Raw genomic sequence first — 54680 nt, 5'->3', positions numbered from 1 at the left:
GGAGCGCGCGATGGCGACCACGGCGGCGAGGTCCACCGACTCGGCGACCAGATCGCCCATCGCGGCGACGGCCGCCACCGCGGCGGTCCCGTGCTCGGCGGCGGTGACCAGGCCGAGGTGCCGCGACGGCACATCCAGCTCCTCGCGGCGCGGCAGGCACCCGACCACGTCGAGACCGACCTCGTCGCACGCCTCGCGCAGGACCTGCTCGTGGTGCGCGGAGCCGACGCGGTTGAGCAGCACACCGGCCAGCCGGACCTCGGCGTCGAAGCCCCGGAACCCGTGCAGCAGCGCGGCGAGGCTGCGGCCCTGGCCCCTGGCGTCCACCACCAGGACCACCGGCGCGTCCAGCAGCTTCGCCACGTGCGCGGTGGAGCCGAAGCTCCGCGTGCCGGACCTGCCGTCGAACAGGCCCATCACGCCTTCGATCACCGCGATGTCGGCGTCCTGGGCGCCGTGCGCGAGCAGCGGGGCGATCCGGTGCTCACCGACCAGGACCGGATCGAGGTTGCGGCCCGGCCTGCCAGCGGCGACCGCGTGGTAGCCGGGGTCGATGTAGTCCGGGCCGACCTTGAACGGCGCGACCCGGTGCCCTGCCCGGCGCAGCGCCGCGACCAGGCCGGTGGACGCCGTCGTCTTGCCGCACCCGGAGCCGGGCGCGGCGAGGACGACACGAGGCGGCAGGGTCACCACTCGATACCCCGCTGCCCCTTCTGACCGACGTCCATCGGGTGCTTCACCTTGGTCATCGAGACCACCAGGTCGGCGGCGTCGACCAGCGCCCGGGGCGCGTTCCGCCCGGTGACCACCACGTGCTGGTGGCCGGGCCGGTCCCGCAGCACCGCGACGACCTCGTCCACGTCGATCCAGCCCCAGTGCAGCGGATAGGTGAACTCGTCGAGCACGTAGAGGTCGTGCCGCTGCTCCGCGATCCTGCTGGCGATCTCCCGCCACCCCTCGCGCGCCGCCCCGGCGTGGTCTTCCTCGGTCCCCTTCTTCCGCGACCAGGACCAGCCCTCGCCCATCTTGTGCCACTCGACGGGGCCACCTTCTCCGGTGCTCTCGTGCAGCCTGCCGAGCGCGCGGAACGCGGCCTCCTCGCCGACCTTCCACTTGGCGGACTTGACGAACTGGAACACACCGATGTCCCAGCCCTGGTTCCAGCCGCGCAGCGCGAGGCCGAACGCGGCGGTGGACTTGCCCTTCATCTCCCCGGTGTGCACGACCACCAGCGGCCGGTTCCTGCGCTGCCGCGTGGTCTTCCCGTCGGCGGGGACGACGGAAGGTTGTCCTTGTGGCACAGCGGTTCCCTCCTATGCGGCGCGAGCGGCGCGGACGACCCCGGCCACCTGCTCAGCGGACAGTTCGGCGAGCTGGAGGCAGGTCCCGCCCAGCGCGAGCGCGAGCCTGTCGGGCAGCCCCAGCCGCACGACGCCGTTCTCGCAGTCCACGACGACACTGGCGACGCCATCGGCTTCCAGGAGCGCGGCGGCTCGCATCGCGTCGTGCAGCGCGTCGCCGCCCTGGCTCGCGGGCACGGTGGCCCGGCCGTCGGTGACGAGCACCAGCAGCGGACGCCGACGCGGGTCCCGAAGTCGTTCAGCGGCAAGGAGCTTGCGTGCGGCGAGCAGTCCGTGGGCGAGCGGGGTGCGCCCTCCGGTGCGGAGGTTCCGCAACCGCGTGGCCGCCGCGTCCACTGAGGACGTTGGCGGGAGCGCGACCTCGGCTTCGCGGCCCCTGAAGGTGATCAGGCCGACCTTGTCCCGCCGTTGGTAGGCATCGCGCAGCAGAGACAGCACCGCGCCGGTCACCGCCGACATCCGCGCCCGTGCCGCCATGGAGCCGGAGGCGTCCACCGCGAAGAGGACGAGGTTGCCCTCGCGCCCCTCGCGCACCGCGCGGCGGAGATCGCCGGAGCGCAGCTCCAGGCCGGAGCCGCTGCGCCCGCGCGCGTGCTGGTGCGGCGCCGCGGCCTGGACCGTCGCGGTCAGGTGCACGCCGTGTCCGTCCACAGTGGAGGCTCGAACCACGCGGCCGGAGGACGAGCGCGCGCGGGAACGCCGTCCAGGCGCGCCTTCGCCAAGACCGGGCACCTGGAGCAGGCGGGCGCGGAACTGCGGCGCGGGCTTGGCAGGCGCCTGCTCCCCTCCTCCTTGGCCCGATTGCCCCTGCTCGGGCTGCTCCTGCTGTTGCGGCGCTTCGGCTTGCTGCGAGTCATTCCGCGGAGCCCCGCCACCCCCGCCCGGCCCGTCGTCCTCCGGGGGTTCGGGCTCTTCGGCGTGCTCGGCGGCGTCGCGGAGGGCCTGCTCCAGCTGCTCGGAGTCCAGCCCCGGCTCGTCGAAGGGATCGCGGCGCCGACGGTGCGGCAGCGCGAGCCGAACCGCGACCTCGACGTCGTTCTCCGTGACGGCGTCCCCTCCGCGCCACGCGGCGTGGGCGATCGCCGCGCGGGCGACCACGAGGTCGGCTCGCATGCCGTCCACCTCGAAAGCCGCGCACACCGCGGCGATGCGGCGCAGCTCGGAGTCCGGCAACGCGATCCCGGGCAGCGCGGCACGGGCGGCGACGATGCTCTCCGCGAGCTCGGCGTCGGCCTTCTCCCACTGCTGCGCGAAACCGGCGGGATCGGCTTCGTAGGCGAGGCGGCGGCGCACCACCTCGGTCCGCGTTGCCACATCGCGGGAGGCGTTGACCTGGACGGTCAGCCCGAAGCGGTCGAGCAGCTGCGGCCGCAGCTCGCCCTCCTCCGGGTTCATCGTGCCCACCAGCAGGAAGGAGGAGGCGTGCGAGACGGAGACCCCGTCGCGCTCGACGTGCGCGCGCCCCATCGCGGCGGCGTCCAGCAGCAGGTCCACCAGGTGGTCGTGCAGCAGGTTGACCTCGTCGACGTAGAGCACCCCGCGATGCGCGGCCGCGAGCAGGCCGGGCTGGTATGCGCGAACGCCCTCGGTCAGCGCGCGCTCCAGGTCCAGCGAGCCGACCAGGCGGTCCTCGGTGGCGCCGACGGGCAGCTCCACCAGGCTGGACGGCTTGGTGGTCGCGGGCGCGCCGGAGGGGTGCGGGCCGTCGGGGCAGCCGGGGTCCGGCCGGTGCGGGTCGCAGGCGAAGCGGCAGTCGCGGACCGCCTCCAGGGTGGGCAGCAGCGCCGCCAGCCCGCGCACGATGGTCGACTTGGCCGTGCCCTTCTCGCCGCGGACCAGGACCCCGCCAATGCCGGGGTGCACCGCGTTGAGCAGCAGCCCCAGCCTCAGGTCCTCGTGCCCGACAACGGCGGAGAACGGATAACGAGCGGTCACCAGCGCTGTTCCTTCCTCGGGTGTCCACGCCCGGGTAGGGGTCGGACGCGCGGCCGCGCGCCCGGCAAGGGGGGTGAGTCTCCTGGCTCCCGGATCGCGGCGGTGTCCCCGACCTTCCGGCCGGTCGGCCGTGGTCACAGCTGGGGTCCGCTCCCCGGTCACAGTGGCGGGACCGCACCGGACTCGCACCGGTTTCCTCGCGCTCCCCTTGCGTCTTCCCCCGCATCATCACACACCGTGGGAAACCGCCGCGACAGTCCGGTTTCGCGCTGGTAGGTATGCGCCATGGACATGAACTTCGCCGAGGAATTCGCCCGCGACTGGGAGCAGCGGTGGAACTCCCACGACCTCGACCGGATCCTGGAGCACTACGCCGACGACGTGGTGTTCCACTCCCCGGTCGCGGCGCGGCTGCTGGGCGGCGACGGCCGCGTGGTCGGCAAGGCGGCGCTGCGGGAGTACTGGGCGACCGGCCTGAAGTTCCTGCCCGACCTGCACTTCACCGTCGAGGGCGTGTACCTCGGCCTGGACACCATCGTGATCAACTACCGCAACGAGCGCGGCAACCTGGTCAGCGAGATCCTGACCTTCCGCGACAACAAGATCGTCTTCGGCTCCGGCACCTACGCCCGCGCAACCTCCTGATGCCATTCGCGGGCTTATAGACCGCTCAGCGCGCCTGAACACGTCCATAAGCCCGCGAATGGCCGACAAGCAGCCGGGTGGGGGCGCGGAAGGACAGGAGGCCGAGCATGGGGGGATCGGGCTCCAGGAGGCGGAGGTCGGGCAGTGCGCGCGCCACGGTGTCGAGCACCACAGCCGCCTCCGCCCGCGCGAGCCCCGCGCCGAGGCAGAAGTGCCTGCCGTGGCCGAAGGCGAGGTGCCGCCGCGCGCCCGGCCGTCCGGGGCACAGGTTCTCCGGCTCGGTGAAGACCTCGGGGTCGGAGCCGCTGCCCGCGAGCATCAGCAGCAGCTGCGCCCGCGCCGGCAGCTCCACTCCGCCCAGCGTGGTCGCGTCCCCGGTCACCCGCCGCCACGTGATCACCGGCGGCTCGCGGCGCAGCACCTCCTCGACGCAGTCGGCGGCGAGCCCGGCATCACCGCCGCTCAGCCCGCGCCAGAGGTCCTCGCGCTCGACGCAGCGGCGCAGCAACGTGCTCAGCAGCTGCGTCGTGGTCTCCTGCCCGGCGATCAACAGGAAGTAGCAGACCCCGACCGCCTCGGCGACGCGCAGCGGGCGCCGAGACGGCTTGCGGTGCGCCGCCAGCGCGCCGAACAGGTCCGGCTGGCCCGGCCGCGCCGCCCTGACCCGGCAGGCGAGCCACTGGTGGAACTCGGCGGCCTGCTCGGCAAGCTCCCGCTGGCGCAGCGGATCGGGGTTGCCCCAGAACAGCTCCAGCGACGCCTTGCTCCACGCCTTGAGCACCGGCAGGTCCACGTCGCCGATGCCGAGCAGGTGCAGCAGCACCAGGCACGGCAGGTCCCGCGCGATCAGCTCGACCAGATCGCACTGCCCGTTCTCCGCGAGCTCCTGCCGCGCCCGCTCGACACCGTCGGCGGCGAGCCGGCTGGTCAGCTCCATCGCGTGCTGGACCCGCGCCGGGGTGAGGAACGAGGCGACCACGCGACGCAGTCCGGTGTGGCTGTCGGTGCCGTTGTTGGCCAGGGTCGGCGGCAGCGCGAAGCCCGCCCCCGCCAGCATGCGCAGCGTCGGCACCGGCAGCGGCGTCACGGCCGTCAGAGCGTTGTCAGGATGGAAAGTCTCCGGGGCGGCGAGCACCGCTCGGATGTCGGAGTGCCTGCTGACCAGCCACAACCCCGTCCTCGGGTCGTGGTGCACCGGAGCGTGCTCGCGCAGCGACGCGAGGGGCTCGTCGGGGCGGGCGACGAATCCGGGGTCGAACAGGTCAAGCCCGCTGGTCACCTCGTCCGCCGCCCGCACGGGCACGACCGTAACCGGGCAGTGCGAGACTGCGGACCGTGACGTTGCGCACTGGAAGCGAAGTCTTCGACTGGCTGGACACCCGGGCGGCGGCACGGGCGAAGGCCGGGCTGACCCGGACCCTGCGGCCCCGCCCCGAGACGGCCACGGTGCTCGACCTCGCGGGCAACGACTACCTCGGCCTCACCCGCGACCCGAGGGTCACCACGGCGGCGGCGGAGGCCGCGCTGGCGTGGGGCGCGGGCTCGACGGGCTCCCGCCTGGTCACCGGCACCACGGACCTGCACGCGGAGCTGGAGTCCGAGCTCGCGGAGTTCTGCGGTTTCCCGTCGGCTCTGGTCTTCGCCACGGGCTACGCCGCCAACCTCGGCGTGATCGCGGCCCTGTCCGGGCCGGGCACGGTCCTGGTCACCGACGAGTACAACCACGCCTCGCTCATCGACGGCGGGCGCCTGTCGAGGGCGGAGACCGTCGTGGTGCCGCACCGCGACGTCGAAGCCTTCCGCGCGGCGCTGGCCGGCCGCACGCGCAAACGGGCGTTGGTGGTGACCGACTCGGTGTTCTCGGTGGACGGCGACCTGGCGCCGCTGGCGGAGCTGGCCTCGGCCTGTCGCGACCACGGAGCGGGCCTGGTCGTCGACGACGCCCACGGGCTCGGCGTGCTGGGCGCGGGCGAAGGAGCGGCCGCGGCCGCGGGCCTCGCAGGAGCACCGGACGTGGTGGTCACGACGACGCTGTCGAAATCCCTTGGCGCACAAGGCGGAGCGGTGATGGCGTCGGAGCGGGTGATCGCGCACCTGGTGGACACGGCGCGCAGCTTCATCTTCGACACGGGCCTGGCGCCGAGCGCGGTCGCCGGAGCGCTTGCCGCCCTCCGCGTGGTCCGTGCCGACCCGCTGCTGCCGGGCCGCGCCCGAGCGGTGGCACGCGAACTGGCACAGCGGTTGTCGGCGGCGGGCCTCCAGGCCAGCTCCCCCGAAGCAGCAGTGGTGTCGGTGCGGGTGCCCTCCCCCGCGCAAGCGCTCGAATGGTCCCAGCGCTGTCGAGCCGAGGGGGTCGCGGTGGGCTGCTTCCGCCCGCCCTCGGTCCCGGACCGCGTGTCCCGCCTCCGCCTGACCGCCCGCGCGGACCTCACTCCCGACGACATCACCACCGCCATCGACGTGATCACCCGCACCGCCCCCGCATAACGCCATTCGCGGGCTTATGGACGCTTTCGGAGTGCTGAACAGGTCCATAAGCCCGCGAATGGCCGGGGGTCAGGTCGTGAGGAAGGCGATGGTCTGGGTGATGACCTTGTCGCCCTTGGGCATCAGGATGTGTTCCAGGCAGCCGACGTCGATGTTCCGCGCACCCGCGAGCGGGACCGTGGAGTGCGGCAGCGCGATCTCGTCGCAGCTGGAGGACTGGGTCTGGTACTTCACCGCGCCCGGGGTCTCGTCACCGGCGTTGAGGGACTTGAGCATCTTCGAGCTCTGCCGCATGTCCGCGCAGGAGTCCCAGAAGCACGCGAACGACGCGACGGTGCCGTGGTTGACGCCGCCGATGGAGACCCAGTGCGCGGTCTTCTCGGCACCACCGAGGGACTTGATGAAGTGCCTGGTCGGCAGGGAGCCCATGGAGTGGGCGACGATGTCGACCTTGACCGCCTTGGTGTCCTTGCGCACCTGGTCGACCTTCTTGGCGAACTGGTCGGCGGTGATGAAGTTGGACTGCTTCCAGTCGTAGTCCCACCGGATCAGCTCGCGGTCGGTCCACCCGGCGGCCCGGAACTTGTCGATCATCTCCTTGAACAGGACCGACGACCCTCCGCTGAGCCCGTGCACGAAGATCACCGGTGTCCTGGCGGCAGCTGCGGGCGCGGGGACCGAGGCGGCCTCCGCCCCCGTGAACGCCGCGGCGGCCACAGCGGCCACGAGCACCGACATCAACCTGCGCATGAGTCTGCCTTTCGTTGTGGGACCAGCGAAGCTAGCGAAGATCCCCCCAGCCGAACGGGGACTTCGAGCAATTCCATCTGCGGCACGGCAATCCGTGCGTTATTCGGGTTGCCCCTCAACGAGCTCCGCGAGCCCTGACGCGGTGGTCCGCACCGGCGCGTAGCCGAGCTCGGTCCGCGCCTTGGAGATGTCGATCGTGCACTCCTGTCCGGAGACCCACACGGACATCCGGTCAACGGGCGGCGCGCCACGAAGCCCGAGCCTCCCCCACACCGACTCCGCCGCCACGGCCGCGACACGGGCGAGTCCGGCGGGCATCGACCGCGTCGGCTCGGCGATACCTCGCGTGGCAAGGAGATCCGTGACGAACTCGCGGAAGACCACCGGCTTGCCATCGGTCACGAAGTAGGCCTCGCCCGCCCTGCCCTTGTCGGCGGCGAGCACCAGACCCTCCACCACGTTGTCGACGTGCGTGGCGTCGACCAGCTGCCGTCCACCACCGATCCAGGCGAACTTCCCCGACCGCACGGCGGTCACGAGAGAGGGCAGCAGCGTGGTGTCCCCGCGCCCCCAGATCATGCAAGGCCGCACCACGACGGTGTCGAGCCCGTCGAAGCCGAGCACTTCGGCTTCCGCACGGGCCTTGCTGGCCGCGTAGACGGCAGGCGATCCCGGTTGCAGCGCAACGGTTTCATCGACGTTGACCAGTGGCTTCCCCGCCCGGAGACCGGCCTCGCTGCCCACGTGGACCAGGCGGCGGACACCGGCGTCGCGGCAGGCAGTCAGCACCGCGCGCGTGCCATCCACGTTGTCCCGCAGGAACTCCGCGCGGCTGCCCGCTCCGGGAGTGCGCGCGGCGGAGTGGAACGCCAGCTCCGCTCCGGACGCGGCCGCACGCACGGAGTCGGCGTCGCCGAGGTCGCCGCGCACCGGAGTGGCGCCCAACTCCGCGACGACCCGCTCGGCACGGTCGCTGCGGGCGAGCGCGCGGACGGTGTGGCCGCCGGCGACCAGACGGCGGATCAGCCTCGCTCCGACGAACCCGGAACCGCCGGTGACGAACACGTCGGACACGTGGAACCACTCCCCCGACTAAGTTGACCGATCGTCATACTTATAACTATGCCGATCGGTACAGTCAAGGGCGGACACGAGGAGGAAGCGGTGCCACGACCGAAGTCGGACTCACGGGAGAAGATCATCGAGAGCGCCCGCACGCTGCTGCGCAGGCAGGGCTACCACGGCACCGGGCTGGCCCAGGTCATCGAGCACAGCGGCGCCCCGCGCGGCTCGCTCTACTTCCTGTTCCCCGGCGGCAAGGAGGAGCTCGCGGTCGCCGGGGTGCGGGAGTGCACCGGTGAGTGGGCCGACCTGATCCGCCAGGCGCGGGAGGCCAGCCCGACGCCGAAGGAGTGGGTGGAGCTGCTGGCGGCGGGCTTCGCGGAGCAACTGCGCTCCTCGGACTTCACCGAGGGCTGCCCGATCACCACCGTGACCCTGGACTCGGTGCCCACGTCGGCCCCGCTGACCGAGGCCTGCCGCGACGCCTACTCAGCTTGGCTGGCCGCGCTCGCCGAGGGACTGGTGTCCTACGGGGTCGAGCAGGAGCGCGCGTCCGACCTGGCGAACCTGATGCTGGTGAGCCTGGAAGGCGCGATGGTGCTGTGCCGCGCCTTCCAGTCCACCGACCCGTTGGAACGGGTCATCCCACAGGTGCTGGCACTGATCGCGCGCTGACCGCGGCCCGCACGGCGGCGTCCAGGTCGGCCCAGAGGTCCTCGACGTCCTCCAGGCCAACGGACATCCGCAGCAGCTGATCAGAAACACCGCACCCGTGGCGGTCGGCTTCCTCGACGATGCGGTGACTCAACGAAGCGGGGTGCTGGATGAGCGTGTCAACGCTGCCGAGGCTGACCGCGGGTGTCACCAGGCGCACGGCGGCGATCACGGCGTGCGGGTCGCCTTCCACCTCGAACGACACCAGCGGGCCACCGATCCGCGGGTAGTGCACGCGCCGCACGCCCGGATGCGCGGCGAGGCGACCGGCGAGTTCCGCGGCGGTCGCCGAGGCGGCGCGAATGCGCACGGGAAGCGTGGAAAGCCCACGCAGCAACAGGTATCCGGCGAGCGGATGCAGAACTCCGCCGGTGACGATGCGGATCTGGCGGAGCACGCTCGCGTAGGACTCGTCGCACGCGACCACGCCGCCGAGCACATCTCCGTGCCCCCCAAGGAACTTCGTCGCGCTGTGCAGCACGATGCTCGCCCCGAGCTCGGCGGGCCGTTGCAGCACGGGAGTCGCGAAAGTGTTGTCCACCAACAGAGGCACCGACCCGCACGCCGCGGCCAGGGCGCGCAGGTCCACCTCGCCCAGCGTCGGGTTGGCCGGGGTCTCGACGATCACCAGCCCGGTGTCGGGACGCAGCGCGCCGGCGACGCCGTCCGGGTCGGCCCACGTGAGCTGGTTTCCCAGCAGTCCGGAGGCGATCAGGTGGTCGCTGGTCCCGTAGAGCGGGCGGACGGCGACCACGTGCGGCCGCCCGGACGACACCGCCGCGAGCAGGCACGCGGACAGGGCAGCCATCCCGCTGGCGAAGGACACCGCCGCGGGCAGCCCTTCGAGCGCGGCGAGCGCGGTCTCGAACCTGGCGACGGTCGGGTTGCCGATGCGGCCGTACACCGGCTGGCCGGGCACCTCGGCCCCGGCGGCGAAGAGGTCCAGCCGGACGGCCTCGCCGCGGCTGTCCCTGGAGGGGTAGGTGGTGGAGAGGTCGAGCGGGACGGCGTGAACGCCGAGGTCAACGAGGTCTTCGCGGCCGGCGTGCACGGCCCTTGTCGACAGCTGCATACCCAGGGAGCGTGAAGATCCCACGGGTCATCGGCAAGCAATCCGTCTACAATTCGGCACATGACGCCGAATGTGCGCTTGGATTCGGTCGACCTCGACATTCTGCGGGTGCTCCAGAACGACGCACGGACCTCCAACAAGGAGCTGGCCGCTGCGGTCGGCGTGGCGCCGTCGACCTGCCTGGACCGGGTGAACCGGCTGCGCGAGGCGGGGGTGATCCAGGGCCAGGACCTGCGGGTGGACGCCGCGAAGCTGGGCAGGCCGCTGGAGGCTTTCCTGTCCGTCCGCGTCCAGCCGCACCGCCGCCCGCTGGTCGACCCGTTCGTCGAACACGTTCTGGCGCAACCGGAAACGCGCGCGCTCTACCACCTCACGGGACCGGACGACTTCCTGGTCCACGTCGCCGCGAGAAGCGCGGCGGACCTCCAGCGGCTGGTGCTCGACGAGTTCACCGCCCGCACCGAGGTCGCGCTCGTGCACACCAACCTGATCTTCCAGCACTGGCGCGGTGGCCCCCTCCTTCCCTAGTCCCACAGGGGAAAGCGCTCAGGGGCGGCGCATGGGAACGTGCGGGATGTCGTCCTCAACGAACTCGTCCCCGGTGACCCGGTAGCCCAGCGAGGCGTAGAAGTCCGCGGCCTGGGTCTGCGCGTCCAGCACGGAGACCTGGTCGCCGATCTCGGCGATGGCCGCCTCCATCAGCGTCCGCGAGAGGCCCTGGCCCCTGGCTCGCGCGGCGGTGACGACACGACCGATGCGCGCGGTCCCGTCCGGCTCGTCCAGCACGCGGACGTAGGCCAGCACCTCGTCGTCCTCGGTCTCGCACCACAGGTGCACGGTCGACGGTTCGAGGTCGCGGCCGTCGAGCTCGGGATAGGGGCACTTCTGCTCGACAACGAAGACGTCCACCCGCAGCCGGAGCACCCGGTAGAGCTCCGCCGCGCTGAGCTCGTTCCCGGTGGCTCTGCGCTGTGTCCTTGTCACGGTCTCGTTCACGCGCACGTGACTACCAGAGGCGGGCCGGAAGAACCAGTGTGACGACTGGGTGACGTGGCGGAAACCACGGCAAAAGCGTCAGGATTCCGCAAAATCTTCTGCTAATCTCTTCGAGGCCAGGAAATTTGCCTGCCGCATGCCGCCCCTGGCACACCGAACGGCGCGGTCGTCCACCAGAAGGGGGTGCGCCTTGTCCGCCATCGACACCAGCCAGCTTCTGGTCTTCGTCATAGCCAGCGTGGTCTTCGTGATCACTCCGGGAGTCGACGCCTTCCTGCTGCTGCGCACCTCCGTGCGCACCGGGACCAGGGCGGGCCTGCTCACCCTCGCCGGAATCCACTCCGCGAGCCTGGTGCACGTGGCGCTCGTGGTCTCCGGCCTCGGCGTCGTGCTCGCGAGCAACCCCGGTGTGCTCACCGCGCTGCGGTGGCTGGGCGCGGCCTACCTGACCTACCTCGCGGTCGGCATCGTCAGGGACCTCTGGCGCTCGCGCGGCGGTCGCGACACCGGCACGGACGCGGAGCGCGGCAACGACAAACCGTTCCGGCGGGGCTTCGTCTGCAACATCACCAACCCGAAGATGCTGCTGTTCTGCCTGGCGTTCCTGCCGCAGTTCATGGGTGCGGCGACCAGCCCGGTGCTCCAGCTCGGCCTGCTCGGCGTCGTCTTCCTGGCGCTCGCGGCGGCCTGGGAGACCGGGATCGTGCTCACCGCGGCGCGGGTCTCCGGCAGGCTCCAGCGGCCCGCTGTCCTGACCACGCTGGACGTGGTCTCCGCGACGGCCTTCCTGACCATGTCGGTCGGTCTGGTCGTCTGAAGGGGGAAAAGCAAAGAGGCGAGGGCGGTAGCAGGGACCGTCCTCGCCTCTTTGGCTGTTTCGGCGGAAGTACTACGAGTTGATCTGCGCCGTCAGGATCGCGTTGTACGGCGCGACCCTGCCGTAGACACCCGGGTAGTTCGGGAGCGCGCAGCCCCGACCCCAGGAGACGACGCCGATCAGCTTGCCACCAGCCACCAGCGGGCCACCGGAGTCGCCCTGGCAGCTGTCCTTGCCACCGGCCGCGATGCCAGCGCACACCATGGAGGTGTTGCTGTACTGCGGGTAGGCCGTCTTGCAGGTGGCGTCGGAGGTCACCGGCACGTCGACCTTCAGCAGATACCGCGAGGCCGCGCCACCCGAGCTGGTCGTACCCCAGCCCAGGACGGTGGCGTTGGTTCCCGCCGCGTAGAGAGCCGTGTCACTGGGTGCGGCCAGCGGCAGCGTCGCGGAGTTCACCCTGGTCGCCAGGGTCAGCACCGCGACGTCAAAACCGGAGGTCGCCGTCGTGTAGCTCGGGTGCACCCATACCTTGGACACGTTGGTGACAGTGCCCGCCGTGCTCTGCTTGTCCTCACGGCCGGACACCACGCGGACCGCGTTGGCCGCGGTGCCCTTCACACAGTGCGCCGCGGTGAGCACCTTGGTCGGCGCGACCAGGGTGCCGCCGCAGAACTGGAAACCCGAGGCGTTGGTCAGGAAGACCGTCCACGGGTGCTGGGAGATGCTGGCTCGGGTGCCACCGACGATCATCGACTGAGCATCGTCACTTCCGCCGGCGGGCGTGGCCGCCGACATCGGTACGAAAGAAAGCCCGATCGCCGAGACAGCCAGTGCCGTTCCAGCGAACCTAACCAGGCGACGCAGGGTTCCCGCCATGGTCGTGCTCCTTTGTTCGTGCCCTCTACGAGCCCCCGGGCCCTCACCCGGGGTGAACACAATGCAAGCGCTCAGTGACGGAGCCGCACAACGGCCGTTAGATGTAGGCTGAACAGCCCAGCATCTGGAGAATCTCCCATGCAACCGACTTGAGTCGGGAAATTCAACTGCAAATAGTCATATATGCAGAAGAAATTGCATCGACGCACCGGGGATCGAAACGACATTCGGCCCGTCGTGCCCACAAGGGGCGCGACGGGCCGAAGCCGGTTGGGAGAGATCAGGACTTGATCTGCTCCTGGAGCACGTCGTGGTAAGCCGCGACCCGGGCGTAGACACCGGGCTTCTTCGGAGCGGCGCAACCCTCGCCCCAGGACACGACACCGATCAGCTTGCCGCCGCCGACCATCGGGCCGCCGGAGTCACCCTGGCAGCTGTCCTTGCCACCCTCGGGAAGACCCGCGCACACCATGGAGGTGTTGCTGTACTGGGAGTACGCCGCCTTGCAGGTGGCGTCGGAGGTCACAGGGACGTCGACCTTGAGCAGGTACCGCGAGGCCGAGCCGCCGGAGCTGGTGGTGCCCCAGCCCAGGACCGTGGAGTTCGCGCCCTCCTTGTAGAGGTCCGCGTCGGCCGAGGACGCCAGCGGCAGCGGCTTCTGGGTCAGGTTCGAGCTCAGGGTGAGCACGGAGACGTCGAAGCCGGCGGTCGCCGTCGTGTACTGCGGGTGGATCCAGACCTTGGACACCGCCGCGGTGGTGCCGTCGCTGGCCTGCTTGTCCTCGCGACCCGCGACCACCTTGACGCTCTCGGCGGTCTTGCCCTTGGTGCAGTGGGCCGCGGTGACGACCTTGTTCGGCGCGACCAGGGTGCCGCCGCAGAACTGGAAGCCGGAGGTGTTGGTCAGGAAGACCGTGTACGGGTGGTCGGCGATCTTCGCCCGCTCGCCACCGACGATCTTGGTCTCGCTGTCCGGAGGGGTTGCCGCACTGGCCACGGAGAGTGAGGAGATCCCACAGGTGGCCACCGCGAGCGCGACCCCGACGGTTTTGGCCAGACGGTGCAGGGTTGCCGCCATCTTTGCCTCCCAATCGCGCATCTCAGCAGGATGTGTAACCCCGGATGGGTGACCACCGGGGACTACTGAGAGCAAACGCTTGGTGAGATCACGACACAACGGCTGTTCGAATTAATCTATTCGGCGTAGCCCTTTAGACCACTCATCGCCGACTCGTTGGGCCATTAGTGATCATGAATCACAGCTGGGGCCGAAGCATCTCCAGATAGCTCGTCAGCCGCACGTACACCCCCGGCTTGCCCGCGCGGGCGCAGCCGTCGCCCCAGGAGGTCACGCCGATGACCACCCCGCGCGCGACGAGCGGCCCACCCGAGTCGCCCTGGCAGCTGTCGATCTTGCCGTTGTCGTAGCCCGCGCAGAACATCTTCGCCCCGTCGAAGGAGCGGTAGGAGCGCGAGCAGGTCGCGTTGTCCATCACCGGAACGGTCGCCGACATCAGGTAGCGCGAGGTGGAGCCGGTCTCGCTGGTGGCGCCCCACCCCGCGACGACGGCCTCCGTGCCAGAGGCGTAGCGCGCCTGCTCCCCGGGGGAGACCAGGGTGGCGTACTGCGCGGAGATCGGTCGCTCCAGGGTGAGAACGCCGAGGTCATCGCCCTCGAAGACGCTGCGGTAGGAGGGGTGCTTCCAGGACTTCGCCGCCCGGACGACCTGCCCGGCGCCGCTCTCGGTGTCCTCGCGGCCGGAGACCACGCTAATGCTCGACGCGGAGCGCTGGTCCACGCAGTGCGCGGCGGTGAGCACCTTGGTCGGGCTCACCAGCGCACCGCCGCAGTACATCGTGCCCAGCCGGTCGACGAGGTAGACCAGCCACGGGAACTGGGACACCTCGGCACGGCGCCCGCCGACGACGAACGGCTCCGCGCGCACCTCCTCGACGGGCTCGTCAGCGGAGGCGACGCTCACCGCGGCGGGCACGAGGGCCGCCAGCGCGGCGACGGCGAGGGCGAGGGCGAACACGCGCCTGCGGGATCGGGTCGCTGCGGGCGGGGTCGACATGCGCGGACTCCTTGTCCATCTCCGGCGATCTCAAACCACCGGATTCACCAAACGGGGCCACTCGACTACTCGGCGTACAAGACACTGATCTAAATAGACGAGCCCGAACGAGGGGGAGGCGGGGTGCCTCCGACCCCGTTTCGGCCATTCGTGCCAAGCTGGCGGGGTGGCCGTTTTTTCACAGCGCACGCTGAAATTTCTCTGTGGAATGGCCCTTCTCACGGGTTGCGCCGCGCCGTCGGTGACCCCGGTGAGCACGCCGCCCAGCACCGCCGTCACCCCGTCCACCAGCGACCTCGCCCCGACCACCGCGTCATCGCTGCCGCAGCCGGACCCCCGCGGGCAGGAGTGGCCGCTCGGCTCGCGCCCGCTGCCCCTGCGCCCGGACGGCTTCGGGCAGGTGCTGCCAACGCCACCGGAGCTCGTGGAGCGAGCCCTGCCGACCACGGACGTGCTCCCCCCACCCACAGGTGACCGCTTCGCCTCGACCGTGAGCGACGTGCCACCCGCCGTGCTCGCCCGCAGCACCTGGCAGCCGGGCTGTCCGGTGCGCAAGGAGGACCTGCGCTACCTGACGCTGTCGTTCTGGGGCTTCGACGGCCGCCAGCACACCGGCGAGATGCTGGTGAACGCGAGCGCGGCGGAGGCGGTGGTCACCGTGTTCGGGCGGCTGTGGGCGGCGCGTTTCCCCTTGGAGGAGATGCGGGTGAGCTCGCGCGCCGAGCTCGGCCACGCGCCGACCGGCGACGGCAACAACACCTCCGCCTTCGTCTGCCGCCCCGCGCGCGGCCAGACCTCGTGGTCGGCGCACGCCTACGGGATCGCCGTGGACGTGAACCCGTTCTGCAACCCGTACCTGCGCGGCGACCTCGTGCTGCCGGAGCTGGCCAGCGCCTACGTGAACCGCTCCCGCCGGGTGCCGGGCATGATCGTCCCGGGCGGCGTGGTGACACAGGCGTTCGCATCGGTGGGCTGGACCTGGGGAGGTGCCTGGCGAAGCCCGAAGGATCTCATGCACTTCTCCGCCAACGGTCACTAGCGTCGTTGGCATGAGGGGAACTCTTCGACGTCTGGGTTCAGTCGCCGTGCTCGGCACCGCGTTGGTCACGGGGCTCACCCCGGCCGCCCAGGCCGCACCGGCGCTCAGTCCCGTTGCGCTGCAAGACAGCCTGAACAAGCTCCACGAGGCGGGCATGCCCGCGGTATATGCCGAGGTGCGGGACGGAACCCGCTCCTGGCGCGGCGCCGCCGGAGTGGCCGATGTGGACACCAAGCAGCCGGCGAAGCCGGACTTCCGGCACCGCATCGGCAGTGTCACCAAGGCGATGGTCTCCACGGCCGTGCTCCAGCAGGTCGCCAGGAAGAAGGTCGCGCTCGACGCGCCGATCGGCGACTACCTGCCGACCGACGTGCCGGGAAAGCTCGGCCGCGAGGTCACGGTCCGCATGCTGCTCAACCACACCAGCGGCATCGCGGACCACATCAGCACGATCTTCAAGAAGAACGAGGACCTGGAGGCCAACAGGTTCCGCACATTCGACGTGGCCACCATGATCCGCGACGCCCTCGCGCTGCCGCCGACCGGCGCGCCGGGTGAACGCTTCAGCTACTCCAACACCAACTACCTGCTCGCGGGCCGCCTGCTCACCAAGGTCACCGGCCGGGACTTCCGCGAGTACGTGACCCGCGAGGTGCTGGTCCCCGCGGGCATGAAGCACACGTACTTCCCTGGTGCCGATCCGACCATCCGCGGCCCGCACGCCAAGGCCTACGAGGAGCTGTACGGGGCCTTCGTGCCGCCCAAGGACTTCAGCGTCTACAAGATGACGTGGGCGGACGCGGCAGGAGAGATCGTGGCGCCGGTGGCGGACGTGAACAGCTTCTACCGCGCGCTGCTCGGTGGCCGGCTGTTGCCCGCGGCACAGCTCGCGGAGATGAAGCGCACCGTGCCGATGCTCGGGCCGGGCGGCGTCAAGATCGGCGAGTACGGCCTCGGCGTGACCGCCTACGACCTCCCGTGCGGCCGGTTCTGGGGCCACGACGGCGCGGTGTGGGGCATGGGCACCTTCACGGCGTCAACAGTGGACGGTAAGCGCCAGCTCGCCGTGGGCACCAACCTGATGAAGTACCAGCGGATCGCACCGGACGGCTCGCTCCAGCCGCACCCGAAGATCGACCCGGCCTTCCTCAAGGTGATCCAGACCGCCACCTGCGGCACGGGCGCCACCACCGCCACCGCGGCGGCGGGTTTCCCCAACCTCCGCCTCAACGGCTGACAGCGAAGGGGCGCCCCGGAAGTCCGGGGCGCCCCTTCCGCGTTCGCACTGCCATGCGTCCCGCGGGACCACTTCTTCCTCGGCGCTACTTCTTGTCGGCGCTGCCATCGCCGTTGCCCGACGGCGGACGGTCGTCCGGGCCGCCGGTGAACTTCTTCCAGACCTTGCCCGCGGTGCTGGACAGGGTCTCGCCCACCTCGTTGAGCACCTTGGCCAGCGGGTCGGCCGAGCTGGCGATCGCGTCCTTGTAGGACTTCGCCGCCGACTTGATGTCGTCGCGCCAGTTGGTGACGCCGTCGGCCTCGCGGCTGGGGTACTCCCCGGCCAGGATCGCCCGGTACTCGTCGCTGGCCGCCCACTTCTGGAGGTCGGCGGCGCGCACCACCGGCAGCGGGTCCAGGCGGTTGCTCAGGTGCAGCAGCTTGAGCACGCTGTCGCGGACGTCCGGAACGGCGTCGTAGTCCTTGGCCTGCTGGAGGTAGGCCTCGGTGTCGATCTCGCCGACGTCGATGCCGCCGGAGAGCTTGATGTGCGCGCGCAGCGCAACGGCCGGGTCCTGCACGCAGAGCAGGCCCGCGCGATCGGCGGAGAGCTGGGCGCGGCGGTACCAGTCCTGGAGCGCGATGATGATCGCCCGCATGCCCCAGTAGCCGACCGGCATCCACGCGATGCCGGTGACCATGGAGATCAGGCGGCGCAGCACCGTGTAGTAGACGGCGTGCCCGGACAGGGCGTGGCCCATCTCGTGGCCGATGACGAAGCGCAGCTCGTCCTCGTCGAGCAGCTCGATGAGCCCGGTGGTGATCACGATGAACGGCGCGTCCATGCCGATCGTCATCGCGTTGGGGTGCGGGTCCCTCGCGACGAAGACCTCGGGCACCGGGTTGATGTCGAGCACCGCGGCGCACTCCAGCCGGAGGCGGTGCACCGTGGGGTACTGGGTCTCGGTGACCTTGATCGAGGAGGCGAGCGCGAGCAGGCGCTCACTGCGCTCCCCGATGGCCCCGGAGATGGCCTTCAGCACCGCGGGGAAGCCGGGAACGGCGCGCGCGGTGGCGAGCGCGCCCCGGTCCGCGGGGTGCTCGTACGCGCGCGGGCTGATGTTCGGGAACCGAACCCGGCCGGTCGCGGCAGGCGGTTGAGGCGGTTGATTCACAGGAACTCCCCGATCCTTCTTGTGTGCGACCGAGGCTAGTCCGATCGGGGGGCCGACGAGATCGGTGAGAACCCTGATTCCGCCCCCGAGTACGCCCCCACCAGCCCGGAGGCGTCGGCCTCACCCCCTGTGCGGAGGCCGACCACCCCCGGCCCCCGCGCCGGTGGCCGGTGTTGACGCCCACATCAGCGCGTGGATAGCGTCACCAGTGAATGTTGACCGGATTTCGTTTCTAGTCAAGCAGTCATCACAGGCAGGCGAGCATGGCGGAGCGCGGTGCCAGGGCCGAGCGGATCCTGGACGCGGCGGCCGAGCTGCTGCTGCGCTGGGGCTACCGCAGGACGACCATCGACGACGTCGCGAAACAGGCCGGGATCGGCAAGGGCACCGTCTACCTGCACTGGCGCACCCGTGAGGAGCTGTTCCAGGCGGTGCTGGTCCGCGAGTCCGCCCGATACCTCGGAGTCCTGCTCGACGAGATCGGCGTGGACCCCGCGAACGTGCTGCCGAACCGGATGGTGCGCATCGGCTACCTCACGGTGATGCGCAACCCGTTGATGCGGGCGATGCTCGTCGGCGACGAGGAGCTGCTCGGCTCGCTGGTCAGCCGCGACGGCAGCACGGTCCCGACGGCCGTCCGGATGCTGGAGCGCGAGGGTTACGACTCCGCGATCGCGAACGGACGCCTGCTTCGGGGTGATCTCAGCCCGGAACTGGAGATCCAGGGCCTCACATGCACGATCATGGGGTTCTACCTGATCGACACGGCGCTTCCCGGCGGGTCCGGCATGGGGCTGGAGACGACCGCCGACGTGCTCGCGCACATCGTGCGCAACGCGTTCGAGACCAGGGACGTGCCGTCGGAGGAGGAGCTGGCCAGGATCGCCCAGGACGTGACCACCTTCTACGAGCGGACCCGCGCGCGCTGCCTGAGCTTCGTGCGCGAGGGACAGGTCGACGGGGTGGCCAGGGCCTGAAGTAAACCGAAGGAGTGAGGTTCGTGGTGGAAGCGCTGGGGGCGCGACCCGAGACGGCGGACCGGGCTCGGCTGCGTGAGATGCGCGGGTGCGAGCCGGTCTCGCGGGACAACGACTCCGGGACGTGGATGGTCTACCGCTACGACGACGCGGCGCGGGTGCTGACCGACCACGCCGCGTTCACCTCGGAGTACGCCGAGGCGAGCGCGCTGGTCACCCGGCTGCTCGCGGGCACCGACACCGAGCGGGTGGCCGTCGACCCGGCCATGCACCGCGAGCTGCGCCGCCTGGTCAACCGGAGGTTCACCGCGGGCGCCATCGCCGCGCTGGGCTCCAGGGTGCTGACGCTGACCAACGAGCTGCTGGACCGCGTCGCCGGTGACGCGCGGATCGACCTCGCGACCGACCTGGCCTTCCCGTTGCCGGTGCGGGTGATCGCCGAGCTGCTCGGGGTGCCGCGGGAGGACATGGGCTCGGTGCTGTCGTGGGTGGACGTGCTCTGCGGCACCACCCCGCCCGGCCCCCCGCTGGTCCCGTCCCCGCGCCGCGTCACCGCCTGCGACGCGCGCGCGGAGCTGCTGGCCTACCTGCGCGAGCACGTCACCAGGGCGAGGCGGGCCGCGGACCCGAGCGCCGACATGACCGGCGAGCTCCTCCACGCCGAGGTGGACGGGCGGCTGCTGGACGACGACCGCGTGGTGGCGCTGCTCGGTCTGCTGCTGCTCTCCGGGCACCTCACCACCACGAGCCTGCTGGCCTCGGTGGTGCTCTGCCTCGACGAGCACCCCGCGGTCAGCGACGAGGTGCGGGCCTTCCCCGAGCTGCTCACGCCGGTGATCGAGGAGGTGCTGCGGTACCGCACGCCGGTCGGCCGGGTGACCCGCCGCGCCAAGCTGGACGTCGAGCTCGGCGGGCAGCGGATCCTGGCCGGGGACCAGGTCACGGTCGTCATGGACTCGGTGAACCAGGACGAGCGCAGGTTCACCGCGCCGGAGCGCTTCGACATCCACCGCAGGACGACCTCACGGCTGTCCACCGGCTACGGGCTGCCGTTCGGCCCGGGCTCCCCCGTCGCCCGGTTGCAGACCCGGATGGCGCTGGAGCTGTTGCTGTGGCGCTACTGCGAGATCTCCGTCGAGCGCGCCGAGCTGCGCACGCACCGCATCGGATGGATCACGGTTCCGACGTCGATGCCACTACGAGTTCGCTCGGCGAGCGCTGTCCACAACGCCGAGGTGCCCCCACTGGACGCGAAGGGTCCACACTTGTCGCGTGGACGTCGACATTCTCGGTGAGCCCTATCGGGTTCGGACGCTGCCCCTCTCCCCCACCCAGGACGGCGACGACGTCGTCGCCACGTTGGTGCACCGACCGGCGGAGGAGGCCGCCAGGGGCGCGGTCCTCTACGTCCACGGCTGGTGCGACTACTTCTTCCAGGACCACGTCGCCCGGCACTTCGCCGACCAGGGCTACGACTTCTACGCACTCGACCTGCGCAGGTACGGGCGTTCGATCCGGCCCGGCCAGCTGCCGACCTTCACCACCGACCTCACCGAGTACTTCGAGGAGATCGACGCCGCGGTCGCGGTGATCCGCAACGAGCACGGGCACAGACGGGTGGTGCTGCTCGCGCACTCCACCGGTGGGCTGATCGCGCCGCTGTGGGCGCACGAGCACCGGGCCGCCGACCTCGTCGACGCGGTGGTGCTCAACAGCCCGTGGCTCGACCTCGCCGAACCGTGGCTGACGCGCACCGTCGGCACCGCGGTGAACAACGTGGTGGGCAGGTTCGCCCCCAAGCTGGTCGTGAAGCCGGGCCTGCCGCCGACGTACGGCCACAGCCTCAGCTCCGAGCACCACGGCGAGTGGACCTACGACAACGCGTGGAAGCCCTCGGAGCACTTCCCCGTGCGGGCGGGGTGGCTGCGCGCGATCCGCCTCGGCCACGCCCAGGTGCACCGCGGGCTGGACATCAGGGTTCCCGTGCTGGTCGAGCACTCCACGCGCAGCCTGCTGCACCGCGCGAAGTGGGAACCCGCCGTGATGACGGCGGACACGGTGCTGGACGTGGAGCAGATCGCGCGGTGGGCGCCGAAGCTCGGCAGGAACGTCACGACCGTGCCGATCGCCGACGGAATGCACGACCTGTTCCTGTCGGCGGAGCCGGTGCGCGACAAGGCGCTCGCCGAGATCGACTCCTGGCTGGCCGAGCGGCTGGCACCCTGAGCCGGGCCGCGCGGGAACCGGGGATGAATTCGGGGCGGACCCGGACGCGGGCAATGCGGAAAAGGGCAATCCTGATGTGAAGAGGCAACACAACGCCGCTTCACGCGATCAGGAGGTAACGTCGAATGTCCACTCCCTACCGGACCCACCGGCTCACACGTTCCCGCGACAGCGTGTTCTTCGGTGTCGCGGGCGGCATCGCGGAGCGCTTCGGCTGGCGCCCGGGCACCGTCCGTATCGCGTTCGTCGCGTCCTGCGTGCTCCCCGGCCCGCAGTTCCTGTTGTACCTGGCCCTGGCGCTGCTGATGCCGAAGCCGGGGCACTGAGACACGGCAGAGGGCTCGACGCGAGAACAATTTATGCGCCATTTCGGACATTCATCGCAATCCCGCCGAACTTACGTTTCGTTTCCGGGATGCGGGATTATTCTGTCTCCCTCGAATCGAGGCGGCAGGAGTCCGACATGGCTGGAGTATTGGTGCGACGGGCAGCCTCCTACGGAATCGACGCGCCCTACGTCCCCGCGGGATTCGGAGTCGGCGCGCTCAGCTGCCTCATCGCCACGACCCTCACCGACGGCCCGCTGCCGGTGGTGCTGGCCGCGGCGCTGGTGCTGTGCGCCGTGATCTACCTGCACGCCACGCTGCGCGGCAAGTTCGCGACCTGGGAGCAGGTCCTGGACGAGCTGCGGCTGCGCGGGGACGAGCAGCTGCTCGACCTCGGCTGCGGCCGGGGCGCCGTGCTGCTCGCGGCGGCCAAGCGGCTCTCCCGCGGTGGGCACGCCGTCGGGATCGACCTGTGGCGCAGCGTCGACCAGTCCGGCAACGACATCGAGACCACGCGCGAGAACGCGGCGGCGGAGGGCGTGCTCGACCGCGTCCAGCTGCGCACCGGCGACATGACCGGGCTGCCGTTCCTCGACGACTCCTTCGACCTGGTGCTGAGCAGCCTGGCCATCCACGACATCCCCGACGCCGACGGCCGCGCGCTGGCGATCCGCGAGGCGGTGCGGGTGCTGCGCCCCGGCGGCCGGGTGGCGCTCGCCGACATCAGGTTCGGCCGCCAGTACGCCGCGGCCCTCACCGAACTGGGTATGACCGACGTGCGCAGGCACCGCCTCGGCTGGCGGATGTGGTGGAGCGGGCCGTGGACGGCCACCACCCTCGTGACCGCGCGAAAGCCCTGAGAAACTCTCGATCAGGTGATAACGGGACGATCACGAGAGATCCCCACTGCGCCTGATTCAGGTCATACGAAACGGTGGCGCAGCGGTAGCTCTCAGTTCGCACATTCCGGGAAATGGGTGAAATAGTTACTTGGGGATGCCCATTCCCGGAATCGGGTGTTGCACTGGTGACGGGCAGCCCGTCACCACAAATTCGCCTGAGTCGAGGGGAAGCAACATCCAATGCGAACCATCACGAAGCGCGTACTGACCCTGGCCGCGACCGCGGCCGTCTCCGCCGGCCTGATGCTCGGTGGCCTACCGGCCTCCGCGGCACCGGCGAGCGCACCCAACTCCCCCTCGACGTTCTCGACGGCCGACGAGGACCAGCAGGGCGAGGGTGAGGTCGAGTCGGTGGCCGAGGGCTACGCGAGCATCAAGCTCAAGACCGGGGTGAAAGTCCGGGTCAGGCTGGCGGCCTGCATCGTCATCGGCGGCCCCCTGATCGAGGGCGTCAAGGTCCGGCTCGGCGTGAACCTGCTGGGCATCAGGATCCTCGTGGTGCTGTAGCCACCCGCGAACCCGCGAAGGGGCGGCCGGTTCTCCGGCCGCCCCTTCGTCATGTCCGGCTCCGGTCGTAGCGCCGTCGTGCTTCCACCGTGTCCGCGTTGAGACCACCGCCGTACTCAGTGAACGCGAAAACTTTTCTAACGATTTGCACGGTTCCCACCCGGAGCGGACAAAGGTAATCCTGACGGGTAAGTTCGCGTCACGCTCCGAAATCCCCTTCGGGCGATCCGGCTGGATCGAGTGAATAAACTCGGCCCCACTTCCCATCTGTCGGGGAAAGAGTTGACTGAAGGTCAGTCAGGCATTTTCCCGAGGGGAGCCACCAATGCGTACGTTCACCCAGCGCGCCCTTGGCGTCGTCGCCACCACCGCCGCCTGCACCGGCCTGCTGATGGCCGTGGCGCCCGCCGCCTCCGCGACACCGGGCCACGGCACGACGGTCGCCGCGACGGTGCGGGCCGCAGCCAACGTCGAGGGCACCGTCACCGCGTACGCGGGCGGCTACGTGACGATCAAGCCCAACGTCGGCGCCGCGGTCAAGGTGCGGGTCGCGGGCTGCATCGTGATCGGCAAGATCCGGGTCGGCGTGCACGTGCGGCTGAGCGTGAACCTGCTCGGCATCCGGGTCCTGGTCGTGCTCTAGCTCCGCCCGGTCCCGTTGGCCGGGTGAGCGCCAGGCACTCTCCCGACGGGCGGCCGGTGTTGCCGGTCGCCCGTCTCACCCGTCCGGGTACCGCCCGGGAAATGGCGATCTTGCTGAGACGACAGCCGCGATACTGGCGGTGGGTGCAGGGCGTCGAGGGGATGGTTGTTGAGCGGCACGACGCTGTCGGCCGTGGTGGCGGTGATCGGGGGATTCGGGCTCGCGGCCGTTCTGGTCGTGCCCTACATCGCCTGGAGCTACCACCGGCGGGGCGAGCTCGGCCTTGGCCACGCGGTGCTCGGCTTGGGCTTCCTGGTCTATTCCTTCGCCCTGGTGACCTACACGCTGCTGCCATTACCCGAGGTGGACGCGGCGTTCTGCGTCAAGCACGCGGCGGTCACCAAACCGGTGCTGGAGCCGCTGCGCTTCATCGACGACATGCGCAAGTACGACACTTCCGGCATCCGTGCGACCCTGCGCAACCCGGCGCTGCGCCAGGTGCTGTTCAACGTGGCACTGTTCGTGCCGTTGGGAATGTTCCTCCGCCACCTGTTCCGGTGCGGTGTCGCGCTGACCCTGCTCACCGGTTTCCTGATCTCCCTCACGGTGGAGAGCACCCAGCTCACCGGGGTGTGGTTCCTCTTCCAGTGCCCGTACCGCCTCTTCGACACCGGGGACCTGCTGTCCAACACCCTCGGCGCGGGCATCGGCTTCCTGCTCGCCCCTGTGCTGAACCTGGTTCCCGGCCAGCGGGTGCGGGTCCCGGTCGGTGTGCCGCGCCCGGTGACGAGGCGGCGTCGGCTGCTCGGCATCGCCTTGGACCTGCTCGCGGTGTGGCTCACCGGGAGCGCCCTGCTGTTCGGCGCGAAACTGGCGAACTGGGCGATCCACGGCGAAGTACCCCGCAGCGGTGTGTGGAACCCGCTGCTGACCTCCGTACTGGCCTACTGGCTCCCCGCAGTGCTGCTGTTGCTGGTGATGCCGTTGCTGGGCAACGGAGGCACGGTCGGCCAACGGATCGTGTTGCTGCGCCCGGCGGGCCCCGGTGGAACCGTCCCCCGGTGGCCCCGCGTCCTCGCTCGTTTCCTGTCCGGGTCCGGCGGGTACTACGTGCTCGTCGGCACGGACCCCAACGCGGCGTTGTTGTTGCTGTGCGCCAGTTCCCTGTTCCTCGTGCACACCACCGGGGGCAGGGGGCTGAGCGGAGTGCTCGCCGGGCTGACCGTGATCGACTCCCGGGTCGACCGGTACGGCACTAGGGTTGCCGGCAACCGCAAGTACCGGTTCGAACACCTTCCCGCGGAGGAACACCGATGAGCCTCGATCGTCCCATCGCCCCGGACCCGTACGCGTTGCTGCCCGAGGTCGCGGCGTTCACGGTCACCTCGGACGACATCTCGGACGGTCAGCCGTTGCCTGCCAAGCACGTGTTCAACGGCATGGGCGCCACCGGCGACAACCTCTCCCCCGCGCTGTCCTGGTCGGGTTTCCCCGCGGAGACGAAGAGCTTCGTCGTCACCTGCTTCGACCCGGACGCCCCCACGCCCTCCGGCTTCTGGCACTGGGTGCTGGTGGACATCCCCGCCACGGTGACCTCGTTGCCCACCGGCGCGGGCTCCGGCACCGATCTGCCGGCGGGCGCCTTCCACACGCCGACGGACTTCGGCTCCGCGGAGTACGGCGGCGCTGCCCCGCCGCAGGGCGACCGCGCGCACCGCTACTACTTCGTGGTGCACGCAGTGGACGTGGAATCGCTCGGCGTGGACAAGAACGCCACAGCCGCGGTCGTGAGCTTCAACCTCGCCTTCCACACCCTGGCGCGGGCGATCATCACCCCCACCTACGCCCACTGAGCGTTCCGTCGTGAGCCCGGTGCGGGCACCGCACCGGGTGCTCAGGCGGAGAGGAAGTCCTCCAGGAGGACCGGGGTCATTCCGTCCTCCTTGGCCTTGTTGAGGAAGGCGGTGTAGTCCTCGACGAAGGTCTTGCGGAAGTGCATGAGCACGATGTCGCCGGGCTTGAGCTTCGTGCCCGCCTGGAACTGCACCGCGCCGTCGTTGACGGTCTCCGTCCACAGCACGACCGCCTTGATGCCGCAGTCCGCCGCCGCTCTGCGCGTGGTGTCGTCGTAGTTGCCGTAAGGCGGGCGGAACAGGTACGGGCGCTTGCCGTACTCGCGCTGGTAAGCGTCGGAGGTTGCGCAGATCTCCTTGTGCTGCACCTCGTACGGCTTGCCGCGCAGGTTCGGGTGGGAAAGCGTGTGGTTCTCGATCGTCGCCCCCACCTGGTCGCGGAGGTCTTTGAAGTAGCCGCGGTGGCCTTCGACGTACCTGTCGGTGAGGAACATCGTCGGGCGGGTCTTGCTGCGGCGCATGAGGTCGGCCGCCGCCGGGTGCGGGACCTGGCCGTCGTCGATGGTGATGAAGACGTAGGGCTTGTCGGTGTGGATGCGCCGGACGACCGGGACGAGCCCGTTCTCCAGCGGCGGGACCTTCGCCTGGGGCGTGCCCAGCGCGTAGGGCGGTTCGAAGGACGGGACCGGCGGAGCGGGCGGGACCGGCGGGGCGGCGGGCGGAGACGCGGAGGGCGGGGCGGGTGGCGCGTCCTGACCGCAGGCGGATATCAGCCCCAGCGCCAGAACGCTCGCCACCACCAGCATTCGACGGGAAGAGAGGAGCCGCATGTGTCCGTTGTACTCGGCGAACGCGCCCCGAAGCCGAGGGCGCGCGGAGCCGTGACCAGGGCCACGAACCTTCCGGACACTTCGGACGGACGTGCCACGGGTACGGTCGGGCTCGACGGAGATCGAAGGGACGCGGCGTGCGGCATTTTGACCTGGTGATCATCGGGACCGGCTCGGGGAACTCGATCCTCGACGAGCGGTTCGACGACTGGAACGTGGCCATCGTCGAGAAGGGCGTGTTCGGCGGAACCTGCCTGAACGTGGGCTGCATCCCGACGAAGATGTTCGTGCACACCGCGAACGTGGCCAGTGCGCCCGCGGCGGGCACGAAGCTGGGCGTGGACGCAGAGCTGCACGGCGTGCGGTGGACCGAGATCCGAGACCGCGTGTTCGGCCGGATCGACCCGATCGCCGAGGGCGGCAAGCGCTACCGGGCCGAGGACTGCCCGAACGTCACCGTCTTCACCGGGCAGGCGAGGTTCGTCGGCCCGAAGCAGCTGGACACGGGCACCGGCGAGGTGATCACCGCCGACCGGTTCGTGATCGCCGCGGGCGGCCGCCCGGTCACCCCGGACGTGCCCGGCATCGTCGAGACCGGCTTCCACACCAACGAGACGGTCATGCGGCTGGACGAGCTGCCCAAGCGGATGATCGTGCTCGGCAGCGGGTTCGTCGCGACCGAGTTCGCGCACGTGTTCTCCTCCTTCGGCGTGGACGTCACGCTGGTCGCCCGCTCCGGCGTGCTGCTGCGCTCGGAGGACGAGGAGGTCGCCGCGCGCTTCACCGAGCTCGCCGCGCAGCGGTGGGACGTCCGCCTGAACCGCGAGACCGTGCGCGCGGAGCGGGTCGACGGCGTGGTCCGGCTGCACCTCGAAGGCCCGGACGGCGCCGAGGTGATCGAGGCCGATGAGCTGCTCGTCGCGGTCGGCCGCACGCCGAACTCCGACATCCTCGACGTGGCGGCGACCGGTGTCACGACGCATCCCGACGGCCGCGTCGTCGTCGACGAGTTCCAGCGCACCGTCGTGGACGGGATCTGGGCGCTCGGCGACATCTCGTCGCCGTTCCAGCTCAAGCACGTCGCCAACCACGAGTCGCGCGTGGTGCAGCACAACCTGCTCAACCCGGAGAAGCCGCTCGCGTCGGACCACCGGTTCGTGCCGCACGCGGTGTTCTCCTCGCCGACGATCGCCTCGGTCGGGCTGACCGAGCAGGAGGCGCGCGCGGCCGGAGTGCCCTACGTGAGCGCGGTGCAGGAGTACGCGGGCATCGCCTACGGCTGGGCGATGGAGGACACAACGAGCTTCTGCAAGCTGCTCGCCGACCCGAACACCGGCAAGCTGCTCGGCGCGCACATCATCGGGCCGGAGGCGGGAACGCTGATCCAGCCGCTGATCCAGGCCATGCACTTCGGGCTGACCGCGCGCACCATGGCCACCGGGCAGTACTGGATCCACCCGGCGATGCCGGAGCTGGTCGAGAACGCGCTGCTGAAGCTGCCGACCAAGGACTGACCCGCACGCCCCCTGCCCACGGTCGGCCGGACTGGTGAGTTTTCCATGGCCAGCCCACCGCGGGCGTGGGGTGCGGGGATCGGCCATCCGCAGTGCGACACGTACGGGACAGGGTCAGACGTAGCGGGGGCGGCCCGCGACGTGACCGAGCACGACCTGGGCTGCCAGCACCACGAGCACCAGGACCAGGGACAGCTCCCATCCGCCGGTGAGACCGTGCAGCAGTCCGACCGCGAAGGGCCCCGCGGCCGCGATCAGGTAGCCGAGGCTCTGCGCCATCGCGGACAGCTGCGCGGTCTCCTGGCTGGTGCGCGCCCGCAGCGTGATCAGCGTCAGCGCCAGCGGGAACACGCCCATGCCGATGCCGATCAGCAGGATCCACAGCCCGGTCGCGACGGTCGGCGCGAGCAGCAGTCCGGCGAAGCCCGCGAAGCCGGTCAGGGCCATCGACATCGCCCACACCGACTGCGAGCGGGCCCGCGCGGCCAGCGGCGGGACGATCATCGAGACCGGAACGCCGAGCACCATCACGATCGCCAGCAGCTGACCGGCGGTGGTCGGGGTGACGCCCGCCATCTCGCGGAGGATCTCCGGCAGCCAGCCCATCACGGTGTAGGCGACGAGCGACTGGAAACCGAAGAAGACGGTGACCGCCCACGCGAGCGGGCTGCGCAGCAGCGAGCGCCGCGGAGCCGCGTCCTCCTCAGCCTCCTCCGCCACGGCCACCGCGCGGGCCGGAGCGGTCGAGCGCCCGGCGAGCAGCCAGGTGGCGAGCGCGAGGACGGCCAGCAGCGCCCACATCCCGACCGCGGAACGCCAGCCGCCGACGACCTCCTCCAGCGGGGCCGTGAACGCCGCGGCGATCGCGCCCCCGGCGGACAGCGCCGCGCTGTAAGCGCCGGTGATCGCACCGACCTTGCCCGCGGGGAAGGAGTCCTTCACCACGACGGGGATCAGGACGTTGCACACCGCGATCGCGGCGCAGGCCAGGAAGGTGCCCGCGACCAGCACGAACGGCCCGTCGAGCACGCGGCCCACCAGTCCGAGCGCGATCAGCGCGAGGGCTCCGGTGATCACCGGGCGCGGGCCGTACCTGCGGCTGAGCCAGGGCGCGAGCATGCCGACCAGGCCGAAGCACAGTGTCGGGATGGCGGTGACCGCGCTGGTCCACGCGGCGGAGACGCCGAGCGCGTCCCGGACCTCGGACAGGACGGCCGCCAGACTGGTCACGGCGGGACGCAGGTTCGCCGCTGCCAGCACTACGCCCACGACCAGTGCCAAGCCGCCGGCCACGCTCGCGGCGGGTATCGGGGTCGTGGTGGCAGGCTGTTCGGTCGGGCGGGCGCTGAGTTCGAGCTTGGGCGAGACCGTCACGCGGCAGAGTATGGCAAACATGGGATGTTTGGATGAGAGGATGAGCCTGTGCCTTTGGCCACTACCCGGCGAGCCGGTCTGGTCGAGCAGGTCATCGAACAGATGCGCGCCCTGGTCACCTCCGGCGAGTGGCCGGTGGGGCAGCGCATCCCGCCCGAACCGGAGCTGGTGACGGCGCTCGGCGTCGGCAGGAACACGGTGCGCGAGGCCGTCCGCGCGCTCGCGCACGCCGGCTTGCTGGAAGTCCGGCAGGGCGACGGCACGTTCGTCCGCGCCACCAGCGAGCTCTCCGGCGCGGTGCGGCGGCTGTGCGGCTCCGAACTGCGGGACGTGCTGGAGGTGCGCCGCGCGCTGGAGGTCGAGGGCGCGCGCCAGGCCGCAGAGCGGCGCAGCGCAGAGGACCTGCGCGAGCTGGAGCGCATCCTCGCCGACCGGGACGCCGCGCTGGAGGCGGGCGAATGGGACCGGATGGTCCAGCGCGACACCGACTTCCACCTGTTCCTGGTGGAGTGCTCCCACAACCGCGTGCTGACCGAGCTCTACCGGGGTTTCACCGAGGCGGTGCGCTCCAGCGTGGCGACAACCGTCAACACCGCGCTGCGCGACGAGGAGCACGTTTCACACGCGGAACTGCTCGACGCGGTGCGCGAACAGGACGCGGACAAGGCGGCCCGAGAAGCGGGCGGATTCCTGGAGGAATTGCTCGCAAACCTGCACGTAAAGGACAAAAAAGAACGGTAAGCCCCCTTGCCGCCATCCGAGTGAAATCATTCGGACGATTCGAGTCCGGCGTTGAGCCGGGCCATCAGCGCGGCGAGCGTCCGCTGGTCCCGCTCGTCCCAGCCCGACAGCGCCCGCCGCAGCCACGCCGCGCGCTCGGCCTGGACGTCGGTGAGCAGGCGCAGCCCGGCCGAGGTGGCGCACAGCGGGACCGAGCGCGCGTCCGGCGGGTTCTCCACCGGCTCGACCAGTCCCGCTGCCAGCAGTTTCGCCACGTGCCGACTGGCAGTGGACTTGTCGACGCCGAACTGCCTCGCGAGGTCGCCGACCCTGGCACCGCCCTTCAGGGCGACGGCCACCAGGTACGGGTACGTGACGTGGTCGAGTCCCCGGTAGCCCGTCGACCAGCTCCGCCAGACCGCCTTGCGAGCGAAAAGAGTGAGCTGCTGTTCCAGCTCGCTCATCCCGGAAATTGCGGGGTCATTTGTCCGCTCTGTCACATACGCACCTTACCTCCCGACTGTTGCGCGGCGCAACAGTGCGTCGTAGCGTGACCATCGTCCCCGAAAGGAAACATGAGCGGAACACGGCCGCCATGTCCGGGAACCGGGGGAAAGAGGGTGCGCACGAATGTGCGGAATCACGGGATGGGTGGCTTTTCAACGGGATCTGACCAGTGAGCGGGACGTCGTCGCCGCGATGACCGAGACGATGGTCTGCCGCGGCCCCGACGCGGAGGGCACCTGGCTCTCCCGGCACGCCGCGCTCAGCCACCGCAGGCTTTCGGTGATCGACATCGAAGGCGGAAAGCAGCCGATGGTCGCCGAGCGGGACGGCGAGGCCGAGGCCGTCATCACCTACAGCGGCGAGGCCTACAACTTCCGGGAGCTGCGCGCCGAGCTCACCCGGCGCGGCCACCGGTTCGGCACCAGCAGCGACACCGAGGTCGTGCTGCGCGGGTACCTGGAATGGGGAGCGGACCTCGTCGACCACCTCAACGGCATGTACGCCTTCGCGGTCTGGGACCCGCGCAGCGAGGAGCTGCTGCTGGTCCGGGACCGCCTCGGCATCAAGCCGCTGTACTACTACCCCACCGCCGACGGCGTGCTGTTCGGCTCCGAACCCAAGGCGATCCTGGCCAACCCGCTCGCCACGGCGGTCATCGACGCGGAGGGCCTCGCCGAGGCGAGCGCCTTCGTCAAGACACCGGAGCACGCGATCCTGCGCGGAATGCACGAGGTCCGCCCCGGCGGCCTGGTGCGGATCTCGCGCTCCGGGGTGCGGAAGAGCCGGTACTGGCAGCTGGAGGCGCGGGAGCACACCGACGACCTCGGCACCACGGTCAGCACCGTGCGCGAGCTGCTGGACGACATCGTCGCCCGCCAGCTGATCTCCGACGTGCCGCTGTGCACGCTGCTCTCCGGCGGCCTGGACTCCAGCGCGCTGACCGCCCTCGCGGCCAAGGCGCTCGCCGAGCAGGGCAGCGGGCCCGTGCGCTCGTTCTCCGTGGACTTCGCCGGCTACACCGAGAACTTCCAGGCCGACGAGTTCCGCGGCAGCCCGGACGCGCCGTTCGTCGCCGACGTGGCCGAGCACGTCGCCGCCGACCACACCGACATCGTGCTCAACAACGCCGACCTGCTCGACGACGGCGCGCGCAAGGCCGTGCTGCGCGCCCGCGACCTGCCGATCTCCATGGGGGACATGGACATCTCGCTCTACCTGCTCTTCCAGGAGATCAGGAAGCGGTCCACGGTCGCGCTCTCCGGCGAGTCCGCCGACGAGGTCTTCGGCGGCTACGCGTGGTTCCACAACGAGAAGGCGGTCAACGCCGGGACCTTCCCGTGGATGGCCATGTACATGCACGACAACAACGCTCCCGGCATCATGCGCGAGGAGGTGGCCAGGAAGCTCGACATCCGCGGCTACGTCCGGCAGCGCTACGCCGAGGCGATCGCCGAGGCGCCGAAGCTGCCCGGTGAGTCCGCGAAGGAGGCGCGGATGCGGGAGGTCAGCTACCTGCACCTGACGCGCTTCGTGAACTCGCTGCTGGACCGCAAGGACCGGATGAGCATGGCGGTCGGCCTCGAAGTCCGGGTGCCGTTCTGCGACCACCGCCTGGTGGAGTACGTCTTCAACGCGCCGTGGGCGATGAAGACCTTCGACGGCAGGGAGAAGAGCCTGCTGCGGGCCGCGACCGCGGACGTCCTGCCCCAGTCCGTCGTCGACCGGGTCAAGAGCCCGTACCCGTCCACACAGGACACCGGGTACGACGACGCGCTGCGGGACCGGGTCGGCACCCTGCTGCACGCCGGGACCTCCCGGGCCTTCGAGCTGGTGGACCCGCGGACCACCCGGCAGCTCGTCGAGACCGACCCGGCGAGCAAGGTCCGGCGGCAGATGGAGTTGATCCTGACGCTGGACAGCTGGCTCGGCGACTACGACGTGCGCTTGGAGCTGTGACGGTCGGGGTGGCTACGGTCTCCCTCGTAGCCACCCCTTCTCGTCAGGAGGCCGGAGATGCGCGTTGGCCTGGCCCTGCTCGCGGTGCTCGCGGTGACCGGGTGCGGCAGCGCTCCCCCGGCGGCTCCGGCACCGCCGCCCCCTGCGCCCTCGGATGTGATCTCCCAGCAGCGGGCGCGCATCGACGACCTGGACCGGCAGATCATCGACCTGCTCGGCCAGCGCAAGGAAGCCTCCGAGGCCGTGCAGCGGGCGCGCACCTCCGCCGGTGGCGGACGCGTGGACCCGTCGCGCGAGCAGGTGATCATCGACAAGTACCGAGCGCGGCTCGGCGACGGCGGAGCGCAGATCGCCAAGGCGGTGCTCGAAGCCTTCCGCGGTCCGGCTTCCTGACCGCGTCCTACGGCGCCCCCGGCGGAATGGTGCGCAGGCCCGCAGGGGCGCCGCGGTCGAGCAGCCGCATGACCGCGTCGGTGTCCAGGTTCTCCGCGACGAGGTCGCCGAGCAGGTCCAGCTGCGCCGCGCGCTGGTCCGCGAAAGACACCCCGCCGGCCACGACGAACCCGTCCCGCCCGCTGCGCTCCGCCGCCCAGCGAAGGAACCTCGCACGGAAGGCGTCGTTCTCGAACAGCCCGTGCCAGTGGGTTCCGGCGATGCCGTCCGTGAGCGCACCCTCACCCTGACCGTCATCCAGCAGCACCAACGGTTTTTCGGCCACGCGCACGACCGCGCCGTGGTGGATCTCGTAGCCGTGCACCGCTTCGCCGAACGCGGTGCCGGTCGGACGCGCCAGCGTCTTGCCCTGCCGGAACTCGATGTCCACGTCGAGCAGCCCGAGTCCGGCGACCTCACCGGCAGCCGACTCCACCCGGTCGGTGATGCGCGCGCCGAGCATCTGGAAGCCGCCGCAGATGCCGACGAGCGGCAGCCCCTTCTTCGCGTGTCGCGCGACCGCCTTCGCCAAACCCGTGCGCCGCAGCCACTCCAGATCGTCCACTGTGGACTTTGAACCGGGGATGACGACGAGGTCGGCGTCGGCGAGCCTGGAGGGCTCGGTGACGAAGCGGACCGAGACACCGGGCTCGCAGGCCAGTGCCTCGACGTCGGTGGCGTTGGAGATCCTGGGCAGCCGCACCACCGCGACCCGCAACCACTGCTCCCCCGCCGGGGGCGCGGGTCGGCCGACCACCCCGTCCGCGGTGTAGGACAAGGAGTCCTCGGCGTCCAGCCACAGCTCCTCGCGCCAGGGCAGCACGCCGAGCACGGGGCGGCCGGTGAGGGCGGTGATCTGGTCCAGCCCGGAGGTGAGCAGCGCCGGGTCGCCGCGGAACTTGTTGATCACGAAGCCGCCGACCAGCGCCTGGTCCGCGGGATCGAGCAGCGCCAGGGTGCCGAACAGGTGCGCGAACACCCCACCCCTGTCGATGTCGCCGACCACGACCACCGGCAGGTCCGCCGCCCTGGCGAGGCCCATGTTGGCGATGTCCTGCGCCCGCAGGTTGATCTCGGTCGGCGATCCGGCCCCCTCGCAGACCACCGCGTCGTAGTCCCGCCGCAGCCCCTCCAGCGTGGACGCGACGACCCCGGCGAGCTCCAGCTTGCGCTGCCGGTAGGACATCGCGCTGACCTGGCCGAGGGCCTTGCCGAGCACGACGACCTGGGAGCTGCGGTCGCTGCCGGGCTTGAGCAGCACGGGGTTGAACCGCACCGAGGGCTCCAGCCCCGCCGCGGCGGCCTGCACGGCCTGGGCGCGGCCGATCTCCCCGCCGTCGGCCGTCACCACGGAGTTGTTGGACATGTTCTGGGCCTTGAACGGCGCGACGCGGACCCCGTCGCGGGCCAGCCACCGGCACAACCCGGCGACCACCACGCTCTTCCCGGCGTCCGACGTGGTCCCCGCGACCAGCAAGGCCCCGCCCAGGCTCACCCGTCCCACCGGTAGCGCACACAGGGTCCGAGCTTCGGGTGTTCGAAGGCATCGCCCGCGACGAAGCCGACCTTCTCCGCCACGCGCGCGGAAGCCGCGTTGTCGCGGTGGATGACCAGCTCCACCCGTTCGGCTCCCGCCGCGAGCGACCGCGCGCACATCTCGCGCAGCGCCTCGGTGGCCGCTCCTCGGCCGCGCGCGGACGCGGCGATCCAGTAAGACGGCTCCGCGACCCCGTCCTTGAGGTCCACCGCCGCGTTGCCGAGCGGTTCGCCGGTCTCCGCGTCGGTGATCATCCAGGCCAGCGCGTCCTCGGGGAGCGCGGCGATGGCCCGGCGCACGTCCGCGGCGGTGAGATCCGGGGAGTCCGTTGTCCAGCGCAGGATCTCCGGATCCTTGGCCTGCTCGGCGTACCAGGCCGCGCCGGAGGCCGACCAGCGCCTGAGCTCGATCACGGCAGGGTCAGGATCTCGACGCCGTCCTTGGTGACCAGGACGGTGTGCTCGAACTGGGCGGTGCGCTTCTTGTCCTTGGTGGTGACCGTCCAGCCGTCGTCCCAGATGTCGTACTCGATCGTGCCGAGCGTGATCATCGGCTCGATCGTGAAGGTCATGCCGGGCTCCAGGACCGTGTCCATCTTCGGCTCGTCGTAGTGCAGCACCACGAGTCCACTGTGGAACGAACGGCCGATGCCGTGGCCGGTGAAGTCGCGGACCACGCCGTAGCCGAAGCGCTTCGCGTACGCCTCGATCACCCGGCCGATCACGTTGATCTGCCTGCCGGGCTTGACCGCCTTGATCGCGCGCATGGTCGCCTCGCGGGTCCGCTCGACCAGCAGTCGGGACTCCTCGTCGACGTCACCGGCGAGGAAGGTCGCGTTGGTGTCGCCGTGCACGCCGCCGATGTAGGCGGTCACGTCCACGTTGACGATGTCGCCGTCGGAGATCACCGTGGAGTCCGGGATGCCGTGGCAGATGACCTCGTTCAGCGAGGTGCAGCACGACTTCGGGAAGTTCCGGTAGCCCAGCGTCGACGGGTAGGCGTTGTTGTCGCAGAGGAACTCGTGCACGACCGCGTCGACGTGGTCGGTGGTGACGCCGGGCGCGATGACCTTGCCCGCCTCGACCAGCGCCTGGGCGCCGAGGCGGCCCGCGACGCGCATCGCCTCGATGATCTCCTCCGACTGCACCCACGGATCCGTGTTGCGCTTCGGCGCGGGCTTGTCGACGTACTCGGGCCGGGCGATGTGCGACGGCACGGGACGTCGCGGTGACTGCTGGCCTGGCTTCAACGGGGCGCTGACGGGCATGGTCCCCAGCCTACGACGCCCCGGGCGCTGCCACGCTCAGACCGACCTCGGTCGCCGCGGCGATGAGCTGCTTGTCGTAGCAGACGAACGCCTTCAACTCACTGCGCAGCCGCATCGCCGACGCGAGGTGGATCGCATCGAGGCTCTTCACCCGCAACGGCAACGCGGCGGCCTCGTCGAGGAGGTCGTAGGTCATCGGCATCTGGTCGACCTCAACCAGTACCGCGGCGGCTTGGGCGGTGAACTGCTGCCCGCCATCGCGGACCGCCCGGACCACCTCAACTCGCGCGAGCGAGCTCGTGACTCGCTGCGCGTCCGGGTGCTGCGCGATCCATGTCGTCAGCGCCGTGGTTTCCGCTTCGGCTCTGACCAACTTGACCAAGGCAGAAGAGTCGAAGTAGATCACCAGCGTTCCTCATCGCGCATCTGCTGCAGGACATCGGAAAACGTCCGCTCACCCGGAGCCGCCGCGGGCAGTGGCGGCGGGAAGGCACCACCCCTGCCTGGCACCAGTTCGCCGTTGGCGATCAACTGCTCCCGGAGCGAGGGTTTCGGCGGTGGCGCCAGCATCGCGACCGGGACACCGTGCTCGGTGATCACCAACGTCTCGCCGGCGGCGGCACGCTTGAGGTACTTGCTCGCGTTCTGCCTGAGCTCGCGAACACCGATCGACTCGGTACTCATGTGCTACAAGGTAGCACTATTCCCGATAACGGCACTACGGCGTCGCGGCCAGGAACCGCGACGCCACGTCCACGGCGGGGGCGGAGGACCCGGCGTCCACGATCAGCACCGCGAACGCCACGTCGTCCCGGTAGCCGACGAACCAGCCGTGCGAGTGCGTGCCGTCGCCGAACTGCGCGGTGCCGGTCTTGCCCCGCACCTCACCGTTGCGCTGCAGCTTGGTGGCCGTGCCCTCGGTGACCACCTCGCGCATCATCGTGCGCACCGAGTCCAGCACCGGCTGCGCCACCGGCTGCTGCTCGGCGTCCACCGAGGTCTTGACCCCCCTGATCAGGTTGGGCAGCGGCATCGAGCCCTTGGCGACCGAGGCCGCCACCATGGCCATGCCGAACGGGCTGGCCAGCACCTTGCCCTGCCCGAAGCCGTCCTCGGCGCGCTCGACCACCGCGCTGGCCGGCGGCACCGAGCCGGTCACCGTGGTCATGCCGCGGATCACGAAGTCCACCCCGAGCCCGAACTGCTTGGCCGTCCTGGTCAGCGCGTCGGCGGGCAGCTTGGTGGCCAGCTCCGCGAAGGTGGTGTTGCAGGAGCGGGCGAAGGCGCGGTGCAGGGGGACCGTGCCGAGCTCGAACTCGTTGTCGTTGGGGATGCGGCGGCCCTGGATGGTCCAGGTGCCGGGGCAGGGCAGCTCGGTGTTGGCGTCGGCAGCGCCGCCGCCGAGCGCAGCGGCGGCGGTGACGATCTTGAACGTGGAGCCCGGCGGGTAGCGACCGGTCAGCGCCAGCGCGCCCTGGGCATCGGCCGCCCCGTTCTGCGCCACCGCGAGCACGTCGCCGGTGGAGGGCTGGATCGCCACGACCATCGCCGCGTTGCCGACCGGCTCGACCGCGTCCTCCGCCGCTGACTGCACCGCGCGGCTCAGCGTGGCGGTGACGGCCTGGGCGGGCACGGCCTTCTCGTCGACCAGGGTCTCGACCTCGCTGCCGCCCGCGTTCACCGAGAAGATCCGGTAACCGGCCTTGCCCTCGATCTGGTCCTCGACGGCCTTGCGGATCCCGGGCAGCACCTGCGAGGCGAACGCGCGGTCGGGCGCCAGCAGCCGGGTCTGCGAGCTGAACCGCACTCCGGGCAGGTCGTAGATCTGCGGCTTGACCTTCTGGTAGTCCGGGTCGCGCAATAACGCCACCGAGTACGCCTGGCCGTCCGGGGTCTTGGTCGCTCTATCCACAATGGACTGCTGTGTGATCGCGGAGTCGAAGCGGTTCAACGCGTTCGCCAGCGCGCCAGCCACATCGGCGAGGTTGCCCGCCTGCTTGCGGTCCAGCAGCACGGAGACGACCTTCTCCGCGGCGAGCAGCGATCCGCCGTCGCGGTCCAGGATCGGCGCCGGGTCGGGCTGCTGCTCGCGCAGCACCAGCGACTGCTGCGCCGAGAGCTTGGGGTGGATCGACTCCGGGCTCCAGTGCACCTGCCACTGCTTGTCACCGCGCCGGAGTTCGAGGTTGCCCTTGTAGCCCCAGATCCGGTTCCTGCCGAGGTCCCATTCGGCGTTGTAGGACAGCGTCGCCGTGTCCCCCTTGGCCGTCGCGGTGCCGACGGTGGTCTTGAGCGCGACGGGTCTGAGCGCGGCGCGGACCTTGTCCATCAGGTCCTTCGCGGCCTGCGGGTCGTCGGTGGCTCTGGACGCGGTCGTGGTGTCCCCCGCGGCGAACGCGCTGAGGAAGGTTCGCGCCGCGACCTCCGGCTCCGCGTCGGAACCGAACAGCCCGCAGCCCGCGACGGGCAGGCTGAGGAGCACGACGGCGAACAGCCTGACCGACCGATTGCGTGGCTGAGCTGGCACGGCGAACAGTGTGCCAGCGCTCACCGACAACGGTGAGCCCCCTGTCACATCGGAAACGCCGGGAAGGGCTCAGAAGAGCACGGTGCTGAACTGACCGACCTGCGTGAAGCCGATGCTGGCGTACGCCGCGCGGGCCGGGGCGTTGTAGCCGTTGACGTAGAGGCTGGCCACTCGGCCGAGGCCGCGCACGAGGCGGTCCGCGACGGCGGCGGTGCCCGTCGCGCCGAGGCCCTGGCCCCTCCGCTCCGGCCGCACCCACACGCCCTGGATCTGGCCCACGCGAGAGGACATCGCGCCGATCTCGGCCTTGAAGACGACCTCGCCGTCCTCGAACCGGGCGAACGCGCGGCCAGCGGCGACGAGCTCGGCGACACGAGCGCGGTAGCCGACGCCGCCGTCCTCGGCGCGGGGGTCGATGCCGACCTCCTCGATGAACATGGCGATCGCCGCCGGTAAGTAGCGGTCGAGCTCGTCCGGGCGCACCGGGCGGACCAGCGGGTCGGGCCGCAGGGCAGGCGGGCCGGCCAGCGCCATCAACGGCTGGTCGTCGCGGACCTCACGCGCCGGTCCCCACTCCGGCTCCAGCTCCTGCCAGAGCCCGAGGACCTGCGTGGCCGGTCCGACCAGCGAGGAGCAGGCGCGGCGACGGCGCAGTGCCCGGTCGGCGAAGGCGCGCAACGCGGCGGGGGTACCGGCGAGCGGCACCAGGTTCGCGCCGGAGAAGCACATCCCGTCCCGGCCGAAACCCCAGAGCTCACCGCCCAACCGCCACGGATCGGTACCCGCGACCTCGACCCGCGAGGAGACCATGCACGACGCGACGGGGTCGGCGTCCAGAACGGCACGAACCGCCCGAAGATCGCCTTCGTCGAGCAGCCGAGCCCCGGCAAGCTTCAGCACGCACCAAGACTGCCAGACCAACTGCCGAACGCGCGTGGGTTGCCCCCCGGTTGGCCGTATCACGACCACAGCTGATCACTGTGGGTGCATGACCAACCGGGACGGAGGTGCGGTCAGGAGACGCTGACCACGGGAGCGCCGGAGGGCTCGCCCGCGTCCTCCATCTCCTCGGCGATGCGCATCGCCTCTTCGATCAGGGTCTCCACGATCTTGTGCTCGGGCACGGTCTTGATGACCTCGCCCTTGACGAAGATCTGGCCCTTGCCGTTGCCGGAGGCGACGCCGAGGTCGGCCTCACGCGCCTCACCGGGACCGTTGACGACGCAGCCCATGACCGCGACGCGCAGCGGCACCTCCATGCCCTCCAGGCCGGCGGTGACCTGCTCGGCCAGGGTGTAGACGTCGACCTGGGCGCGGCCGCAGGAGGGGCAGGAGACGATCTCCAGCTTGCGCGGGCGCAGGTTCAGCGACTGCAGGATCTGGGTGCCGACCTTGATCTCCTCGACCGGCGGAGCGGACAGCGAGACCCGGATGGTGTCGCCGATGCCCTTGGCCAGCAGCGCGCCGAAGGCCACCGCCGACTTGATCGTGCCCTGGAACGCCGGGCCGGCCTCGGTCACGCCGAGGTGCAGCGGGTAGTCGCAGCGCTCGGCGAGCAGCTCGTAGGCGCGCACCATGACCACCGGGTCGTTGTGCTTGACGGAGATCTTGATGTCGTGGAAGTCGTGCTCTGCGAACAGCGACGCCTCCCAGAGCGCGGACTCGACCAGCGCCTCCGGAGTGGCCTTGCCGTATTTCTCCAGCAGCCGCGGATCCAGCGAACCGGCGTTCACGCCGATGCGGATCGGAGTTCCGTGGTCCTTCGCCGCCTTCGCGATCTCGCCGACCTTGTCGTCGAACTTGCGAATGTTTCCTGGATTCACCCGAACAGCCGCACAACCGGCCTCGATCGCGGCGAAAACGTATTTCGGCTGGAAATGAATGTCGGCGATGACCGGAATCTGCGACTTCTTCGCGATCGCGGGCAGCGCGTCGGCGTCGTCCTGGGACGGGCAGGCCACCCTGACGATGTCGCAGCCCGCTGCGGTCAGCTCGGCGATCTGCTGCAACGTGGAGTTGACGTCGGAGGTCAGCGTGGTGGTCATCGACTGGATCGAGATCGGCGAGTCGCTGCCGACGCCGACGGCGCCGACCTTGAGCTGGCGGGTCTTGCGCCGTTGTCCGAGCACCGGAGCGGGCAAGCCCGGCATTCCGAGCATCACACCGTCAACGGACATGGGTTTCAACTCCCGGGATGAGATCGTCGACGACCACTGTCGCCATCCACTCTACGGCCCCGGCGGAGGTGCCCGAAACGCCCGGGGCCGGGGCCGAGAATCCATACAACAAATGTGAGCGGTGCCACAAGCCCGGAAAACAATGGCCGCGGCACCGCTCACATTCGGTAGTTCGCTACTGACCACCCAGTCGCAGCGGGTTCACCACATCGGCGGTGATGGTGAGCAGCATCAGCGCACCACCGAGGAAAATCATCACGTAGGTGAGCGGAAGCAGCTTCGTGTAATCCACCGGAGCCCCGATCGGGCGACCACGCATTCGCCGGATCGTGTTACGCACCTTTTCGTACACGTTCACCGCGATATGCCCGCCGTCCAGCGGGAGCAGCGGCAGCAGGTTGAACACGCCGATGAACAGGTTGAGCATCGCCAGCAGGATGAGGAAGACCTCCCACAGGCCGCGCTCGACCGCGTCCCCACCCATGATGCTCGCGCCGACCACGCTGACCGGGCGCTCCGGGTTGTTGTCGCCGAAGATCGCCTTCACCACGACCGGAACCTTCTCCGGCAGCCGCTTGAGACCCTCCCAGGCGTTCTGGAACAGCAGCCCGGTGAACTCGAAGGTCGGGCCGACGGCCGAGCCGACGCCGTAGGCGATGGTGCTCGCGTTGGCAAGGCCGACCGCGCCGACCGTCTCCAGGCGCTCGTCGCCCTGCTTGGCGTCCAGCGGCCTGCGCTGCACCGGGGCCACGTCGATGGACAGCGTCAGCCGCTGGCCGTCGCGGTCGACGACGAAGGGCGTCGGGCCACTGGCCTGCCGGGTCGCCTTGAGCACGTCGGCGTAGACCGGGGTGTCCTTGCCGGCGACGCTGAGAATGCGGTCGCCCTTCTGCAGCCCTGCCGCGAGCGCGGGCGCCTTGTCGCCGGGGCCGCACGGGGCAAGCGCGCCGGTCTTGGTGTCCTGCGTCGCGGGGACGCACTGGCTGACCTCGCCGACGATCGGCTTGTTCTCCAGGTTGGGCATGCCCGTGGAGATGGCCATGAAGTACACGACGAGCACGCCGATGATGAAGTGCATGACCGAGCCTGCGGAGAGCACGACGACGCGCTTCCACACCTTCTGGTTGTAGAAGGCGCGCTTCTGGTCCGCCGGGTCGACCTCCTCCAGCGCGGTCATGCCGATGATGCGCACGTACCCGCCCGCCGGGATGGCCTTGAGCCCGTACTCGGTCTCCCCCTTGCGGAAGGAGAACAGTCGAGGCCCGAACCCGATGAAGTACTCGGTGGCCTTCATCCCGAACATCTTCGCGGTCAGCAGGTGACCGAACTCGTGCAGGGCGATGGACACCCCGATGGCGAGTGCGAAGAGCACAACGCCGAGAACGAACGACACGTCTCTAGTTCCTTCCAGCGGTGGCTGGGCCGCCCACCGCGCCCACCAGCTCCTGAGCCCGAGCCCTGGCCCACTGCTCGGCGGCCAGCACCTCGTCCACCGTAGACGGTTCCGCGCGCCACTGGTCGGCTTCGTCGACGACGCGCTGCACGGTGTCCACGATCGAGAGGAACGAGGCGCGGCCCGCGAGGAACGCCTCGACGGCCTCCTCGTTGGCCGCGTTGTAGACGGCGGGCACGCACCCGCCCGCGGTCCCGGCCTGGCGCGCGAGGCGCACAGCCGGGAAGGTCTCGTCGTCGAGCGGCTCGAAGGTCCACGCGGTCGCGGCGTCGAACGCGCACGGCCTCGCGGCGCCGGGGACCCGCTCCGGCCAGGCGAGGGCCAGCGCGATCGGCAGCCGCATGTCCGGCGGGCTGGCCTGGGCCAGCGTGGAGCCGTCGACGAAGGTGACCATGGAATGGATGATCGACTGCGGGTGCACCACCACGTCGATGCGGTCGTAGGGCAGGTCGTAGAGCATCTTCGCCTCGATCAGCTCCAGCCCCTTGTTGACCAGGGTCGCGGAGTTGATCGTGATGACCCGGCCCATCGCCCACGTGGGGTGGTTCATCGCCTGCGCGACGGTGACCTCGGTCAGCTCCTCGCGGCGACGGCCGCGGAACGGGCCACCGGAGGCGGTCAGCACCATCCGGTCGACCTCGGCCTCGCGCCCGCCGCGCAGGCACTGGGCCAGCGCGGAGTGCTCGGAGTCGACGGGCACGATCTGGCCGGGCCGCGCGGCCTTGAGCACCAGCGGTCCGCCCGCGACGAGGGACTCCTTGTTGGCCAGCGCCAGGGTCGATCCGGTCGCCAGCGCCTCCAGCGTCGGCAGCAGCCCCATCGAGCCGGGCAGCGCGTTGACCACAACGTCGACCGGGGTGGTGGCGATCAGCTCGCGGATGGCGTCGGGACCGACCAGAACCCTGGGCAACCGGAGCTCGCCCCGGTCGAAGCCGCGCCGCTGCGCCTCGGAGTAGAGGGCGAGCTGCAGGTCCTCCGCCGCGGTCGCCCTGGACAGCGCGACCACCTCGACCTCGAACTCCAGCGCCTGGGCCGCGACCGCCGCCGGGTCGCCGCCGCCCGCCGCGATGCCGAGCACGCGGAACCGGCCGGGGGCGTTGCGGACGACGTCGAGTGCCTGCGCTCCGACCGAGCCTGTCGAACCGAGCACGAGCACGGAGCGCTGACCAGCGCCGGGATCAGTCATGGCGGCCATTCTCCCCAATCGTGGGACTCAAGCCGCGGGGCGGAACGCGCGCCGCGGCGGGATCATGACCATGTTGTCGCACGACGTTGTTGGCGGGCCCTCGCGGCCCACGTCACCGATCGGGCCATGCTAGGTCACGGAGTCATAACATCCGCGTGAGGTCACGGGGATTGGGCATCTCTGTGGGGGCAGGACGAACGGGCAACTGATGGGACCACACGGCTCGCTCCGCGCCGTGGGCAAGAAGGGAACACCCCATGGGCTTCATCGCTTGGATCGTGCTTGGCCTGATCGCCGGTGCTCTGGCGAAGGCGATCATGCCGGGGAAGGACCCGGGCGGCATCATCGTCACGATGCTGCTGGGCATCGTCGGCGGCGTGCTCGGCGGCTGGATCGGCCGCACGCTGTTCAACGCCGACGTGGACTCGTTCTTCAGCCTCAGCTCCTGGCTGCTGGCGATTCTGGGCGCGGTGATCGTGCTCGCCATCTACCGCCTCGTCGTCGGCAACCGCTCACACGCCTGACTTCAACCGACCCGGGAAGGGGCCGTCGGCACCACGCCGACGGCCCCTTCTCGTGCGCGGACGACCCGTCCGTTCGGCGGTGGTCGCACGAGGTGCCTGCCGACATCCTTGGCTCACTGACCCCCGGTCCCCCATGGCGTGCATGGGATCCCCTGCCCGGGGCGAGAGGAGCAACAGCATGAGGGCACGACTCGTGACCGCCGGGCTCGTGGCGGCGGCACTGGCCGTCGCGGCACCCCTGACCGCGACCGCGGCGCCCGCCCCGTCGGCCCCGGCCACCGTGGCGGCCGAGAAGCCGCCGTACGAGACCTGGATCGCCGACGTCGGCGTCGTCGCGGCGCAGCTGGAGACCTACCTGGGCTCGCGGCTGACCACGCCCGGCGAGAAGACCGCGATCACGCTCGACATCGACAACACCACGCTGGAGACGGCCTACAACCCGCAGCTGACCACTCCCGCCATCAAGTCGATGCTGCGCGCGGTGAAGCTGGCCAAGTCGAAGGGCACAGCGGTCTTCTTCGTGACCAACCGCCCCGAGGTGCTCGGCCTGCCCACCAAGGCCAACCTGGTCGACGTCGGCTACCCGGTCGACGGGCTCCACCTGCGGCCGTGGTTCAACTTCGAGCCGACGGAGAAGGTCAAGACCGACGCGCGCAAGGCCATCGAGGCCAAGGGCTACAAGATCGTCGCCAACGTCGGCAACAACACGTGGGACCTGGCGGGCGGCCACGCCGAGCGCACGTTCAAGCTGCCGGACTACAACGGCGCGCTGGACTGACCGCGGTGGAGCGGCCCGGTCGTCAACCAGCCGGGCCGCGACTCCACTTCGGACAGTCCACATCGGACCCACTCAGGTGGCGAACCACCCTCGGTCCCCGGAACCACCCGGCCATGTCCCGCGAGTAGCGACACCGCCTCACCGACACCCCTCCACCCCCACCCCTCCTATCGCGTTTTGTAGCCTTAATGCGAAAAGAGAGCGCTCTATCGAGCATCAAGGTGACAAAACGCGAAAACCCGACCACGCCAGCGCGCACGCCGCAGCGCGGCATGGCACGGGATCGGTGGGGCACCCGGGGCTTACCGGCCAGGCGCTAGTGCCCCATGAAGTCCCGCGCGGAGGCCGCCATCAGCGTGAAGATCGCGTCGCGGTCGTCGGCCTCGACGGAGTTGACGTTCTTCCGCTCCTTGCACACCACGCACTCGTGCACGATCCGCGTCTTCTGCCCCTTCAGGAACGCGTGCACCGGCCGCATCAGGCCGCCGCACTCCGCCGCCCGGTCTCCCGGCTCCTCGTCGACGTGCCGCGACCAGAGGCAACCGGGGCAGTGGTTGGTGTAGCCGTTGCCCCGGACCGCGCGGCCGCAGTTGCCGCACTCGAAGTCCTCAACCACCCTGCGAAACACCGAGCACCTCCACGACCGGCGACGAGCCGCGACGCGCCCGCCTGCTCGTGATCACCACACCCACCAGCAACAACACCGCGCTCACCACGACCATCCCGGTGGACAACGCGACTATCTCCGGCGACACCCCGCGCTTGGCCGCCTGCCCGTAGACGTACACCGGCAACGTGGTGGACCCGACACCGCCAAGATAGTTCGAGGTCACCACGTCGTCGAAAGAGAGCAGGAACGCGAACGCCGCGCCCGCGGCCACAGCGGGCAGCACCAACGGCCAGGTGACCGTGCGGAAAGCGGTGAACGGCCCGGCTCCCAGGTCCGCGGCCGCCTCCTCCAGCCGCGGGTCCATACCGCTGAGCCGCGTCCGCACGACGACGACAACGAAGCTCAACGAGAACGACACGTGGGCGGCCAGCAACGCCCAGAACCCCAGCGGGATTCCGGCCAGCTTCACGCAGAACGCCAACAGGCTCACGCCCATCACGACCTCGGGCACCACCATCGGCAGTGTCAGCAGCAACGCCAGCACCGACCGCCCACGGAACGCCCGCCTCAGTCCGAACGCGGCGAGCGTGCCGATCACCGTGCACACCACCGCACTCGTCAACGCCAGCCGAACTGTGAGCTCCAGGGCCCGCAACACCCGCTCGTCGTCGAGCAGCTCGGCGTACCACCGCAGCGAGAAGCCGGTGAACTCGCTCACCGACCGCGAGGAGTTGAACGACACCAACGCCAACCACGCGATCGGCAGGTACAGGAAGGCGTAGACCAGCACAACGATCGCGCAGAGCCGCCACGGCCGCCGCTTCACAGCACGTCCTCCCCGCGTCGCCCACGCACGACCAGCACAACCACGACAAGCGCGAGCAGCAGCACTGCCATGGCCGAGCCCAACGGCCAGTTGTTGCCACCGCGGAACTGGTCGTCGATCACGCTGCCGAAGGTGGACCGGTCCACGCCGCCGAGCAGCTTCGGCGTCACGAAATCCCCGGCGGCGGGCACGAACACCAGCAGCGCTCCGGCGAGGACCCCTGGCGCGACTCCGGGCAGCACCACGTGCCAGAACGTCGACAGCCGCCCATGGCCGAGGTCGTAGGACGCTTCGACCTGCCGGTAGTCCATGCGCTCACACGCCACGTACAGCGGCAGCACCATGAACGGCAGGAACCCGTAGGTCAACCCGAGCACCACGGCCCCATCGGTGAACAGGAACCCGTTCTCCCGCCCCAATCCCACTGCGCCAAGCGTCCTGCTGACGAGCCCGTCGGCGTCGAGCAACGCCTTCCACGCGTAGATGCGCGCGAGGAAGCTCGACCAGAACGGGATCAGCACAGCCGCGAGCAGCGCCAACCGCCATCGTCCGCCGTGCCGCGCGATGAACCACGCGAGCGGGAATCCGATCAGCAGGCAGATGACCGTGGTCAGCCCCGCGTAGAGCAGCGTGCGCCCGAAGATCGGCAGAAACGCTGGGTCGAGGACGCTGCGGTAAGCCTGCGTTGTCCACGGCAACACCACTCTGAGCACGCCGAGGTCCCTGGTGGCGAAGCTGTACTGAGCCACCAACGCCATGGGCGCCAGGAAGAACAGCGCCAGCCACACACCTGCCGGGCTGAGCACGAGCAGGCGGCGAAGGGAAGCTCTCACCCCGTCTTCACCTTGGTCCAGGCATCGGCGTAGCGGGCCTCAGCCTCGCGGCCGAGGTCCTTGATGAACGGCAGTCTCGCGAGCACGTCGGCGGGCGGGTACACCAACGGATCGTTGAGGAGCTCCTTGTCGATGAACGTCTTCGCGGCCGCGTTCGGGCTGCCGTAGCGCACCGCGTTGGACAGCGCCGCCCCCACGTCGGGCCGGAGGATGTGGTCGATGAACCGATGCGCGTTCAGCGCGTGCGGCGCGTCCTTGGGGACGCACAGCAGGTCCACATAGGACAGACCGCCTTCCTTCGGGATGGTGTAGGCGACGTTCGCGTTCGCCTTGCGCGCCTGGAACGCGTCGCCGGAGTACGCCTGCGCCAACACCATCTGCCCGGACGTGAGCGGTTCGATCACGTCGGAGCTGATCTGTCCGAGCTTCTTCTTCAGGTCCAGCAGGTACTTCGCCGCGTCGTCGATCTGCTTGGCGTCACCGGTGTTCGGGTCGTGGCCGAGCGCGAGCAGCCCGATGCTCAGGCCGTCACGGGCCTCGTCGAGCACCATGCTGCGGCCCTGCGCGGCCGCCAGGTCGAACGCCGAGAAGCCGGGGATCCGCTCGCCGAGCGCGGACTTCGAGTAGGCCAGCCCGGTGGTGCCCCACGCCCACGGCACCGAGAAGCGGTTGCCGGGGTCGTAGTCGGCCTCGGCGAAGCGCCGCTCCAGGTTGCCCAGGTTCGGGATCAGGTCGTGGTCGAGCCGCCGCAGCAGCCCCGCGCGCAGGAACCGGTGCAGGAAGTTGTCGCTGGGCACCACGAGGTCGTACCCGGCGGCGCCCGAGGCGATCTTCGCTTCCATCTCGTCGTTGGAGCTGAAGTTGTCGTAGGTGACCTTGATCCCGGTCGCTGCCTGGAAGCTGCTGATCGTGTCCGGCGCGATGTAGTCGGTCCAGTTGTAGAAGTTCAGCCCCGGCTCGTCCACCTGGTTGACCGCCCGGCCGCCTTGCTCGCCGGACCCCTCCCGCGGTGCCTCGGAGATCCCACAACCGGCGAGCCCGTGCGCGGCGATCGCGAAGAAAGCCGTGGAGCGCAACACGTTCCGGCGGCTGAACCGCCGACCGTCCCACAGCCGTGCGACGCGCACGCTATCCGACATCGCTCATCTCCTCGTCAAGAAGCACGGTGAACTCCGGGTCCCAGGCCATGCACACGGGCTGCCCGGGAATGCCCGCGTCGGAAACCCGACGAGCGTTCTGCACGAAGGCGACCATCGACCCGCCGCCGGAGGGCTCCACGACGTACTGCGTGGACACACCCGTGTAGACCACGTCGGCCACGGTGCCGCCCAGCGAGCACCAGCCGACCGGAACCTGGTCCTCCCGGTCGTAGAGGTGCAGCTTCTCCGGACGGACGGTCACCGCGACCTTCTCCCCCGCCCGCAGCGACCGTCCGTCCGGCATCGCGGTCCGCAGCCGCCGCACCCCTTCCGCGGCGAGCTCCACCCAGGCTCCATCCACATCGGACACCTGACCGTCGATGATGTTCGACGTGCCGATGAACCCGGCGACGAACCGCGTCGCGGGACGCTCGTAGACGTCTTCGGGATAGCCGACCTGTTCAAGTCGCCCCGCGTTCATCACCGCGACCCGGTGCGACAGCACCAACGCCTCCTCCTGGTCATGAGTGACGTAGAGGAACGTGGTGCCGACCTCGCGCTGAATGCGCATGAGCTCGATCTGGACCTGCTTGCGCAGCTGGGCGTCGAGCGCGCCGAGCGGCTCGTCCAGCAGGAGCAGCCGGGGCTCGCAGGCCAGCGCCCGCGCGATCGCGACCCGCTGCTGCTGTCCGCCGGAAAGCTGCCCGGGGCGGCGGTCCGCGAAGCGGCCGAGCTGCACCAGCTCCAGGTTCTCCGCTACCCGCCTGCGCAGCTCGGCACCCCTGATCTTCTTGCGACGCAAGCCGTACGCGACGTTGTCCCGCACGCTCAGGTGCGGAAACAGCGCGTAGGACTGGAACACGGTGTTGACGTCGCGGCGGTAGGGCGGCACGCCGACCATGTCGGCCCCGTCCAGCTCGATCCGCCCGCTGTCCGGGTCGTCGAACCCCGCGATCATCCGCAGCAACGTGGTCTTGCCGCAGCCGGAGGGCCCGAGCACCGAGAAGAACTCGCCCTCGTGCACCCGCAACGAGATCCCGCCGACGGCCACCTGGTCGGCGAAGCTCTTGCGCACCTCGTGGATGCCGACCGCTACCGGGGCGCAGGTGTCCGGGGTGGCCTGGTGTGCTGGGCGGAACTCCGTCGACGACTGGACGGTCACTCCGAGACCTCCGGGCATGCTGGCGGGCCATCGGCACAGCGATGGAGGGATGTGGGCAGGGAGGCGCGACTACAGACGCCGCCGAATGAGCGTAGACGAGCGGCCAGAGACGTGTCGGCAAGCCCACGCCCGACGGGATCACACGGGGTCGATGTGCGACGATAACCCGGCAAGAACCATCACCCGGGAGGTAATCGTGGCGGCCCAGCAGTCCTCTGAGCTGGAGAAGCACGACGCTCACCACACCGCCGACCCGCACGCCGAGCCGTCGGAGGCGTGGGGCTGGCACGGCGAGTTCCCCCGTGCCACCCGGGCCGCGGGCTGGATCTGCGCCGCGATCATGTTCATCATGCTGATCGGCAACCACCGGGGCTGGAACGAGGACGTGTGGCTGATCGTCCTGGGCGCCGGCATGATCGGCGTGCTGCTGCTGGACAAGGTCCGCCGCAGGACCTCCTGGCGCCGCTGAGCTCCCACAACCTGGGAACCTTTGCGCATGGGCGCATGAGTCGGTTCGCTGGCTTCCCCGGGCGTAGCGCTTGAGCCGTTCTGGCCTCACCGGCGCTGCTACCTGTTCGACCAGTCGTGTCGTTAGGTCGCACACCTCGTTCTCGCATGCGTGAGGTGTGCGGCCTTTTCGCGTCCTCAGCAGACCCGACACCAATGAGGTCGAGATGTCAGTCACCGACGAGCTGCTCGCCAACAACACCACCTACGCCGCGAACTTCACCGCCCCGCTCCCGCCGCCGCCCGCCAAGCACGTGACGGTGCTCGCCCAGGCTCAACGAGGGCGAGTCCCCCGTGATCCGCAACGCCGGCGGCGTGGTCCTCATCCACTTCGACGTCGCCACCGGCCGCCTCACCTGACCCACCCCCGGCCATTCGCGGGCTTATGGACCGCTTGGAACGCGCTGAGGCGTCCATAAGCCCGCGAATGGCTGAGTTGCTCGCAGGCGGGATCAGGTTGACGTGGGCGGACCGCCGGACGTGCTGGCGCAGGGTCTTGCCCGTGGTCGTTGATCTCCTTGGTCAACCCGGCGGCCGGAGCGGTCGACGTAACCCCCGGCCGCCTCAAGGACCTCCGCCACCTTCCATCTGCCGCTGACCGGCACGGCTCACTGCTCCCCTTCTTGCAACGCTTCTACCAGCGCAAACGATGCAGCAGGCGCATCAGCCCGCAGGTCGCGACCGTCGTTCGGACCGCCTTGCCCAAGTTATTCCGATATCGTACTATCCGAAATCGTGAAACCAGAATCCGTGCCACCGGGCCCGTCGGCGTTGCTGGCGTTGCAGCGCGCGACCCACGCCACCCTCCACTTGCTCGCCACCGAACTCGTCGATCTCGACATGACCGCCTCCGAGATCAACGCGTTGGCCAACCTCGCCGACGGCCAGGGCCGCACCGTGTCCCAACTGGGCTCCGCCGCTGGCACCCGCCCTACCACGCTGACCAGCGTGCTGGACCGGCTGGAGCGCCGTGGCCACATCACCCGCACCACACGCGCGGGCGACCGGCGTTCCGTGCTCATCGAGCTGACCCCGACCGGCCGCGCTGCGGCGGAGTCGATTCGCCAGACCCTCGCCGACATCGAGCGCCGCGCTCTTGGCGATCTTCCTCCGGCCGCCGTCGCCGGTTTCCACGCCGTGCTGCAAGCGCTGATGGAGGTGTCCTCATGACCATGCCCAGCCATGAATCACTCTCAACGCACCGCCAGGACCAAGAGGCTCATCCGACGCAGTTCCAGGAGCTGATGCGGGAGGTCATGGCGACAGCGGACCGCTTCGGTCACCGGCAGCACGTCCATCTGACCTGGTTGGCGGTGACGCGCTTCGGCACCGCCGCAGCGGTGGACCTGATCCACGACGGCATTCGCCGCACCGCCCGCTACGAGGGAGTGCCCCAGAAGTACAACGCCACCGTCAGCCGGGCCTGGGTCGAACTGATCGGGCACCACGCGGCCGAGGAGGCGAGCGACTTCGACGCCTTCGCCGACCATCACACCGCGCTGCTGGACAAGAGGCTGCTCGCCCGCTTCTACCGAGCCTCAACCCTGGCCAGTGCCGCGGCTAGGACTGGCTGGGTCGAGCCCGACCTCGCGCCTTTCCCCTGGCAACACGCTGACGGGTGAAGCACCTCTGACCAGCGCCCCCGGCCCAGGTCTGGCCAGGCAACGGAGGCACGGCCTACCCCTCGGCTGCGAGCTGCCCGCAAGCAGCCGCGATCTCCTGACCACGGGTGTCCCGCACCGTGCACGCCACACCCTGCGCCTCCACCCGGCGCACGAAGTCGTCCTGCACGTGCTTCGGCGAGGCGTCCCACTTCGAACCCGGCGTCGGGTTCAGCGGGATCAGGTTGACGTGCGCGAACTGCCCCAGGTGCTCACGCAACAGCTTGCCGAGCAGGTCCGCGCGCCACCCGTGGTCGTTGATCTCCTTGATCAACGCGTACTCGATCGACACCCGGCGGCCGGTGCGGTCGGCGTAACCCCGGGCCGCCTCAAGGACCTCGGCCACCTTCCACCGGCTGTTCACCGGCACCAGCGTGTCCCGCAGCTCGTCATCCGGCGTGTGCAACGACACCGCGAGCCGAACCTGCAAGCCCTCCTCGGTGAGCTTGCGGATCGCGGGCACAAGACCCACCGTCGACACCGTCACCGACCGCTGAGAAATTCCGAGCCCGTTCGGCGCGGGATCACAGATCCGGTGCACCGCGTCGATCACCCGCTTGTAGTTCGCCAGCGGCTCGCCCATGCCCATGAAGACGATGTTGGACAGGCGGCCGGGGCCACCGGGGAGTTCGCCGTCGCGCATCGCGGCAGCCCCCAAGCGGACCTGTTCCACGATCTCGGCGGTGGAGAGGTTGCGCTGGAGGCCGCCCTGGCCGGTCGCGCAGAACGGGCAGGCCATGCCGCAGCCCGCCTGGCTAGAGATGCACAACGTCGCGCGGTCCGGGTAGCGCATCAGGACGCTCTCGATCAGCGTGCCGTCGTGCGCCCGCAGCAGCGTCTTGCGCGTGGTGCCGTCGTCGCAGGTCACCTTGCGCAGCTCGGTGAACAGCGGGGGCAGCAGCTCGGCCGCGAGGCGGTCCCTGCTCGCGCCAGGGATGTCGGTCATCGCGGCCGGGTCGGCCGTCAGCCGGGCGAAGTAGTGGTTGGAGAGCTGGGTCGCGCGGAACGGCTTCTCGCCCAGGTCAGCGACAGCGGCGCGGCGCTGGTCCGCGGAGAGGTCGGCGAGGTGCCGCGGGGGCATGCCGCGGCGAGGGGCGTCGAAGACCAGGGGAAGCGAAGTCATGGCGCGACCAGTGTCCCACGCTCCGGCGCCCCGCATCGCCACGCTCCCGGTCAGGCCGACGGCGGCCGCTGGTCGAGCAGCAACGAGGTCAGCTCGGCGGGGTGCAGGTCCACGGTGACGTCCTCCACCTCGACCAGCGAGTCGTTGATCTCCACGACCGGACCCGCGGCGAGGGCGCAGACGCTCAGGGCCATTCCGATGCTGGTCAGACGCATGAATTCCACCTTCTTACAGGACGAAACGGACACAAGATCATCGATCGTACTGCTCCGTTCGGAGCAACCTGCGCCGGGGCGACCGATATTCGACGTTGCATCGCGATACGTCAGCGATATATCGTTAAGTCATCGGTCAAGGAGACCGACGGCACAACCAGGAGGAACCATGCATCCGCATCACCACCACCAGCACCCCGGCCACGGCTGGGGCCCGCAGCACCAGCACTTCGGTTTCGCCCCGCAGGCGCGCGGCGGCTTCGGGGGCTACGGCTTCCAACCGGAACGCGATCCCTTCGGCGGCCCGCCGCCGTTCCCTCCCACCCCGCCACCGCCGCCCGGCTGGGGCGGGGGCCCGGGCTGGGAGGGCGGTCGCGGCCGGGGACCCCGTGGCCCGCACGGTCACGGCCGGGGCGGCGGCAGGCGGCGCAGGGGCAACGTGCGCGCGGCGCTGCTCGCGCTGCTCACCGAACGCCCCATGCACGGCTACGAGATGATCCAGGAGATCGCCGAGCGCTCCGAAGGCGCGTGGAAGCCCAGCCCCGGCTCGGTCTACCCCACGTTGCAGATGCTCACCGACGAGGGTCTTGTCAGCACGGAGGAATCGGAGGGACGCAGGTTGCACACGCTGACCGAGTCCGGCCGCGCGGAGGCCGAGAAGATCGACACCGAGGAGCTGTGGGGCGGGCTCACCCACTCCGTCAGCCCCGCGGAGATGCAGCTGCGCGAGGCATACGGCCAGTTCAAGATGGCCATCCAACAGGCCGCGTACGCGATCCCCTCGGAAGACCAGCACCGGCTGCTGATGATCCTCAAGGACGCGCGGCGCCAGATCTACACGCTGCTCGCCGAGCACGGCAGCATCGACACCTCGCTCGACGAGGACTAGGGATCAGGGAGTCAGCAACCCGGTCGGCTTGCGCCGCACCCGCATGCGGTAGCCGACCGGCAGGGTGAGGCCGGTGGTCTGCGCGATCGCCCGTTCGGCCACGGACGGGGAGAACTCGATCCGCAGCACCGCCGCCACGCTCTCCCGGTCCTGGAAGCGCCACAGCGTCTCCAGCTGCCTGCACGAAAAGCCCTGCGCGGCGAAGAACTCCTCGACCTCGCTCGCGTCGTAGCCCGGCAGGTCCTCGCGCAACCACGTCCCGTACGGCGCGCTGGTGGCGTCCAGGTCGACGATCACCAGCGCCCCACCGGGTCGCAGCACGCGGTCCGCCTCGGCCATCCCGCGTTCACAACCGGGGCCGAAGAAGTACGCCGTCCGCGCGTGCACGATGTCAACGCTGTTGTCGGCAAGGGGGAGCCGCTCGGCCGAGCCGTGCCGAAGCTCCACAGTGGCCAGCCCGGCGATCCGCTGCCGCGCCCTGCGCAGCAACGGCCGATGCGGCTCCACCCCGACGACCCGGCGCGCCGTCGCGGCGAACTCCGGCAGGTGGAACCCGTCCCCGCAGCCGACATCCACGACATCCAGTCCCGCGAAGGGGCAGTCCTCCCGCAGCGCGCGCCAGATCACCCCACCGTGGTCCTGGGCTCGGTTCTCGATCTCGTAGACCTCAGGCCAGTTCCAGATGTTGGGGCTGGGCACCACCGCCGCCGGGCGCACACCGCTCAGCGCGGCGCGCACGTAATTCCGCACCCCACCAACGTAGGCGAGAACTGCCTCAGGAAGAGAACACGACCGCGCACGGATTCGAAATCACCGCGACGCCACGCCACGCGGCACGTGGAGCAACTGGAGTGTCATCCTCCACCCCACCGTGACGAACCTGCTGAGACAACAGTGTCGCAATCCCGCCCGAATGGCCGCTCGGTACTGGGATTTTTCCGGCGTACTGTTGATCAATAGTCGGTGCTGCCTGCTCGCCCAGGAGGTCGCCGTGGTCAGTCCATTGCCGCACAGCGCTCATGATCCGGTCAGCGGAACGCCGTCCTGGGTGGACGTCTCGACGCGTGATCTGGATGCCAGCAAGGAGTTCTACGCCGAATTGTTCGGATGGGAGTTCGAGACCGAACACCACCCCGCCATCGGCCAATACACCTTCGCGCTGCTCGACGGACAGCCGGTCGCGGGATTGCACGCTCTCCCCAACCGGCTCAGCGACTATCCAACGTGGAGCCTCTATTTGCGAATACGGCGGATCGAGGCGGCCAGCGCGCGGG

General features: G+C 70.1%; 60 protein-coding genes, 1 pseudogene and 1 riboswitch (2 of these 62 running past the window's edge). Of the genes and pseudogenes, 28 read left to right on the top strand and 33 right to left on the bottom strand.

Features of this window, described 5'->3' with window-relative positions; genetic code table 11:
• The 3 genes in view from ACFFQA_RS29875 to ACFFQA_RS29865 are tightly spaced (at most 12 nt apart) and all read right to left on the bottom strand, a layout consistent with a single transcriptional unit that may run on beyond the window.
• Positions 1-684 carry the 5' portion of a cobyrinic acid a,c-diamide synthase CobB gene (locus tag ACFFQA_RS29875; RefSeq protein WP_377859912.1) on the bottom strand. Its footprint begins 663 nt before the window's first position, so only the first 684 of its 1347 coding nucleotides appear in the window; its start codon is at positions 682-684; its stop codon lies beyond the left edge, outside the window.
• Positions 685-686: 2 nt separating this feature from the next.
• Positions 687-1301, bottom strand: a complete 615-nt coding sequence (gene cobO, locus ACFFQA_RS29870; protein WP_377859559.1) for a cob(I)yrinic acid a,c-diamide adenosyltransferase — start codon at positions 1299-1301, stop codon at positions 687-689.
• A 12-nt stretch (positions 1302-1313) separates the two neighbouring features.
• Positions 1314-3299 (bottom strand): putative cobaltochelatase, encoded by a 1986-nt coding sequence (locus ACFFQA_RS29865; RefSeq protein ID WP_377859911.1) that lies wholly within the window; start codon positions 3297-3299, stop codon positions 1314-1316.
• Positions 3300-3372: 73 nt separating this feature from the next.
• Positions 3373-3494: riboswitch (cobalamin riboswitch) on the bottom strand.
• A gap of 87 nt (positions 3495-3581) precedes the next feature.
• On the opposite strand from ACFFQA_RS29865, the gene ACFFQA_RS29860 reads away from it, so the two are divergent.
• The gene (locus ACFFQA_RS29860) at positions 3582-3941 is read left to right on the top strand and encodes a nuclear transport factor 2 family protein (RefSeq protein WP_377859556.1); all 360 of its coding nucleotides are present in this window, start codon (positions 3582-3584) and stop codon (positions 3939-3941) included.
• 25 nt (positions 3942-3966) lie between these two features.
• Here the strand turns inward: ACFFQA_RS29860 and ACFFQA_RS29855 are convergent, their stop codons facing one another.
• Positions 3967-5238, bottom strand: coding sequence for a cytochrome P450 (locus ACFFQA_RS29855; protein WP_377859555.1), 1272 nt, complete (start codon positions 5236-5238; stop codon positions 3967-3969).
• A 38-nt stretch (positions 5239-5276) separates the two neighbouring features.
• Here ACFFQA_RS29855 and ACFFQA_RS29850 point away from each other — a divergent pair, with 38 nt between their 5' ends.
• Positions 5277-6428, top strand: coding sequence for an 8-amino-7-oxononanoate synthase (locus ACFFQA_RS29850; protein ID WP_377859554.1), 1152 nt, complete (start codon positions 5277-5279; stop codon positions 6426-6428).
• A gap of 69 nt (positions 6429-6497) precedes the next feature.
• Here ACFFQA_RS29850 and ACFFQA_RS29845 read toward each other — a convergent pair whose 3' ends face one another.
• Both ACFFQA_RS29845 and ACFFQA_RS29840 read right to left on the bottom strand, forming a co-directional pair.
• Positions 6498-7178, bottom strand: a complete 681-nt coding sequence (locus ACFFQA_RS29845; protein ID WP_377859552.1) for an esterase/lipase family protein — start codon at positions 7176-7178, stop codon at positions 6498-6500.
• A gap of 99 nt (positions 7179-7277) precedes the next feature.
• Entirely contained in the window at positions 7278-8252 is a 975-nt protein-coding gene (locus tag ACFFQA_RS29840; protein WP_377859550.1) for an NAD-dependent epimerase/dehydratase family protein, read from the bottom strand.
• Positions 8253-8300: 48 nt separating this feature from the next.
• Between ACFFQA_RS29840 and ACFFQA_RS29835 the strand changes: the two genes are divergently transcribed.
• Positions 8301-8915 (top strand): TetR/AcrR family transcriptional regulator, encoded by a 615-nt coding sequence (locus ACFFQA_RS29835; RefSeq protein ID WP_377859547.1) that lies wholly within the window; start codon positions 8301-8303, stop codon positions 8913-8915.
• Here the strand turns inward: ACFFQA_RS29835 and ACFFQA_RS29830 are convergent.
• Positions 8881-10026, bottom strand: a complete 1146-nt coding sequence (locus ACFFQA_RS29830; protein ID WP_377859545.1) for a trans-sulfuration enzyme family protein — start codon at positions 10024-10026, stop codon at positions 8881-8883. The two genes, ACFFQA_RS29835 and ACFFQA_RS29830, sit on opposite strands and share 35 nt — an antisense overlap.
• 60 nt (positions 10027-10086) lie before the next feature.
• On the opposite strand from ACFFQA_RS29830, the gene ACFFQA_RS29825 reads away from it, so the two are divergent.
• Positions 10087-10554, top strand: a complete 468-nt coding sequence (locus ACFFQA_RS29825; protein WP_377859543.1) for an Lrp/AsnC family transcriptional regulator — start codon at positions 10087-10089, stop codon at positions 10552-10554.
• Positions 10555-10572: 18 nt separating this feature from the next.
• Here ACFFQA_RS29825 and ACFFQA_RS29820 read toward each other — a convergent pair whose 3' ends face one another.
• Positions 10573-11022, bottom strand: coding sequence for a GNAT family N-acetyltransferase (locus tag ACFFQA_RS29820; protein WP_377859540.1), 450 nt, complete (start codon positions 11020-11022; stop codon positions 10573-10575).
• A 190-nt stretch (positions 11023-11212) separates the two neighbouring features.
• Between ACFFQA_RS29820 and ACFFQA_RS29815 the strand changes: the two genes are divergently transcribed.
• Complete coding sequence (locus ACFFQA_RS29815) at positions 11213-11839, top strand: LysE family translocator (RefSeq protein WP_377859537.1); 627 nt, start codon at positions 11213-11215, stop codon at positions 11837-11839.
• A gap of 72 nt (positions 11840-11911) precedes the next feature.
• Here ACFFQA_RS29815 and ACFFQA_RS29810 read toward each other — a convergent pair whose 3' ends face one another.
• The 3 genes from ACFFQA_RS29810 to ACFFQA_RS29800 form a co-directional block, all read right to left on the bottom strand.
• Positions 11912-12592 carry a serine protease gene (locus ACFFQA_RS29810; protein ID WP_377859534.1) on the bottom strand — a complete coding sequence of 227 codons (681 nt, stop codon included), beginning with the start codon at positions 12590-12592 and terminating at the stop codon, positions 11912-11914.
• Between the two features lie 406 nt (positions 12593-12998).
• A complete protein-coding gene (locus tag ACFFQA_RS29805) occupies positions 12999-13796 on the bottom strand; it encodes a S1 family peptidase (RefSeq protein WP_377859531.1) in 798 nt (265 codons plus the stop codon).
• A gap of 178 nt (positions 13797-13974) precedes the next feature.
• Entirely contained in the window at positions 13975-14793 is an 819-nt protein-coding gene (locus ACFFQA_RS29800) for a serine protease (protein ID WP_377859528.1), read from the bottom strand.
• Positions 14794-15043: 250 nt separating this feature from the next.
• Between ACFFQA_RS29800 and ACFFQA_RS29795 the strand changes: the two genes are divergently transcribed.
• Positions 15044-15832: a M15 family metallopeptidase gene (locus ACFFQA_RS29795; protein WP_377859525.1), complete on the top strand. Its 789-nt coding sequence runs from the start codon at positions 15044-15046 to the stop codon at positions 15830-15832.
• A 10-nt stretch (positions 15833-15842) separates the two neighbouring features.
• Positions 15843-17069, top strand: a complete 1227-nt coding sequence (locus ACFFQA_RS29790) for a serine hydrolase domain-containing protein (protein WP_377859522.1) — start codon at positions 15843-15845, stop codon at positions 17067-17069.
• An 85-nt stretch (positions 17070-17154) separates the two neighbouring features.
• On the opposite strand, the gene ACFFQA_RS29785 is transcribed toward ACFFQA_RS29790, so the two are convergent.
• The gene (locus ACFFQA_RS29785; protein ID WP_377859519.1) at positions 17155-18225 is read right to left on the bottom strand and encodes a M48 family metallopeptidase; all 1071 of its coding nucleotides are present in this window, start codon (positions 18223-18225) and stop codon (positions 17155-17157) included.
• Positions 18226-18488: 263 nt separating this feature from the next.
• Here ACFFQA_RS29785 and ACFFQA_RS29780 point away from each other — a divergent pair, with 263 nt between their 5' ends.
• From ACFFQA_RS29780 to ACFFQA_RS29740, 9 genes are all read left to right on the top strand, one after another.
• Complete coding sequence (locus tag ACFFQA_RS29780) at positions 18489-19202, top strand: TetR/AcrR family transcriptional regulator (protein WP_377859516.1); 714 nt, start codon at positions 18489-18491, stop codon at positions 19200-19202.
• 23 nt (positions 19203-19225) lie between these two features.
• Entirely contained in the window at positions 19226-20497 is a 1272-nt protein-coding gene (locus tag ACFFQA_RS29775) for a cytochrome P450 (RefSeq protein ID WP_377859513.1), read from the top strand.
• Positions 20475-21428, top strand: a complete 954-nt coding sequence (locus ACFFQA_RS29770) for an alpha/beta hydrolase (RefSeq protein ID WP_377859511.1) — start codon at positions 20475-20477, stop codon at positions 21426-21428. The genes ACFFQA_RS29775 and ACFFQA_RS29770 overlap by 23 nt, the downstream gene beginning before the upstream one ends.
• Before the next feature lie 125 nt (positions 21429-21553).
• Positions 21554-21754 carry a PspC domain-containing protein gene (locus ACFFQA_RS29765; RefSeq protein WP_377859508.1) on the top strand — a complete coding sequence of 67 codons (201 nt, stop codon included), beginning with the start codon at positions 21554-21556 and terminating at the stop codon, positions 21752-21754.
• Positions 21755-21891: 137 nt separating this feature from the next.
• Positions 21892-22614, top strand: coding sequence for a class I SAM-dependent methyltransferase (locus tag ACFFQA_RS29760; protein ID WP_377859506.1), 723 nt, complete (start codon positions 21892-21894; stop codon positions 22612-22614).
• Positions 22615-22836: 222 nt separating this feature from the next.
• Positions 22837-23163 (top strand): hypothetical protein, encoded by a 327-nt coding sequence (locus ACFFQA_RS29755; RefSeq protein ID WP_377859502.1) that lies wholly within the window; start codon positions 22837-22839, stop codon positions 23161-23163.
• 325 nt (positions 23164-23488) lie between these two features.
• Positions 23489-23806: a hypothetical protein gene (locus ACFFQA_RS29750; protein WP_377859500.1), complete on the top strand. Its 318-nt coding sequence runs from the start codon at positions 23489-23491 to the stop codon at positions 23804-23806.
• Between the two features lie 168 nt (positions 23807-23974).
• Positions 23975-25123 carry a VanZ family protein gene (locus ACFFQA_RS29745; protein WP_377859497.1) on the top strand — a complete coding sequence of 383 codons (1149 nt, stop codon included), beginning with the start codon at positions 23975-23977 and terminating at the stop codon, positions 25121-25123.
• A complete protein-coding gene (locus tag ACFFQA_RS29740; protein ID WP_377859495.1) occupies positions 25120-25659 on the top strand; it encodes a YbhB/YbcL family Raf kinase inhibitor-like protein in 540 nt (179 codons plus the stop codon). The genes ACFFQA_RS29745 and ACFFQA_RS29740 overlap by 4 nt, the downstream gene beginning before the upstream one ends.
• 41 nt (positions 25660-25700) lie before the next feature.
• On the opposite strand, the gene ACFFQA_RS29735 is transcribed toward ACFFQA_RS29740, so the two are convergent.
• Positions 25701-26489 carry a polysaccharide deacetylase family protein gene (locus ACFFQA_RS29735; protein ID WP_377859492.1) on the bottom strand — a complete coding sequence of 263 codons (789 nt, stop codon included), beginning with the start codon at positions 26487-26489 and terminating at the stop codon, positions 25701-25703.
• Positions 26490-26626: 137 nt separating this feature from the next.
• On the opposite strand from ACFFQA_RS29735, the gene ACFFQA_RS29730 reads away from it, so the two are divergent.
• Entirely contained in the window at positions 26627-28003 is a 1377-nt protein-coding gene (locus ACFFQA_RS29730; RefSeq protein WP_377859489.1) for a mycothione reductase, read from the top strand.
• A gap of 114 nt (positions 28004-28117) precedes the next feature.
• Here the strand turns inward: ACFFQA_RS29730 and ACFFQA_RS29725 are convergent, their stop codons facing one another.
• A complete protein-coding gene (locus tag ACFFQA_RS29725) occupies positions 28118-29377 on the bottom strand; it encodes a CynX/NimT family MFS transporter (protein WP_377859486.1) in 1260 nt (419 codons plus the stop codon).
• 48 nt (positions 29378-29425) lie between these two features.
• Here ACFFQA_RS29725 and ACFFQA_RS29720 point away from each other — a divergent pair, with 48 nt between their 5' ends.
• Positions 29426-30118, top strand: a complete 693-nt coding sequence (locus ACFFQA_RS29720; RefSeq protein ID WP_377859483.1) for a FadR/GntR family transcriptional regulator — start codon at positions 29426-29428, stop codon at positions 30116-30118.
• Positions 30119-30144: 26 nt separating this feature from the next.
• Here the strand turns inward: ACFFQA_RS29720 and ACFFQA_RS29715 are convergent, their stop codons facing one another.
• The gene (locus ACFFQA_RS29715) at positions 30145-30561 is read right to left on the bottom strand and encodes a MarR family winged helix-turn-helix transcriptional regulator (protein WP_377859480.1); all 417 of its coding nucleotides are present in this window, start codon (positions 30559-30561) and stop codon (positions 30145-30147) included.
• 166 nt (positions 30562-30727) lie between these two features.
• Here ACFFQA_RS29715 and asnB point away from each other — a divergent pair, with 166 nt between their 5' ends.
• A complete protein-coding gene (gene asnB, locus ACFFQA_RS29710; RefSeq protein ID WP_377859477.1) occupies positions 30728-32560 on the top strand; it encodes an asparagine synthase (glutamine-hydrolyzing) in 1833 nt (610 codons plus the stop codon).
• 57 nt (positions 32561-32617) lie between these two features.
• Positions 32618-32953: a chorismate mutase gene (locus ACFFQA_RS29705; protein ID WP_377859474.1), complete on the top strand. Its 336-nt coding sequence runs from the start codon at positions 32618-32620 to the stop codon at positions 32951-32953.
• Between the two features lie 7 nt (positions 32954-32960).
• Here the strand turns inward: ACFFQA_RS29705 and ACFFQA_RS29700 are convergent, their stop codons facing one another.
• From ACFFQA_RS29700 to dxr, 10 genes are all read right to left on the bottom strand, one after another.
• On the bottom strand, positions 32961-34481 hold the full coding sequence (locus ACFFQA_RS29700) for a cobyric acid synthase (RefSeq protein ID WP_377859909.1): 1521 nt from the start codon (positions 34479-34481) through the stop codon (positions 32961-32963).
• Between the two features lie 2 nt (positions 34482-34483).
• Positions 34484-34942 carry a GNAT family N-acetyltransferase gene (locus tag ACFFQA_RS29695; protein WP_377859471.1) on the bottom strand — a complete coding sequence of 153 codons (459 nt, stop codon included), beginning with the start codon at positions 34940-34942 and terminating at the stop codon, positions 34484-34486.
• Complete coding sequence (gene map / locus ACFFQA_RS29690) at positions 34939-35796, bottom strand: type I methionyl aminopeptidase (RefSeq protein WP_377859468.1); 858 nt, start codon at positions 35794-35796, stop codon at positions 34939-34941. Before map ends, ACFFQA_RS29695 begins: the two co-directional genes overlap by 4 nt.
• A gap of 10 nt (positions 35797-35806) precedes the next feature.
• Complete coding sequence (locus ACFFQA_RS29685; protein WP_377859465.1) at positions 35807-36202, bottom strand: type II toxin-antitoxin system VapC family toxin; 396 nt, start codon at positions 36200-36202, stop codon at positions 35807-35809.
• Positions 36199-36480 (bottom strand): type II toxin-antitoxin system Phd/YefM family antitoxin, encoded by a 282-nt coding sequence (locus ACFFQA_RS29680; protein ID WP_377859462.1) that lies wholly within the window; start codon positions 36478-36480, stop codon positions 36199-36201. Before ACFFQA_RS29680 ends, ACFFQA_RS29685 begins: the two co-directional genes overlap by 4 nt.
• 34 nt (positions 36481-36514) lie before the next feature.
• Positions 36515-38323, bottom strand: coding sequence for a penicillin-binding transpeptidase domain-containing protein (locus ACFFQA_RS29675; protein WP_377859459.1), 1809 nt, complete (start codon positions 38321-38323; stop codon positions 36515-36517).
• A gap of 69 nt (positions 38324-38392) precedes the next feature.
• Positions 38393-39223, bottom strand: coding sequence for a GNAT family N-acetyltransferase (locus ACFFQA_RS29670; protein WP_377859456.1), 831 nt, complete (start codon positions 39221-39223; stop codon positions 38393-38395).
• 113 nt (positions 39224-39336) lie between these two features.
• Positions 39337-40500 (bottom strand): flavodoxin-dependent (E)-4-hydroxy-3-methylbut-2-enyl-diphosphate synthase, encoded by a 1164-nt coding sequence (gene ispG, locus ACFFQA_RS29665; RefSeq protein ID WP_377859453.1) that lies wholly within the window; start codon positions 40498-40500, stop codon positions 39337-39339.
• A 175-nt stretch (positions 40501-40675) separates the two neighbouring features.
• Positions 40676-41893: a M50 family metallopeptidase gene (locus ACFFQA_RS29660; RefSeq protein WP_377859450.1), complete on the bottom strand. Its 1218-nt coding sequence runs from the start codon at positions 41891-41893 to the stop codon at positions 40676-40678.
• A 4-nt stretch (positions 41894-41897) separates the two neighbouring features.
• On the bottom strand, positions 41898-43148 hold the full coding sequence (gene dxr / locus ACFFQA_RS29655; protein ID WP_377859448.1) for a 1-deoxy-D-xylulose-5-phosphate reductoisomerase: 1251 nt from the start codon (positions 43146-43148) through the stop codon (positions 41898-41900).
• Between the two features lie 248 nt (positions 43149-43396).
• Between dxr and ACFFQA_RS29650 the strand changes: the two genes are divergently transcribed.
• A complete protein-coding gene (locus tag ACFFQA_RS29650) occupies positions 43397-43663 on the top strand; it encodes a GlsB/YeaQ/YmgE family stress response membrane protein (protein WP_377859445.1) in 267 nt (88 codons plus the stop codon).
• A gap of 178 nt (positions 43664-43841) precedes the next feature.
• Entirely contained in the window at positions 43842-44441 is a 600-nt protein-coding gene (locus ACFFQA_RS29645; protein WP_377859442.1) for an HAD family acid phosphatase, read from the top strand.
• A 316-nt stretch (positions 44442-44757) separates the two neighbouring features.
• On the opposite strand, the gene ACFFQA_RS29640 is transcribed toward ACFFQA_RS29645, so the two are convergent.
• From ACFFQA_RS29640 to ACFFQA_RS29620, 5 genes are read right to left on the bottom strand one after another with little or no spacing between them, the layout of a single operon-like run.
• Entirely contained in the window at positions 44758-45069 is a 312-nt protein-coding gene (locus tag ACFFQA_RS29640; protein WP_377859439.1) for an RNHCP domain-containing protein, read from the bottom strand.
• A complete protein-coding gene (locus ACFFQA_RS29635) occupies positions 45050-45877 on the bottom strand; it encodes an ABC transporter permease (protein ID WP_377859436.1) in 828 nt (275 codons plus the stop codon). Before ACFFQA_RS29635 ends, ACFFQA_RS29640 begins: the two co-directional genes overlap by 20 nt.
• The gene (locus ACFFQA_RS29630; protein WP_377859433.1) at positions 45874-46710 is read right to left on the bottom strand and encodes an ABC transporter permease; all 837 of its coding nucleotides are present in this window, start codon (positions 46708-46710) and stop codon (positions 45874-45876) included. The genes ACFFQA_RS29635 and ACFFQA_RS29630 overlap by 4 nt, the downstream gene beginning before the upstream one ends.
• Complete coding sequence (locus tag ACFFQA_RS29625; protein ID WP_377859429.1) at positions 46707-47849, bottom strand: polyamine ABC transporter substrate-binding protein; 1143 nt, start codon at positions 47847-47849, stop codon at positions 46707-46709. Before ACFFQA_RS29625 ends, ACFFQA_RS29630 begins: the two co-directional genes overlap by 4 nt.
• Positions 47839-49011 (bottom strand): ABC transporter ATP-binding protein, encoded by a 1173-nt coding sequence (locus tag ACFFQA_RS29620; RefSeq protein WP_377859425.1) that lies wholly within the window; start codon positions 49009-49011, stop codon positions 47839-47841. The genes ACFFQA_RS29625 and ACFFQA_RS29620 overlap by 11 nt, the downstream gene beginning before the upstream one ends.
• Positions 49012-49207: 196 nt before the next feature.
• Between ACFFQA_RS29620 and ACFFQA_RS29615 the strand changes: the two genes are divergently transcribed.
• The 4 genes and pseudogenes from ACFFQA_RS29615 to ACFFQA_RS29600 all read left to right on the top strand — a co-directional run bounded on the left by ACFFQA_RS29615 (position 49208) and on the right by ACFFQA_RS29600 (position 51140).
• Positions 49208-49480, top strand: coding sequence for a DUF2631 domain-containing protein (locus ACFFQA_RS29615; RefSeq protein WP_377859422.1), 273 nt, complete (start codon positions 49208-49210; stop codon positions 49478-49480).
• Positions 49481-49685: 205 nt separating this feature from the next.
• Positions 49686-49839: pseudogene (locus ACFFQA_RS29610) on the top strand (carbonic anhydrase); the annotation flags it as partial.
• A 414-nt stretch (positions 49840-50253) separates the two neighbouring features.
• On the top strand, positions 50254-50688 hold the full coding sequence (locus ACFFQA_RS29605) for a MarR family winged helix-turn-helix transcriptional regulator (protein ID WP_377859419.1): 435 nt from the start codon (positions 50254-50256) through the stop codon (positions 50686-50688).
• A complete protein-coding gene (locus ACFFQA_RS29600) occupies positions 50685-51140 on the top strand; it encodes a hypothetical protein (RefSeq protein ID WP_377859416.1) in 456 nt (151 codons plus the stop codon). Before ACFFQA_RS29605 ends, ACFFQA_RS29600 begins: the two co-directional genes overlap by 4 nt.
• 55 nt (positions 51141-51195) lie before the next feature.
• Here ACFFQA_RS29600 and rlmN read toward each other — a convergent pair whose 3' ends face one another.
• Both rlmN and ACFFQA_RS29590 read right to left on the bottom strand, forming a co-directional pair.
• Entirely contained in the window at positions 51196-52302 is a 1107-nt protein-coding gene (gene rlmN / locus ACFFQA_RS29595) for a dual-specificity RNA methyltransferase RlmN (protein ID WP_377859413.1), read from the bottom strand.
• Between the two features lie 50 nt (positions 52303-52352).
• Positions 52353-52517, bottom strand: coding sequence for a hypothetical protein (locus ACFFQA_RS29590; protein ID WP_377859410.1), 165 nt, complete (start codon positions 52515-52517; stop codon positions 52353-52355).
• Between the two features lie 169 nt (positions 52518-52686).
• Between ACFFQA_RS29590 and ACFFQA_RS29585 the strand changes: the two genes are divergently transcribed.
• Positions 52687-53406 (top strand): PadR family transcriptional regulator, encoded by a 720-nt coding sequence (locus ACFFQA_RS29585; RefSeq protein WP_377859407.1) that lies wholly within the window; start codon positions 52687-52689, stop codon positions 53404-53406.
• Positions 53407-53409: 3 nt separating this feature from the next.
• Here ACFFQA_RS29585 and ACFFQA_RS29580 read toward each other — a convergent pair whose 3' ends face one another.
• A complete protein-coding gene (locus ACFFQA_RS29580) occupies positions 53410-54156 on the bottom strand; it encodes a class I SAM-dependent methyltransferase (RefSeq protein WP_377859404.1) in 747 nt (248 codons plus the stop codon).
• 241 nt (positions 54157-54397) lie between these two features.
• Here ACFFQA_RS29580 and ACFFQA_RS29575 point away from each other — a divergent pair, with 241 nt between their 5' ends.
• Positions 54398-54680 carry the start of a VOC family protein gene (locus ACFFQA_RS29575; protein ID WP_377859401.1) on the top strand. It continues 557 nt past the right edge of the window, so the window shows 283 of its 840 coding nt (coding positions 1-283); the start codon lies at positions 54398-54400; its stop codon lies off the right edge, out of view.

The sequence above is a fragment of the Allokutzneria oryzae genome (assembly GCF_042429765.1).
Lineage (GTDB): Bacteria > Actinomycetota > Actinomycetes > Mycobacteriales > Pseudonocardiaceae > Allokutzneria > Allokutzneria oryzae.
This window is presented reverse-complemented; position numbering and strand designations above follow the sequence as displayed.

Coding starts and splice junctions, on each gene's coding strand:
- ACFFQA_RS29860 (WP_377859556.1), top strand. CDS start 3,582: ATGGACATGAACTTCGCCGAGGAATTCGCCCGCGACTGGGAGCAGCGG.
- ACFFQA_RS29845 (WP_377859552.1), bottom strand. CDS start 7,178: ATGCGCAGGTTGATGTCGGTGCTCGTGGCCGCTGTGGCCGCCGCGGCG.
- ACFFQA_RS29835 (WP_377859547.1), top strand. CDS start 8,301: ATGCCGATCGGTACAGTCAAGGGCGGACACGAGGAGGAAGCGGTGCCA.
- ACFFQA_RS29830 (WP_377859545.1), bottom strand. CDS start 10,026: ATGCAGCTGTCGACAAGGGCCGTGCACGCCGGCCGCGAAGACCTCGTT.
- ACFFQA_RS29825 (WP_377859543.1), top strand. CDS start 10,087: ATGACGCCGAATGTGCGCTTGGATTCGGTCGACCTCGACATTCTGCGG.
- ACFFQA_RS29810 (WP_377859534.1), bottom strand. CDS start 12,592: ATGATCGTCGGTGGCACCCGAGCCAGCATCTCCCAGCACCCGTGGACG.
- ACFFQA_RS29805 (WP_377859531.1), bottom strand. CDS start 13,796: ATGGCGGCAACCCTGCACCGTCTGGCCAAAACCGTCGGGGTCGCGCTC.
- ACFFQA_RS29800 (WP_377859528.1), bottom strand. CDS start 14,793: ATGTCGACCCCGCCCGCAGCGACCCGATCCCGCAGGCGCGTGTTCGCC.
- ACFFQA_RS29790 (WP_377859522.1), top strand. CDS start 15,843: ATGAGGGGAACTCTTCGACGTCTGGGTTCAGTCGCCGTGCTCGGCACC.
- ACFFQA_RS29780 (WP_377859516.1), top strand. CDS start 18,489: ATGGCGGAGCGCGGTGCCAGGGCCGAGCGGATCCTGGACGCGGCGGCC.
- ACFFQA_RS29765 (WP_377859508.1), top strand. CDS start 21,554: ATGTCCACTCCCTACCGGACCCACCGGCTCACACGTTCCCGCGACAGC.
- ACFFQA_RS29760 (WP_377859506.1), top strand. CDS start 21,892: ATGGCTGGAGTATTGGTGCGACGGGCAGCCTCCTACGGAATCGACGCG.
- ACFFQA_RS29755 (WP_377859502.1), top strand. CDS start 22,837: ATGCGAACCATCACGAAGCGCGTACTGACCCTGGCCGCGACCGCGGCC.
- ACFFQA_RS29750 (WP_377859500.1), top strand. CDS start 23,489: ATGCGTACGTTCACCCAGCGCGCCCTTGGCGTCGTCGCCACCACCGCC.
- ACFFQA_RS29740 (WP_377859495.1), top strand. CDS start 25,120: ATGAGCCTCGATCGTCCCATCGCCCCGGACCCGTACGCGTTGCTGCCC.
- ACFFQA_RS29735 (WP_377859492.1), bottom strand. CDS start 26,489: ATGCGGCTCCTCTCTTCCCGTCGAATGCTGGTGGTGGCGAGCGTTCTG.
- ACFFQA_RS29715 (WP_377859480.1), bottom strand. CDS start 30,561: ATGAGCGAGCTGGAACAGCAGCTCACTCTTTTCGCTCGCAAGGCGGTC.
- asnB (WP_377859477.1), top strand. CDS start 30,728: ATGTGCGGAATCACGGGATGGGTGGCTTTTCAACGGGATCTGACCAGT.
- ACFFQA_RS29705 (WP_377859474.1), top strand. CDS start 32,618: ATGCGCGTTGGCCTGGCCCTGCTCGCGGTGCTCGCGGTGACCGGGTGC.
- map (WP_377859468.1), bottom strand. CDS start 35,796: ATGCCCGTCAGCGCCCCGTTGAAGCCAGGCCAGCAGTCACCGCGACGT.
- ACFFQA_RS29680 (WP_377859462.1), bottom strand. CDS start 36,480: ATGAGTACCGAGTCGATCGGTGTTCGCGAGCTCAGGCAGAACGCGAGC.
- ispG (WP_377859453.1), bottom strand. CDS start 40,500: ATGTCCGTTGACGGTGTGATGCTCGGAATGCCGGGCTTGCCCGCTCCG.
- dxr (WP_377859448.1), bottom strand. CDS start 43,148: ATGGCCGCCATGACTGATCCCGGCGCTGGTCAGCGCTCCGTGCTCGTG.
- ACFFQA_RS29650 (WP_377859445.1), top strand. CDS start 43,397: ATGGGCTTCATCGCTTGGATCGTGCTTGGCCTGATCGCCGGTGCTCTG.
- ACFFQA_RS29645 (WP_377859442.1), top strand. CDS start 43,842: ATGAGGGCACGACTCGTGACCGCCGGGCTCGTGGCGGCGGCACTGGCC.
- ACFFQA_RS29625 (WP_377859429.1), bottom strand. CDS start 47,849: ATGTCGGATAGCGTGCGCGTCGCACGGCTGTGGGACGGTCGGCGGTTC.
- ACFFQA_RS29600 (WP_377859416.1), top strand. CDS start 50,685: ATGACCATGCCCAGCCATGAATCACTCTCAACGCACCGCCAGGACCAA.
- rlmN (WP_377859413.1), bottom strand. CDS start 52,302: ATGACTTCGCTTCCCCTGGTCTTCGACGCCCCTCGCCGCGGCATGCCC.
- ACFFQA_RS29590 (WP_377859410.1), bottom strand. CDS start 52,517: ATGCGTCTGACCAGCATCGGAATGGCCCTGAGCGTCTGCGCCCTCGCC.
- ACFFQA_RS29585 (WP_377859407.1), top strand. CDS start 52,687: ATGCATCCGCATCACCACCACCAGCACCCCGGCCACGGCTGGGGCCCG.